This window comes from Agrobacterium sp. lyk4-40-TYG-31 (genome assembly GCF_030209855.1).
GTDB lineage: Bacteria > Pseudomonadota > Alphaproteobacteria > Rhizobiales > Rhizobiaceae > Agrobacterium > Agrobacterium vaccinii.
On sequence record NZ_JARVRE010000005.1, the window covers coordinates 621,113 to 675,401 of the forward strand.

68 protein-coding genes, 3 tRNA genes and 1 pseudogene (2 of these 72 cut by a window edge) are annotated in these 54,289 nt (G+C 56.5%); 9 read left to right on the forward strand and 63 right to left on the reverse strand.

The features are described from left to right. The 8 genes from QRN55_RS13415 to QRN55_RS13450 form a co-directional block, all read right to left on the reverse strand. Positions 1–267: the 5' portion of a hypothetical protein gene (locus QRN55_RS13415; RefSeq protein WP_284777043.1), read on the reverse strand. 198 nt of this gene lie to the left of the window's left edge; the window shows 267 of its 465 coding nt (coding positions 1–267); it begins with the start codon at positions 265–267; the stop codon falls past the left edge of the window. Further along, positions 264–464: a hypothetical protein gene (locus tag QRN55_RS13420; protein WP_284777044.1), complete on the reverse strand. Its 201-nt coding sequence runs from the start codon at positions 462–464 to the stop codon at positions 264–266. Before QRN55_RS13420 ends, QRN55_RS13415 begins: the two co-directional genes overlap by 4 nt. Continuing rightward, on the reverse strand, positions 465–899 hold the full coding sequence (locus tag QRN55_RS13425; RefSeq protein ID WP_284777045.1) for a hypothetical protein: 435 nt from the start codon (positions 897–899) through the stop codon (positions 465–467). Continuing rightward, a complete protein-coding gene (locus QRN55_RS13430) occupies positions 896–1,195 on the reverse strand; it encodes a hypothetical protein (RefSeq protein WP_284777046.1) in 300 nt (99 codons plus the stop codon). Before QRN55_RS13430 ends, QRN55_RS13425 begins: the two co-directional genes overlap by 4 nt. After that, on the reverse strand, positions 1,195–1,908 hold the full coding sequence (locus QRN55_RS13435; protein WP_284777047.1) for an HD domain-containing protein: 714 nt from the start codon (positions 1,906–1,908) through the stop codon (positions 1,195–1,197). Before QRN55_RS13435 ends, QRN55_RS13430 begins: the two co-directional genes overlap by 1 nt. After that, complete coding sequence (locus tag QRN55_RS13440) at positions 1,908–2,081, reverse strand: hypothetical protein (protein ID WP_284777048.1); 174 nt, start codon at positions 2,079–2,081, stop codon at positions 1,908–1,910. Before QRN55_RS13440 ends, QRN55_RS13435 begins: the two co-directional genes overlap by 1 nt. Positions 2,082–2,333: 252 nt before the next feature. After that, positions 2,334–3,590, reverse strand: coding sequence for an oxidoreductase (locus tag QRN55_RS13445; protein ID WP_284777049.1), 1,257 nt, complete (start codon positions 3,588–3,590; stop codon positions 2,334–2,336). A gap of 461 nt (positions 3,591–4,051) precedes the next feature. After that, on the reverse strand, positions 4,052–4,684 hold the full coding sequence (locus QRN55_RS13450; protein ID WP_284777050.1) for a trypsin-like peptidase domain-containing protein: 633 nt from the start codon (positions 4,682–4,684) through the stop codon (positions 4,052–4,054). A gap of 174 nt (positions 4,685–4,858) precedes the next feature. Between QRN55_RS13450 and QRN55_RS13455 the strand changes: the two genes are divergently transcribed. From QRN55_RS13455 to QRN55_RS13480, 6 genes are all read left to right on the forward strand, one after another. Then, positions 4,859–5,167 (forward strand): hypothetical protein, encoded by a 309-nt coding sequence (locus QRN55_RS13455; RefSeq protein WP_284777051.1) that lies wholly within the window; start codon positions 4,859–4,861, stop codon positions 5,165–5,167. After that, the gene (locus QRN55_RS13460) at positions 5,145–5,351 is read left to right on the forward strand and encodes a dehydrogenase (protein ID WP_284777052.1); all 207 of its coding nucleotides are present in this window, start codon (positions 5,145–5,147) and stop codon (positions 5,349–5,351) included. The genes QRN55_RS13455 and QRN55_RS13460 overlap by 23 nt, the downstream gene beginning before the upstream one ends. Next, a complete protein-coding gene (locus QRN55_RS13465; RefSeq protein ID WP_284777053.1) occupies positions 5,332–5,811 on the forward strand; it encodes a hypothetical protein in 480 nt (159 codons plus the stop codon). The genes QRN55_RS13460 and QRN55_RS13465 overlap by 20 nt, the downstream gene beginning before the upstream one ends. Positions 5,812–5,814: 3 nt before the next feature. After that, positions 5,815–6,480 carry an SOS response-associated peptidase gene (locus QRN55_RS13470; RefSeq protein ID WP_284777054.1) on the forward strand — a complete coding sequence of 222 codons (666 nt, stop codon included), beginning with the start codon at positions 5,815–5,817 and terminating at the stop codon, positions 6,478–6,480. 9 nt (positions 6,481–6,489) lie between these two features. Continuing rightward, positions 6,490–6,906: a hypothetical protein gene (locus QRN55_RS13475; RefSeq protein ID WP_284777055.1), complete on the forward strand. Its 417-nt coding sequence runs from the start codon at positions 6,490–6,492 to the stop codon at positions 6,904–6,906. A gap of 691 nt (positions 6,907–7,597) precedes the next feature. Beyond that, entirely contained in the window at positions 7,598–8,740 is a 1,143-nt protein-coding gene (locus QRN55_RS13480) for a porin (RefSeq protein WP_284777056.1), read from the forward strand. A gap of 258 nt (positions 8,741–8,998) precedes the next feature. Here the strand turns inward: QRN55_RS13480 and QRN55_RS13485 are convergent, their stop codons facing one another. The 10 genes from QRN55_RS13485 to QRN55_RS13530 form a co-directional block, all read right to left on the reverse strand. Continuing rightward, positions 8,999–9,346, reverse strand: a complete 348-nt coding sequence (locus QRN55_RS13485; protein WP_233123093.1) for a hypothetical protein — start codon at positions 9,344–9,346, stop codon at positions 8,999–9,001. Between the two features lie 117 nt (positions 9,347–9,463). Continuing rightward, the gene (locus QRN55_RS13490; protein WP_284777058.1) at positions 9,464–9,700 is read right to left on the reverse strand and encodes a hypothetical protein; all 237 of its coding nucleotides are present in this window, start codon (positions 9,698–9,700) and stop codon (positions 9,464–9,466) included. Beyond that, entirely contained in the window at positions 9,697–10,623 is a 927-nt protein-coding gene (locus QRN55_RS13495) for a glycoside hydrolase family protein (protein WP_284777059.1), read from the reverse strand. Before QRN55_RS13495 ends, QRN55_RS13490 begins: the two co-directional genes overlap by 4 nt. A 346-nt stretch (positions 10,624–10,969) precedes the next feature. Beyond that, positions 10,970–11,365, reverse strand: coding sequence for a hypothetical protein (locus QRN55_RS13500; protein ID WP_284777060.1), 396 nt, complete (start codon positions 11,363–11,365; stop codon positions 10,970–10,972). 2 nt (positions 11,366–11,367) lie between these two features. Beyond that, positions 11,368–13,434 carry a hypothetical protein gene (locus tag QRN55_RS13505; RefSeq protein ID WP_284777061.1) on the reverse strand — a complete coding sequence of 689 codons (2,067 nt, stop codon included), beginning with the start codon at positions 13,432–13,434 and terminating at the stop codon, positions 11,368–11,370. A gap of 18 nt (positions 13,435–13,452) precedes the next feature. Next, positions 13,453–16,287, reverse strand: a complete 2,835-nt coding sequence (locus QRN55_RS13510) for a phage tail protein (protein ID WP_284777062.1) — start codon at positions 16,285–16,287, stop codon at positions 13,453–13,455. Between the two features lie 4 nt (positions 16,288–16,291). Beyond that, the gene (locus QRN55_RS13515) at positions 16,292–16,669 is read right to left on the reverse strand and encodes a DUF6950 family protein (RefSeq protein WP_284777063.1); all 378 of its coding nucleotides are present in this window, start codon (positions 16,667–16,669) and stop codon (positions 16,292–16,294) included. Then, complete coding sequence (locus QRN55_RS13520; protein WP_284777064.1) at positions 16,666–17,139, reverse strand: GNAT family N-acetyltransferase; 474 nt, start codon at positions 17,137–17,139, stop codon at positions 16,666–16,668. The genes QRN55_RS13515 and QRN55_RS13520 overlap by 4 nt, the downstream gene beginning before the upstream one ends. After that, positions 17,105–17,677, reverse strand: a complete 573-nt coding sequence (locus QRN55_RS13525) for a hypothetical protein (protein WP_284777065.1) — start codon at positions 17,675–17,677, stop codon at positions 17,105–17,107. The genes QRN55_RS13520 and QRN55_RS13525 overlap by 35 nt, the downstream gene beginning before the upstream one ends. After that, complete coding sequence (locus QRN55_RS13530) at positions 17,677–18,288, reverse strand: hypothetical protein (protein WP_284777066.1); 612 nt, start codon at positions 18,286–18,288, stop codon at positions 17,677–17,679. The genes QRN55_RS13525 and QRN55_RS13530 overlap by 1 nt, the downstream gene beginning before the upstream one ends. 89 nt (positions 18,289–18,377) lie before the next feature. On the opposite strand from QRN55_RS13530, the gene QRN55_RS13535 reads away from it, so the two are divergent. Further along, on the forward strand, positions 18,378–18,608 hold the full coding sequence (locus QRN55_RS13535) for a hypothetical protein (protein ID WP_233123084.1): 231 nt from the start codon (positions 18,378–18,380) through the stop codon (positions 18,606–18,608). Here the strand turns inward: QRN55_RS13535 and QRN55_RS13540 are convergent. Continuing rightward, positions 18,598–20,898: a phage tail length tape measure family protein gene (locus QRN55_RS13540; RefSeq protein ID WP_284777067.1), complete on the reverse strand. Its 2,301-nt coding sequence runs from the start codon at positions 20,896–20,898 to the stop codon at positions 18,598–18,600. The genes QRN55_RS13535 and QRN55_RS13540 overlap by 11 nt on opposite strands. Positions 20,899–21,073: 175 nt before the next feature. On the opposite strand from QRN55_RS13540, the gene QRN55_RS13545 reads away from it, so the two are divergent. Further along, a complete protein-coding gene (locus QRN55_RS13545; RefSeq protein ID WP_284777068.1) occupies positions 21,074–21,400 on the forward strand; it encodes a YbjQ family protein in 327 nt (108 codons plus the stop codon). Here QRN55_RS13545 and QRN55_RS24425 read toward each other — a convergent pair. The 35 genes and pseudogenes from QRN55_RS24425 to QRN55_RS13715 form a co-directional block, all read right to left on the reverse strand. Next, a pseudogene (locus QRN55_RS24425) lies at positions 21,397–21,576 on the reverse strand (phage tail assembly chaperone); the annotation flags it as partial. The gene QRN55_RS13545 and the pseudogene QRN55_RS24425 sit on opposite strands and share 4 nt — an antisense overlap. A 20-nt stretch (positions 21,577–21,596) precedes the next feature. After that, positions 21,597–21,950 carry a hypothetical protein gene (locus QRN55_RS13550; RefSeq protein WP_233123082.1) on the reverse strand — a complete coding sequence of 118 codons (354 nt, stop codon included), beginning with the start codon at positions 21,948–21,950 and terminating at the stop codon, positions 21,597–21,599. Further along, positions 21,951–22,382: a phage tail tube protein gene (locus QRN55_RS13555; protein WP_284777069.1), complete on the reverse strand. Its 432-nt coding sequence runs from the start codon at positions 22,380–22,382 to the stop codon at positions 21,951–21,953. It lies immediately after the preceding gene. A gap of 36 nt (positions 22,383–22,418) precedes the next feature. After that, positions 22,419–22,829 carry a DUF3168 domain-containing protein gene (locus QRN55_RS13560; protein WP_284777070.1) on the reverse strand — a complete coding sequence of 137 codons (411 nt, stop codon included), beginning with the start codon at positions 22,827–22,829 and terminating at the stop codon, positions 22,419–22,421. Next, positions 22,829–23,323 carry an HK97 gp10 family phage protein gene (locus QRN55_RS13565; protein WP_284777071.1) on the reverse strand — a complete coding sequence of 165 codons (495 nt, stop codon included), beginning with the start codon at positions 23,321–23,323 and terminating at the stop codon, positions 22,829–22,831. The genes QRN55_RS13560 and QRN55_RS13565 overlap by 1 nt, the downstream gene beginning before the upstream one ends. Further along, positions 23,320–23,676 carry a head-tail adaptor protein gene (locus tag QRN55_RS13570; protein WP_284777072.1) on the reverse strand — a complete coding sequence of 119 codons (357 nt, stop codon included), beginning with the start codon at positions 23,674–23,676 and terminating at the stop codon, positions 23,320–23,322. The genes QRN55_RS13565 and QRN55_RS13570 overlap by 4 nt, the downstream gene beginning before the upstream one ends. A 119-nt stretch (positions 23,677–23,795) precedes the next feature. Further along, positions 23,796–24,152, reverse strand: a complete 357-nt coding sequence (locus QRN55_RS13575; protein WP_284777073.1) for a head-tail connector protein — start codon at positions 24,150–24,152, stop codon at positions 23,796–23,798. Between the two features lie 4 nt (positions 24,153–24,156). Beyond that, a complete protein-coding gene (locus QRN55_RS13580) occupies positions 24,157–24,360 on the reverse strand; it encodes a hypothetical protein (protein WP_284777074.1) in 204 nt (67 codons plus the stop codon). A gap of 1 nt (position 24,361) precedes the next feature. Continuing rightward, on the reverse strand, positions 24,362–24,703 hold the full coding sequence (locus QRN55_RS13585) for a hypothetical protein (RefSeq protein ID WP_284777075.1): 342 nt from the start codon (positions 24,701–24,703) through the stop codon (positions 24,362–24,364). Continuing rightward, positions 24,681–24,941, reverse strand: a complete 261-nt coding sequence (locus tag QRN55_RS13590) for a hypothetical protein (protein WP_284777076.1) — start codon at positions 24,939–24,941, stop codon at positions 24,681–24,683. Before QRN55_RS13590 ends, QRN55_RS13585 begins: the two co-directional genes overlap by 23 nt. 50 nt (positions 24,942–24,991) lie before the next feature. Beyond that, positions 24,992–26,194 carry a phage major capsid protein gene (locus tag QRN55_RS13595; RefSeq protein ID WP_284777077.1) on the reverse strand — a complete coding sequence of 401 codons (1,203 nt, stop codon included), beginning with the start codon at positions 26,192–26,194 and terminating at the stop codon, positions 24,992–24,994. A gap of 9 nt (positions 26,195–26,203) precedes the next feature. Then, positions 26,204–27,322, reverse strand: coding sequence for a S49 family peptidase (locus QRN55_RS13600; RefSeq protein ID WP_284777078.1), 1,119 nt, complete (start codon positions 27,320–27,322; stop codon positions 26,204–26,206). 9 nt (positions 27,323–27,331) lie between these two features. Further along, the gene (locus tag QRN55_RS13605; RefSeq protein WP_284777079.1) at positions 27,332–28,558 is read right to left on the reverse strand and encodes a phage portal protein; all 1,227 of its coding nucleotides are present in this window, start codon (positions 28,556–28,558) and stop codon (positions 27,332–27,334) included. Next, positions 28,558–30,198, reverse strand: coding sequence for a terminase large subunit (locus tag QRN55_RS13610; protein WP_284777080.1), 1,641 nt, complete (start codon positions 30,196–30,198; stop codon positions 28,558–28,560). The genes QRN55_RS13605 and QRN55_RS13610 overlap by 1 nt, the downstream gene beginning before the upstream one ends. An 11-nt stretch (positions 30,199–30,209) precedes the next feature. Continuing rightward, positions 30,210–30,665 carry a phage terminase small subunit, hendrixvirinae-type gene (locus QRN55_RS13615; protein ID WP_284777081.1) on the reverse strand — a complete coding sequence of 152 codons (456 nt, stop codon included), beginning with the start codon at positions 30,663–30,665 and terminating at the stop codon, positions 30,210–30,212. A 231-nt stretch (positions 30,666–30,896) separates the two neighbouring features. Next, positions 30,897–31,220 carry a hypothetical protein gene (locus tag QRN55_RS13620; RefSeq protein ID WP_284777082.1) on the reverse strand — a complete coding sequence of 108 codons (324 nt, stop codon included), beginning with the start codon at positions 31,218–31,220 and terminating at the stop codon, positions 30,897–30,899. Further along, positions 31,217–31,537: an HNH endonuclease gene (locus QRN55_RS13625; RefSeq protein WP_284777083.1), complete on the reverse strand. Its 321-nt coding sequence runs from the start codon at positions 31,535–31,537 to the stop codon at positions 31,217–31,219. The genes QRN55_RS13620 and QRN55_RS13625 overlap by 4 nt, the downstream gene beginning before the upstream one ends. A gap of 17 nt (positions 31,538–31,554) precedes the next feature. After that, positions 31,555–31,632, reverse strand: a tRNA-Pro gene (locus tag QRN55_RS13630). 5 nt (positions 31,633–31,637) lie between these two features. Then, positions 31,638–31,713: transfer RNA gene (locus tag QRN55_RS13635), tRNA-Thr, on the reverse strand. 5 nt (positions 31,714–31,718) lie between these two features. After that, positions 31,719–31,792, reverse strand: a tRNA-Ala gene (locus QRN55_RS13640). 298 nt (positions 31,793–32,090) lie between these two features. Continuing rightward, entirely contained in the window at positions 32,091–33,035 is a 945-nt protein-coding gene (locus tag QRN55_RS13645) for a hypothetical protein (protein ID WP_284777084.1), read from the reverse strand. A 39-nt stretch (positions 33,036–33,074) separates the two neighbouring features. Further along, entirely contained in the window at positions 33,075–33,560 is a 486-nt protein-coding gene (locus QRN55_RS13650) for a VRR-NUC domain-containing protein (RefSeq protein ID WP_284777085.1), read from the reverse strand. A 140-nt stretch (positions 33,561–33,700) separates the two neighbouring features. Continuing rightward, the gene (locus QRN55_RS13655) at positions 33,701–33,847 is read right to left on the reverse strand and encodes a hypothetical protein (protein WP_284777086.1); all 147 of its coding nucleotides are present in this window, start codon (positions 33,845–33,847) and stop codon (positions 33,701–33,703) included. 327 nt (positions 33,848–34,174) lie between these two features. Continuing rightward, the gene (locus QRN55_RS13660; protein WP_284777087.1) at positions 34,175–34,942 is read right to left on the reverse strand and encodes a hypothetical protein; all 768 of its coding nucleotides are present in this window, start codon (positions 34,940–34,942) and stop codon (positions 34,175–34,177) included. A gap of 4 nt (positions 34,943–34,946) precedes the next feature. Then, on the reverse strand, positions 34,947–36,020 hold the full coding sequence (locus QRN55_RS13665) for a ComEC/Rec2 family competence protein (RefSeq protein ID WP_284777088.1): 1,074 nt from the start codon (positions 36,018–36,020) through the stop codon (positions 34,947–34,949). Between the two features lie 246 nt (positions 36,021–36,266). Next, complete coding sequence (locus QRN55_RS13670; RefSeq protein WP_284777089.1) at positions 36,267–37,349, reverse strand: ATP synthase subunit B family protein; 1,083 nt, start codon at positions 37,347–37,349, stop codon at positions 36,267–36,269. A 241-nt stretch (positions 37,350–37,590) separates the two neighbouring features. Next, positions 37,591–39,789 carry a bifunctional DNA primase/polymerase gene (locus tag QRN55_RS13675; RefSeq protein ID WP_284777090.1) on the reverse strand — a complete coding sequence of 733 codons (2,199 nt, stop codon included), beginning with the start codon at positions 39,787–39,789 and terminating at the stop codon, positions 37,591–37,593. 62 nt (positions 39,790–39,851) lie between these two features. Beyond that, positions 39,852–40,715 (reverse strand): restriction endonuclease, encoded by an 864-nt coding sequence (locus QRN55_RS13680; protein ID WP_284777091.1) that lies wholly within the window; start codon positions 40,713–40,715, stop codon positions 39,852–39,854. Positions 40,716–40,768: 53 nt separating this feature from the next. Further along, positions 40,769–42,061, reverse strand: coding sequence for a DNA cytosine methyltransferase (locus QRN55_RS13685; protein ID WP_284777092.1), 1,293 nt, complete (start codon positions 42,059–42,061; stop codon positions 40,769–40,771). Between the two features lie 11 nt (positions 42,062–42,072). Continuing rightward, a complete protein-coding gene (locus tag QRN55_RS13690; RefSeq protein ID WP_284777093.1) occupies positions 42,073–42,444 on the reverse strand; it encodes a DUF6511 domain-containing protein in 372 nt (123 codons plus the stop codon). Continuing rightward, positions 42,441–43,499: a DNA-methyltransferase gene (locus QRN55_RS13695; RefSeq protein ID WP_284777094.1), complete on the reverse strand. Its 1,059-nt coding sequence runs from the start codon at positions 43,497–43,499 to the stop codon at positions 42,441–42,443. The genes QRN55_RS13690 and QRN55_RS13695 overlap by 4 nt, the downstream gene beginning before the upstream one ends. Next, the gene (locus QRN55_RS13700; RefSeq protein ID WP_284777095.1) at positions 43,499–44,908 is read right to left on the reverse strand and encodes a DEAD/DEAH box helicase family protein; all 1,410 of its coding nucleotides are present in this window, start codon (positions 44,906–44,908) and stop codon (positions 43,499–43,501) included. Before QRN55_RS13700 ends, QRN55_RS13695 begins: the two co-directional genes overlap by 1 nt. 288 nt (positions 44,909–45,196) lie before the next feature. Next, a complete protein-coding gene (locus QRN55_RS13705; RefSeq protein WP_284777096.1) occupies positions 45,197–45,718 on the reverse strand; it encodes a siphovirus Gp157 family protein in 522 nt (173 codons plus the stop codon). Then, positions 45,715–46,092: a DUF7448 domain-containing protein gene (locus tag QRN55_RS13710; RefSeq protein ID WP_284777097.1), complete on the reverse strand. Its 378-nt coding sequence runs from the start codon at positions 46,090–46,092 to the stop codon at positions 45,715–45,717. Before QRN55_RS13710 ends, QRN55_RS13705 begins: the two co-directional genes overlap by 4 nt. A 78-nt stretch (positions 46,093–46,170) precedes the next feature. Beyond that, positions 46,171–47,919: a DEAD/DEAH box helicase gene (locus QRN55_RS13715; RefSeq protein WP_284777098.1), complete on the reverse strand. Its 1,749-nt coding sequence runs from the start codon at positions 47,917–47,919 to the stop codon at positions 46,171–46,173. Positions 47,920–47,939: 20 nt separating this feature from the next. On the opposite strand from QRN55_RS13715, the gene QRN55_RS13720 reads away from it, so the two are divergent. Then, positions 47,940–48,470: a hypothetical protein gene (locus QRN55_RS13720; protein ID WP_284777099.1), complete on the forward strand. Its 531-nt coding sequence runs from the start codon at positions 47,940–47,942 to the stop codon at positions 48,468–48,470. Here QRN55_RS13720 and QRN55_RS13725 read toward each other — a convergent pair. From QRN55_RS13725 to QRN55_RS13765, 9 genes are all read right to left on the reverse strand, one after another. Next, entirely contained in the window at positions 48,467–48,982 is a 516-nt protein-coding gene (locus tag QRN55_RS13725) for a sigma-70 family RNA polymerase sigma factor (RefSeq protein WP_284777100.1), read from the reverse strand. The two genes, QRN55_RS13720 and QRN55_RS13725, sit on opposite strands and share 4 nt — an antisense overlap. Positions 48,983–49,169: 187 nt before the next feature. Next, on the reverse strand, positions 49,170–49,937 hold the full coding sequence (locus tag QRN55_RS13730; RefSeq protein ID WP_284777101.1) for an oxidoreductase: 768 nt from the start codon (positions 49,935–49,937) through the stop codon (positions 49,170–49,172). Beyond that, a complete protein-coding gene (locus QRN55_RS13735; protein WP_284777102.1) occupies positions 49,938–50,429 on the reverse strand; it encodes an HNH endonuclease in 492 nt (163 codons plus the stop codon). It lies immediately after the preceding gene. Between the two features lie 23 nt (positions 50,430–50,452). Beyond that, positions 50,453–50,740: a hypothetical protein gene (locus QRN55_RS13740; protein WP_284777103.1), complete on the reverse strand. Its 288-nt coding sequence runs from the start codon at positions 50,738–50,740 to the stop codon at positions 50,453–50,455. Continuing rightward, complete coding sequence (dnaN, locus tag QRN55_RS13745; RefSeq protein ID WP_284777104.1) at positions 50,740–51,789, reverse strand: DNA polymerase III subunit beta; 1,050 nt, start codon at positions 51,787–51,789, stop codon at positions 50,740–50,742. The genes QRN55_RS13740 and dnaN overlap by 1 nt, the downstream gene beginning before the upstream one ends. A gap of 78 nt (positions 51,790–51,867) precedes the next feature. Continuing rightward, entirely contained in the window at positions 51,868–52,254 is a 387-nt protein-coding gene (locus tag QRN55_RS13750; RefSeq protein WP_284777105.1) for a hypothetical protein, read from the reverse strand. Between the two features lies 1 nt (position 52,255). Continuing rightward, complete coding sequence (locus QRN55_RS13755; protein WP_284777106.1) at positions 52,256–52,495, reverse strand: acyl carrier protein; 240 nt, start codon at positions 52,493–52,495, stop codon at positions 52,256–52,258. A gap of 58 nt (positions 52,496–52,553) precedes the next feature. Next, entirely contained in the window at positions 52,554–53,132 is a 579-nt protein-coding gene (locus tag QRN55_RS13760) for a DUF669 domain-containing protein (RefSeq protein ID WP_284777107.1), read from the reverse strand. A gap of 337 nt (positions 53,133–53,469) precedes the next feature. Then, a protein-coding gene (locus tag QRN55_RS13765; RefSeq protein ID WP_284777108.1) for an AAA family ATPase crosses the window boundary here: on the reverse strand, positions 53,470–54,289 show its 3' portion. 2 nt of this gene lie beyond the right edge of the window; the window shows 820 of its 822 coding nt (coding positions 3–822); its start codon straddles the right edge of the window (only 1 of its three bases is visible, at position 54,289); its stop codon occupies positions 53,470–53,472.

Genomic DNA, 54,289 nt, shown 5'->3' on the forward strand with positions numbered 1-54,289 from the left:
CTCAATCTTCTTCCTGCTTTCCACTAAAGGCTTCACTACCGGCCTAAATCGACGCAGCGCAAACGGTGGATCCTCCTCGCCGAACTGCGGGCACACTCCCCGGTTCACGCCCGCCAGCCTGATGCCAGCATAGTCGCCGCCGAGATACGTGCGGCACATACCGACCCACGTTGCTGTGTAGGTCTCCCCGGCACGAATGCCGAGGTATTGCTCTGGAAGGGTGGAGTCATCGATGCAGATCACTTCGTCGCCGGGTTTGATGCTCATTCCTCGTACACCTCCCAGACGTAAGTGACGGGCTGGACGTCCCCATCGACCTTCACGAAGGCCTCACCGCTGTCACAGTATCCCTCTCCTCCGTATTCAGACTTGAGGCCGATCATATCGCTGTGCAGGAATAGTCCCGGTCGGCACTCTGCGTAACTGCAAGGCCAGCCTTCCGGGTGGACAACTAAGCGCTTCATCTATGCCGCCTCCTTCATCTCTGCCCGCTCGCGGATCGCACCCATGATCTCCTTCACGGTCGTCCACGGGACGACAACGTTTCGGGTGCATTCCTCGTCATCTTCGTCCCTGTCTTCAATCCCAAAGCTGAACTCGCCGATGTACGCGGACTTGGTTTCTCCGCTAGGCGTCAGCGCTTCCTGCAACCGCTCAACCTTCCCCCGCAGATGCGCGAGAGAAAGATCGTGGAAGCACTCATTGGTGAATTCTGGCGCGACGTCTGCCGGGATCGCATAGTGCTCGCGATAGAGATGATTGTAGACATTTGCTATGGAGTAGCCTGCCGCCCTAATTTCTTCCTCAGCCCACCGGCCCGCCTTGTCGCGAATTCCGGTGTAGCCTTGATGGCCGGGGCATTCGTAGAGGTCTCTTTTCAGAAGAACGTACTGGGTCATGCGGCCCTCCGCAGCGTCACGGTAAAGTCGCCAAGCACCTTCTCGCCGCTTGAAACACCGGTTAAAGTCATTTCTGCTTCGTCGCCGAGGTTGGGCAAATTGTCGTGCATGGCACAAGCCATGGCTACCGCCGCTGTTGAAAGCCCAGACGGACTAGCCTTCTCACGAGAGATTTGTTCAAGCTTTCCATTGATACGGACGGCCCACACCGACGAATAGTAGATTACGTTTGGCGTCAGGTTCACCAGTCGGCTCAACGCTTTGCGCAGCAATCGCGCCATCATGCCCTCAGCCATCAAGCCGCCCTCCCCGCCATCAACGCCTCAAACGTCGCCATGAACTCTTGCTCCGCCTTCTCCGGCGACCAGTACCGCAGCTTCACACCCAGCGGGTTATTGTGTCGCGCATGCCAAGGCATTGGCACAAGGTTGACGAGCTCGTCGGCGATGATGCGGTTGTCCGCATCGTGGACTTCGTCGGGCAGCTCGCGGTCAATCTGAAACCGTGCCGCGATAGCCAGCCAGTTCTTTTGCTCGATACCCTTATAGTTCGTCAGATAAGGCTTGAGCGGGCGAGGAATGTCCACGCAGTATGCTTCTGGTGCATCGTGCAGAAGGCCAGCCAGGGCAACCTCCGGCGCGTGGGTTGCGGCAAGGCTGCGAGCGATGAGAACTGAGTGCTCTGCGACTGAGTAGAAGTTCCGGCAGTGGCCCGCATATCGGCATTGCAGGCTGAGCGAGTGCGCAATGTCCTCGATGTAGACTTCATGCGGCTGGGGGTCGCAAGGCCAGTACTGGCGGCCGGTGTAGGTCTGCATGAAGTCGCCGACGCGTGGCGGCTCGGCTGGCACAAACACGCCGCGCGAGGCAGGGTTGCTGCAGTCGGGAATCCACTGGCCTTCATGGTTATCGTTGGCGGCCACGTATTTGTCGAGCGGGGCGAAGGTGGTGAATACATCATCCTCTTGCGCCATCTGATGAAGCGCGATTTCTCTAGTTATAGATCCCATCACGCGGCCTCCTTCTGATCCCAGAATCTGCAATGCTTGGCACCAAGGCCAGCGTCCTTTTCGGGGTATCCGTCGCGGACAAGCGTGCCCTCCAGCGTCTCACCGGCAAAAGGCTTGTATTGCTTCGGAAAGCCATGACGCCATCCGCCTGGCGGGTCGTACATTTTTGTCATTTAAGTCTCCTCAGTGGTGTGGTGGTTGACCGCCAGTTGTTGGCTGGCGGGGTGAGTTTCTAGGTCCTAATTAAGCGACTTTTCGGAACCTAAAATCGCTGTACAGTCCGTCGAATCCTTCGACCCTTATTTGGTGCCAATTAACCGAGGTTTCCCTGACCTCGGTTACCGCTCCTCTGTCCCCGTTACGCATTCCAAACCAGTCTCCACCAGATATGCGCTCGACGACATCGCCTACGGAAAATTTTGATTTCACACCACCGCCCTCACCGGATCATTGTCGTTCGCAGCCGCGTACCGACCCGCAACCATCTCCGGCCGCAGAGTGGCGCGAGCCACTTCGCCATATCGGCGCGAGTATGTGATGACTTTGGCAGATCGTCCGGAGAGCCATCCCCCACCAGCGGCGTATGCGTCAGGCGCAGCAAGCGTCTCGTGGCGTTCGACATACATAAGCGCCGACTTGCGGCCCTCATCACTGTGCAGGTGGCCGACGTGGGCGAAGGCGTATTTAGATTGGCCGAACATCTCGCGGAACATGCCCGCAAGTGTCGCATCAACCTGCGCCACGCCACGCTTGTGTCCGTGGTGATAAAATAGCGCCGTATCGCCCCACTTGTAGGCGTAGTAGAGCATCGGGCTGGTATCGACGGTCACGCGCGGCTCGTTCTCGTAGATAGTAGCCAACAGCTCGCGCACCCATACCGAGGAGGCGGGATCATGGTTGCCCGATGCCATGACGACATGAACGTGCTTGTGCTTTTGGAGCAACATGTCGACGACGCGGCGCAACGTGCGGATGACAACGCGAACCACCTTATGGAGGCGAGAATCAGCATCCAGAACATGCTTATGCGCAGGCGTGACGCTCTCAAGTGCATCATGGTGCAGTAGATCCCCAAGCTGCGCTAGAACGGCTGTATGCGCCTGCGGAGCGCCTGCCACAGCGGCGGCAAACCAATCCAGCAGCAACTGCTCGGCCAGACGGAGATCGTAGTCAGCACCTGTCTCCTCGCGGTGAGCGAGCATTCCGAAATGGCTGTCGGTAACAACGAACTGGTTCAGCAGTTCTTCTTCGACATGCTGCGGCGCGGGCATGCTTGCAATGCGCGGCAGGTCTTCCTTGAGGCCTTCGACCATCGCGCGGAAGGCAACGATCTGGCCTTCTGTCTCCACCGCCGTCTTCTGCCACTGCTGGATAATGTGCCCTTCAGAATCGACGAGAGCCGACACGCCTCTGACAACGTGGCCGGTCGGTACAGCAAATTTCTCACCGCGCTCCGGCGCCTGCTGGATGAACGTGCCGCTCGGCGTATTGCTGATGCGGCTGATGCGAAATCCCGGCAGGACCGGCTCAGTGCCAAGAAGGCCAGCCTCGGCGGCGCGTTTTATGCTATCGTGCAGCGCAGACTTGCCGACACCAAGGGCAGCGGCTGCTTTGATCAGCGTGCCGTGCTCACGGTAGGCGTCGGCTCTTCGACGTAGTTCTTCGTTGGGTAGGGGCGTCATAGTCTTGCCTTTCGAGCTACGAGCATTGCGTCGGCCATGGTATAGGAAAGAGTGGCGATCTCGCTCGCCGATAGGTCGCCCCAATTAGCGTATCGTGCAGACAAAGCTTGACCCGCAAGCCAGTCTCGGAGGCTCATACCGTTGGTAACGTGCACAGTTTCTCGACCGTAAAAATCTCTTGTTTCGTAGCTTCCTGGGAAAGCCATTCCGCCGTCATCAGTTTTCATGTAGTCCCCTCGTGGTGGTGGTGGCCGCTTGGTGGGCGGTGTTTGTGTGAAGTTAAAGGAGCGTTGGAGCTTCATCGCTGTAGGGCTTCTTTCCCTCGACGTACGGCTTTATTGCGCGCCACATCATGTTGTATTGTCTTATGAGGTGAGCCTCTTCTCGCTTCGTCTCAGCCTCGTAAGACAGGTGTCTGCAATGCTCCATCATGCGCAGCTGCTGCTCTACTTCGCTCCGCTTCATGCTGACCGCGCCAACAGCCCGCAGACCTCAGCCGTGGGCACAACAAAGCCATAGCCAACCAGCGAGCCAGAAAAGCCGACGTGCGCAGCAGTGACGCCGACGGTTATGCCGATGAGGTCTCCATCTGCGCCAAAGACAGGCCCACCTGATTGACCCATGACCGTCGTCACGTCGGTTACATAGACGGACTTCCACGGACCGGACGCACGTGGTTCGCCAGCGATCTTGCCGTAAGCAGCTACGAATTCGATACCGAGAGGATTGCCGTAAGCAACGATGGAATCGCCTGCCTTCGCTGCGCCGCATGACAAGTGCGCCGTACCTAATCCAGCCGACGACGTGCGCAGCAGTGCAATGTCGTATGTGGTGTTGACCCAAAGCACATCGGCTTTGCGCATCACGCCATCCTTGGATTTGATCTGCACGTCCTTTGACTGGCCGACGACCTGCGCAGCCATGACGATGAAGCCATCGCCGATATGAACGCCAGAGCCGTGGCCAACGGCCAGCAAGACTTTGACGGTGGATGATTCTGTGTCGTGGCCAGTCGAGGGCTGGCGAAGACCATATGCGGCAGCCGACGTTGCGGCGACGATAAACAGGAAAGCAATGAGGAAGCGTCTGAGCATGAAAGTCTCCTCTTCTGGCGCGCCGTGTCCGGTCGCCGCTTGTGTGGTGGTGCCTTGGTAAGGCAGGCTGGTGAGGCCAAATATGACGCTATAACGCTTTTACAAATTTGTCAAGGATTTTGGATTTTGCAGAATCCAGATTGACTCTTTCTGTGACCAGAACATAATAGGAACATGCTGAAAAGAGAGATCAACAAAAAGTTTGATGAATGGTGGGAATCGCAAAGTGAATTCACTGCGCGAGACCGTCATAAAGCGCGCCGTATGTTCGCCGTTGCATGCACTCACGTCGTGAAGCCGCAGAGCTACAGATTTCAGTCCGGACGCTGGATCGTTACCGTTCAAGCACGAACCGAAGACGACGCCAAAGTCATGGCGCTCGCGAAGCTTAATGAGCGCGCGCGAAAGTTTATGACCAAGACGCCACCGGGCGGTTGGGGACTTCGAAGGATAGATGGAGATGAAATTGCGCCCACAGTTTGAAGACCCAGAAGCCGACCCGGTCGAGCACATCATAGAGTGGCACGACGGCAATGAGCGCGATGCCATAAGAACACTTCTGGACGACGTCCAGTTCCTGCGCGGCCAGCTTGCTATGGCGACGCTCGCCATGGGCAAGGGTTATACGAGGGGGTGGGTCCCGAGCGATGAGCGCGATGCCGTCTGAGAGCTTTCCTACGCTCACGTCGCTCAAAGACGATCTTATTTATGTCATGTGCCTTGATTGCGAATTGCTTCGTAAACTGGATTACGACGCATTATTCGAAGCCTATGATGACGCAGACCTTCTGGCGCTCAAAAAGAAAATAGCGAAGGAAGTCGTCAATTGCGAACGCAATATCGAAGGGTACCACGACAGGTGCAGACTCAGGTTTTACGACGGCCACGAAACGAAAAAGATAAAATTCGAGAAGCCACTATCTCCGCAACTCGAATATCTTTGTAGCTGGGAGATAGTAGTCGGAAAATGTCGCTACTGCGGACACGTCTCTAATTTGGAACGTTGGCGCGTCAGCAAGGTTACAAAGCCGGGAATGACCTTGGATGACCTGAAGAAGCTTCTTCGGTGCAAGAGGTGCAATCACAAGGGCGATGTCGAATTGACCCTCGCCAAACTGCCGAGGTGACGCATGTGTAATCTCTATCAGGTCCGCACTAACCAAGAAGCGATGCGAGACATCGCAGGCGCGATGCAGGAACGACTTAACCTCCAGCCAGACGTCGAAGTCTATCCGGATCGCCCTGCCCCTGTCATCCGCAACAAAAATGGTGCGCGCGAGCTGACTGAACTGACCTGGGGCATGCCTACGCCGCCCAACATTCTTGGCGATAAGCCAGACACCGGCGTCACCAATATCCGCAACGTCGCGTCGCCTCATTGGCGCAAGTGGCTGAAAGTCGAAAACCGATGTGTCGCCCCGTGGACCCGGTTCTGCGAGTGGGAAGATACAAAGCCACGCAAGACGAAGCGATGGTTTGCCATCGATGACGGCGAGCCCCTCGCTTTCTTTGCAGGCGTATGGACAGAATGGCACGGCGTACGCGGATCCATGAAAAATCCACGCGACGGACAGCACGAGCTGTTCGCCTTCCTGACGACAGATCCGAACGACGTGGTAAAGCCGATCCACCCCAAGGCTATGCCGGTCGTGCTCACCACCGCAGAAGAGGTCGATGTCTGGATGACCGCGCCATGGGAAGAGGCCAAAGAGCTTCAGCGACCATTACCGGCGGAGAAACTGATCCTATTGCCGGTGGAGGAGCCTCAACAGGAAACCACTGATCTGTTTGGTTAGGAGGAAGCCATGAAAATCTGGACGCATATTTTAGAGAATCACGGCGTGTATGCGAGGCAAGAACTTTGCGACGGTTTCTTTTTGGATCCGGTGAAGAAACTCCACGAGGATATGGACGCCAGCCTTTTCTCCGAAGTCGACCATGATTCCGACCTGACCGCATACACCGCGTATATTGCAGATGAAATTTCCGATGACGAGGATGACGCACCCACCGGCGCGGTGATGGAAATACTCTTCAGTAAACGCAAAAAACTAGCTGCACTTCGCTACGATAACCAGAGCCTTTCCGGCGCGTTTATCGAGTGGGTGTCATGCGATTCTCCCGAGATAGCATTGGTTGAGTGGCGCAAAAAGGTCGTAGCCAAATACACGGTGATCAGAGGCGACATAAGCCAAATCGTTATTCAAAGAAGCGCGCTGTGACGCAAGGAACGCCGCAAATGGCAAACGAAGAAAAGCTGCCACGCCTCAGGGATTACAAGGGCGAAAAGATCGACATGGCGTGTCACAGGTGCGAGCGATACGGCATCTATGAGCGCAAGTCACTTCTGAAAAAGTTTGGGGCATCCGTGCAATTTGTCAGTCTAAGACGTGTGCTAGCGATCGGGTGCGATAGCGCGGGCACAGCAAAGTGCGAGGCTCACTTCCCTTGCTTGCTATCTGCAAGTCTGACGCCCGAGCAACAATAAGGACTGACCATTGAGCGACCTGACCACCAAGACCGGCGACGGCGTCATCGACACCCACTATTGTTGCGTGTCGGGCTGCCCGAAGTGGGGCGGATTCGGATTCTCTCGCAGCAAGGCCGCCGCGCCGCAGTGGTGGTGCTGGGAGCATTACCCTCACAAGGAGGTGCCTCGCAGGTAGTGGCGCCCCGGTTTATCCACAATCCAATCATTTACAAAACCTTAACAAAATCAAGCAAACGCTAAGTGTACAGAACTAAATTGTGCTCAAATTGCAACAGGACTTAGCCCGCGTTCACGCCAGCAACCTTAAATATGGCTAATGCTGATTGCGAATCCTCCCGTCTTTCTGTCTATTCCAAATCCGAAGCGGGGGGCATCTCCGAGATTGTCTCGCTTTTTGTATCGAAACATGACTGGAGGTCATTATGAACATCAAGAGCCTTTTGATCGGCTCCGCTGCCGCTCTCGCAGCAGTATCTGGCGCCCAGGCTGCCGACGCAATCGTCGCTGCTGAGCCAGAGCCAATGGAATACGTTCGCGTTTGCGACGCTTTCGGCACAGGCTTCTTCTACATCCCTGGCACCGAAACCTGCCTGAAGTTCGGCGGTTACGTTCGTTTCCAGACAAACTTCGGTCGTGACCTTTCTGGCACGTCTGACTGGGATTCGTTCACACGCGCTCAGTTCGAAGTTGACACCAAGACAGACACCGAACTCGGCGCTCTGCGTGGCTTCATCGGTTTCCGCGGCAACGCTGACAACGGTTCGGCTGCTTCTTCTTCCGTATTCGTTGACCAGGCGTTCATCGAACTCGGTGGCTTGAAGGTTGGTAAGTTCTACAGCTGGTGGGACGATGGTCTCTCTGGTGAAGCTGACGTTCTCTCCACGAACGCACTCTTCAACTCCATTCGTTACACCTACGATGCAGGCTCTTTCTGGGCTGGCGTTTCGGTTGACGAACTCGAAGGCACAAACGGTCAGTTCCGCAACATCACTGGTCTCGGCCCAGTCATCGGTGGCGTTCAGACGGTTGCTGTTTCTCAGGAAGCTGACAACAACGTTGGTGTAGCTCTCGGCCTCGGCGCTAAGATCGGCGCAGCTTCTCTGCAGTTGATCGGTGGTTACGACATCGACCAGGAAGAAGGCGCTGTTCGTCTGATCGGTACAGCTGAAATTGGTCCTGGCACGCTCGGCCTTGCTGGTGTTTGGGCTTCCGGCGCAAACGCTTACTACGCTCAGTCTGAGTGGGCCGTTGCTGCTGAATACGCAATCAAGGCAACCGACAAGCTGACAATCACCCCAGGTGGTCAGTACTTCGGTAACGTTGCTGATCGCGTTGCCCTCGTAGGAACAGGCATCGTTGGCGCAGGCGTTGGCCCAGTATTCACTGGCGGCACAGCAATCGTTACTAACGATTTCTCTAACCGTGACGCTTGGCAGGCTGGCCTGACTGTTGATTACAAAATCACAGACGGTCTTTCCACGAAGGTCGCAGTTAACTACTACGACGAAGACGGTTCTGATGTTGACCAGTGGAACGGTTTCGTTCGTCTGCAGCGTTCGTTCTAATATCTCTAACCTAGGTTAGCGATGAGAAACCCGGCCATTGTGCCGGGTTTTTTGTTATCTGTGCTTGAAAAATACTTGTAGACAACCGGCCTTACTTTTGTCACAGTAGCGACGGTTGCAAGCGAAGATCCACAGCCGCAAGGCTTTCGCTGTTGATCCCAAGTCAAGCTCCTCGGCCTTAACGGGTCGAGGAGAGGGATCCCTAGATCACTCCCATAACAAAAAACCCCCGCCCACCTTTCGGCAAGCGGGGCTATGTCAGGACGATCTAGTCGGCCTCGGCTTAGATGCCTGATTTTCAACGATACGATCGACGCGGACGGTCATGTGATCGACAGCAGCCTTCACGCCGCTGATGGCATCCATGATCTGCTCTGTCGTCTCGCGCATGCCAGCCTTTGTGATATAGGTCTCGGCGACGTGTAGCCGGTGTGAGGCAAGCTCGTCGCGAGCGAGGGCTGCCAGAGCATGCGCTGCCGACGCTGTGCCGGTTGCATCTGTTCTGGCTGAACTGATCTTTGCGTCTACATACTTCCACAGACCAAAGAAGAAGCCGAACAACGCGATGAAGAACAGCGCGACGGCCATGATTTCAGGACCAGTCAAGGCTTCACCCCGCAAAGCTTCTGCAGCTTTTCATTCTCGGCCAGGATCTGGCGTTTGGTTTCGATGGAAAGGCTGTCCTCAACAGATGGCCGCACCGCTTTTGCGATGTCGCAATAGCTACCGCTTGTCGCGCATCCACTTGCCAAGAGCATCATCAACGCCAGTGTCATCCAGATTTTTGACTTCATTTTCGACTTCCCCAGCCCGCTTGATGGCCTTTGCATTCGCTGCGGCCTGTGCATCCTTCGCCGCGGTGCGCCCCGCCCGCTGGCCGTAAAAAAAGACGCCCGCGAGAATCGCGAGCGCTGTACCGATGGTGGCTAGGTAGCCTTTGAGTTTGGCAAGAAGGATCAAACCTTCACCTCCTTGCCGCGCCAGCTGTTCCAGCGGCGAATGACGACGTCACGGTTGCGGTAGGCCACGTAGCCGACGACCGCGACTAGCACACCTGCGGCAATCCAGCCCCATGGAAGGCCCGCCGTGAAGGCAAGCAGTCCAGAGCCAGCCGCAGAGCTTGCGCCCTTCGTGACCACGTCCTTGGCCGCACCTGCGTCACGGCGAAGCTGTGCAATCGTGGCAGGACCGATGATGCCGTCAGCAATAAGGTGCGGGTGAGCCTTCTGATAAGCAATCACAGCCGACTTGGTCTTGGCACCCATCCAACCGTCTACCGCGCCCGGGTTGAGGCCAGCGGTCGTCAGCAGTTCCTGCGCTTCCTTGACGACTGGGTCCGGCAGTACCGGCGGTTCGACAGTTGCTTCCTTGGTCACGCCGACGACGCCAGTGTAGAAGCCCTTTTCGAACAGAAGCGCCTCTTCCTTGCGGCGACGCACCAGCCCCGGAAGCTTCTTGCCTTTGGCGGTATTGTAGTTGCTGGCGAGATGCGCGGCTGCCGCTTTGGTCTTGCCTTTGCGCCAGAGGTCGGCCCAAGTCCACTTCATCGCACCAACGCCGAGGTTGAACGTCACGGACGAGGCAGCGTCGAGCTCGTGCTGCTTTCGGTCGGTCGGCGAGCCAGCAACAACGGCAGGCACGTATTCGGCGCCAAGGACAGCATCGAGGATCAAATCGCTCTGCGCGGCCGTGATTTTGGTCTTACCTGGCACAAGTTTCTTGATGCCGATCTTGGCCAGTTCGCGGCGAACGGAATCGCTGCCCATTGTGAAGCCCGTCCCAATCGTAGGAACGCCGACGGGGTCTAGATAGCAGGTTAGTGGGTTGCCCTCGTGCAGGCGCACGAAAGCCCTCCCCCGTGTGGAGATTTTGGTGATTGGCATTGGTTTTCCTTTGGTCCAGAGACCTAAGCAGATGGAACTTGGTCCACCATCGAGAGTTAAGATCGATCAGATGGAGATTGACCCATGAAGTTTTCCCTCACCGCAGCAGTTTGCTTCGTATCGATCGGCCTGCTGAGCGGGTGCGTAGACGGCCCCGGCTACGGTGGTGGCCCTATGACATCGCAGAGCCAATCATGCGGCAATGGTCAGGATGACGTGTCTCACCCCTATGCTGGTCGATGCGACTGGCGAAGGATGAACGGTAGATACTGGGCGAACAGCGGATCAAGAGATAGCGACTCTGTCTACGTAAGAGGCAGATAGTGGTGGCCTCAATGCTACTAGCTTAAGGCCAAACGATCTGCGCCGCGATCTGCGCCGCCTCGACGGTTTCCGCCACACCAACACCAGCCTTGCCACTCAACCGTAGCGCTTCAATCGCCGCGCCGATCTGCCGCCAGCCTTGGTGGGCCTCAAATACGACTTGCGCGACACCGAGGAGGGTTTCTGCCGTGATGCCGATTTCGGCAGAAAGCAACGGATAGTCTTCTGGCTGGGGATCGACTTCCGCCAGGCACGCCATCGCTTCAGTGGCTTTCTGCTGGTAGGTCATCGCCTGCCCAGCGCCACCGGTGATGTAGCGAAGCCGTGTTGCCTCGGCCTCGCCATCGATCCGGCTTTTCAAGGTCTCCTTCACGCCCTCAAGATCGACCGGCGCTAGTCCATATGTTCTGGGTGCCATGATCAGGCTCCTTGCGAAACGATGCCAGAGATCGCGATGTTCTTGTTGGTGAGGGTTCGCGCTCGCCATTTCATTGCACTGCCGCTCGGCTGTCCAGCAACAGAGAACGGTTGCGCTTCGTACATTTTGTAATTGCCCACTGCGAGATAGGGCGAGAGAACCAAGTTGCCTGCCGTCCAGGTCGTGCCGTTGTCACGGCTGAATTCAGCGACGAAATCCGTGTTGGCGACAGCGGTATCAAGCTCGACAGTTTGCAACACAAGCCGCCCATTGGCAGGAACGGAGGGCAGCGGATAAGCGACTGACTGCAACGTCATGTTTTGGGCCGTTTGACCGTATGTATAGCGAGTTGGATAGGGTCCCGTAGTACCTGTGTCTGCCGTGAACCCACCTACATTCATCCCGGTAATGTCGTTTATTGTGTAAGAGCTTGGAGCGGCAGCAGTTGTTGCCCCACTGCCGCTGCCCGGAAAGAAAACACCTACCCTATATGTACCTGCACTAGGAACAGTGAAAGGCGTTGGTAGGGTAACGTCAAACCAGCCTGTGCCGGGATGATTGACAACAACATCAAGCACAATGGAGAAATTAGTTGTTGAATTTTCAAGTGCTATCTTAAGTTTTCCGATTGCTGCGAAGTTGGAAAATACCCCTAATTTTTGCACGACAGTACCAGCAGGAAGACTGTAAGCCCGATCTATAGATGTATAGTTTCTGCTCAGGTTGTTTGGCCCTGACGTGGTAGAAGACCCGCCAGTTGAACCTCCGCCGACAGTTGGCACATACCAATCATTCACATCATCATAAACAGCGTTAGTCTTCGAGCCTACGCCGGTCTCGTCATCGAAAGCATCCGCGACGCCGCCCTTCATACCGAGGCGAGAGCCTTTTAGATCGGCAATCTCCAATGCGAAAATAGCCTCATTCTGGCTGCTGCCACCCTGAGAGAAGCGGATGTCATCACCAGCAGCGACAGTGCCAGAGGTCGTGCCGACGTTGCGGGATGCGGCATTGCCGATTGTGACGCCGCCGTCCTTCAGCAGTTTGCCGCTAGTGCCACTGAACAGTGCAAAGCGGTTATCTACAGACGAGGCAGGCCCAACGACATCACCCGTGCCGGTTCCGTCAGAACCCTTTGCCGCAACCAAACGCCAGTAAGCGTTGGATGTCGTCGGCAACGTAGGTGGAGCGTTACCTGTTGTAGTTTGCAGAGCTAGCCAACTGGAGCCGTTATCCAACACCATGTCATTGGCTGAATATGCGATACCAGCGCTATATGCCCCGCGAGGAACGATACCAGTCTCACCAGATCGAGCGAACAAAAGCCATTGTGTGTTTTCAACCACTGGCAAAGCTGGCGGGGTGTTGCCTGTGGTATCGATCTTTGCAATCCAAGTGGAGCCACCGAACTGCACAAGGTCACGTGCCGCATAAACTGTGGCTGGCTCGTAAATGCCGCGTGGGGTTACGCCAGAGCCTGCGGGCCCGGTCGCCCCCGTGATGATTGCCGCAGCAGACCAATCGCCAGCAGCATTCGTATTCTTGCTGTAGATGGCAGACCGACCGTCGCCAATGTCTGAGACCAACACGCGGAAATTTGCCGCAGAGTTGTCATAGACCGCCCTACCCGCAAGATTATTAACCTGCACATCGTAGTCGGCGCCGTTTATGAGGCCAGCCAGCGGGATTGTCGTGGCAGTATCGGGGCCAGTGAACAATAGCAGCGTGTCGGCAATAGCGTTGACACCCGCTACGGCGGAAAGTGTGGTGCTGTTCAGCCGCTGGATATACTCGGCCAGCGCCTGCGCATTGGCCACGGTCTGCTGACCGTATGCTGTATCGCGAACCAGCGCATAATCGTAAGTTCCAGTCGGTCCGGTCCAGACGATTGCCGCCGTGATCTCGGTATCGCTGGCGATCTCCGCAATCGGCAAAGCATTCCCGCCATCGGCCTCGACGTAGATCGTGCCGCCGATGATCAGCGATGTTGCCCAGCCAGTGCCGATGCCCGCCACCAAAGCTTCGCCGTTGACGAGGCTGATCTGCCCCGTCGTGTAAGGAGTGGTCATGTTTGGGTTGTCCCGTACTTAGCCGTTGTTTCTGAAAGCCATGGCGGAGAACTCTACGTATTTCCAGTTCACTATGCCCTCTGACGGCAAACGCAGTCGAAGGGCTGTGGATGGCCTGTTCGTAGGAATTGGATAGAGGCGATGATACGAATAATCTTGGTCTGCATTACCAACAAATGTACCGTTTCTTGATAGGTAAATTTGCGTCGAACCACCTCCCGTCACGTCGTATATTTCATGCTGGCGAATGAAGGTGGAACTGGCTGTGTTGAGATAGCCGGTAGCGAAGTATTCCAACCGGAGCATGATCGGGATCAACGCGTCAGTCCGAAGCCCGTGATCGACATTGAGATTGACCTCAAGGTAACCCGGCGCATTGTTGGCCGAGGTCACCGTGTACCGAACGCGATTGACTGCGCCCGGCTCGATCTGCTCACCTTTCACGAACAAGTTCTCGATCTGGGCTTGCTCGATCATCGCGTTAACGATCTTAACGATACCGTCTTCGATGGCCAGAAGAGCAAAGGCGTTCACATCATCGGTCACAACGAACTGATCGACGTTGATAGCCATTTCCGACCGTTGAACACCGTCAACCGTCCTGATCTGAATATAGAAGCCGCTCGACTTGAACTCGTCGTTGACACCAGTTCTCAGCATGACCGCAAAGCGAACATCCACGCCGGCTGGCGCAGATACTGCCTTGAAGGACACCAAACCATCAGCGAAGTTGCCATTCACATCAGCAGACACGCCCAGCAGAGCTTCAGCAAGTGCCTCCGTCTCCGTTGTGCGAACACGCATTTCCTTGACGATCTCGGCACGAGCGGCGCCGATCTCAGCCTTGATGCGCTGGCGGTCTATCTGACCCACAGCACCATCAAGAGAGAACGCTGTTGTAGCCTCTTCTAGACGTTGCCAAAGATCGCTCAGTTCCTGCCCAAGTTGGGCAAATACAGCCTTGGCATCATTCCCCAAATGCTCCAGATCAGCGATGAAATCACCACCAGCGGCAAGGGTGCGGAAATTCGTCACGCCAGACGGCGCAACTGACCTGCCGTTGTCCACGACGAGCGTGGTGCGAACCTGCCAATCCGTTTCAGAGGTCAGGCCCTCCACGATCTGCACGACGCTGATATCCGAGGACACGAGTTTCGTGAAAATCTGTGTCGGGTTGGCGACTGGCCAGTATTCGACCAAAACGCCCGACACGCTGATATCTTCGATAGCGTCCCACGAAAGCCGAACACCGGGGAGCAGCCCGCCGCCTTCGGCCTCGACAACATTCGGAGTGGCCGTGAAATTCTGAACCGCTGCCAGATACTCAGGAGGCGGCACCACGATAATCACAGGCGGGTTGGTTGTGTAGGCTGTCGGATCGAACACGCCATTGCTGATTTCCTGCAAGGCAACCGTGATGTCACGGACGCCGTCGCTGTTGTGCGGCCCAAGCGTGCGCGTCAGAACCTGATAGGTACGCGTACCATGCTTGGCGCTTGCCCATGTGATCCACCGACCTTCCTTCACCACATCCAGAAAGCGCGGATGAATGGTGATTTCTGCCGACGCTTGAAAGCGGGCGCCACGAATGGCGATGTCGGCCAGACGATCCACCTGCTTGACGTATGTTACCGCGCCATAGGGAATGGTGCTGGCAAGCGTTTCGCGGTCTTCGGCAAGGGCGGACTGGTCGATCCGCGTTGCGGCGTCCTTAGTCTCGTAGAAGTCGTCTGGTGAGACATAGGAAGCCGCAACAGTGTTGATCAGTTCGGTGCGCTTGCGCTTGGCAGTAAACCGCTTTGGAGCGCCAATCTTGATATCGTCGTCGGTAATCGTGGCAACAATGGCTTGCGGAGCGCCCGCAATCGGGAACTCGCCGTCCACGCGCTCTACCCATGATGCGCAAGCTGCTTCCAAGAGAGGCTGGAGATTTGCGTCGTGGTTTCCACCGGGGCCATCCTTCGCTATCATGTGCGAGCGATAGCGGTAGTAACCGTCTACGATCTCATCAGCGATGTTCGCGGCCTGCGTCCATTCCGACAAAGGAAGACGTGAGGCGCGAACGCCCTTGCCGACCATCTTCTGGGTGCCATTGAAGAAACCGCGCTCAAGATTGTAGGCCTGCACAAACGTGTTATCGCTGTATTCCCATGTGGACTGATCATTCCACCGATGCGGGCCAGAACCGCCGACCGTGCTATCCTTGCGCCAGTCGTAGAGCGGAGCGCCCTGCACCTCGAATAGCAACTGCGGAGGAGCGGCCAAGCCCCGGCCCTTCTTGTGCAACTCACACCAGACAACGGCATATGCAACACCAGCGCCACGGTGATCGGCTGTCCAGCGTCCGGTAGGGCGCGAATAGGCGATCAGTTCAGGCTCTGCCTGCTGATCCATCGTGCCCTTGTAGAACTTGACGCGGATCGCATCGTAGTTGTCACCAGACGATCCTTCGTTCGGCACCCAATACCAGCCATTTGCGTCAGGGTTAGAAAGGTTGCGCCACTGGCCATTGTATTTGACGCGGGGAACGGCAGTGATGCGGAAGCTGGCTAGCTCGTATACATCTTGAAAATTGCGCCCGCCCGACCCGTAGTTATTACGATACACGTGACGTCCAGCCAAACCGCAAGTGCCGAGAATGACGGTGCGTGGATTGTTGGCGCCGTATTCCGTTTCGACCTGCGAAGAAGTGCTGGGCGTCTTTGGCTTGAACAGCGCGTTGACGGCGTATGATGCGGCAATGGCAAAAGCGGTCTGCGCGATACCTGCAAGCACCGCATTTGCAGTAGCCCAAGCGGATATGGCCGTGACCGCAGAACCGATCGCGCTAATTATGCCAGAAATGAAAGCCATGAAGCTATGCGCCTATCTTGTAAGCTTGCTCGATATCAGTGATCAAGAAAATGGAAGCGCCGCTCGGGGTGCGCACGACAAAGCCTGCGCTCGAGACAATACCGGCTAGGTAACGACCTTCATGGAAAACCACCCCTACGTCACCCCGGCGTGCGGCGAACCTATTGATGGGATTGAGACCGAGCGCGTCGAAGAATGACTTGCCATCCGCAGCCTTGGGTTTGATGGTGACGCCAGCCATAGCGGCGATAACATCGCAGACGGCGGACACGTCGCAGCGCTCTTCGTCAGTCGGACCACTGCTGGCGATGACGGATACTGCATCTTCAAGTTTGCGGTCCCAACCATCGGCGCGGACAGCCTTTGCAAGCTTCTTGCTCATTTGCTCACCAACGCTTTCATGAAGTGGGTTTCTACCGGGGCGTAACCACGGCGGGTGTAAATGCCGGAAACATCATTCGTGGCGAGGGACGCCATACAGATGACCGAGCATCCTTGTTCTTTTGCCCACGCCTCATAGGCATCAAGCATCTTCAAAGCGCCCCGTCCGCGCGCGGCTTCCGTGACGAACCACACCGTTTCATTGGCACATAAACCGGCCCCGAAGGGATGATCGAAGGCATTGGCCATCAGTAGCCCCGCCACCTCGCCTTCACGCTCCATGACCAGCACGCAAGCTCTCGCTGCGTGCATGTGGCTGGTGAAAAGAGAGTGAGCGCGCACAGCATCAAACGGGAACGCCCATTGTGCTGCGGCGTGGCTCTGCTTCAGGATATCGACCACGTCGGCTGCATCGCTATTTCGTGCGTGCCGAACATCACTTCTGACTGAATTCGAAATTGAAGAACTCATTTTTCAGCCTCGCAGCGTGTTCGAAGAACATATCGCCTGCCGAGACCAATTGCTGGTCTTCGTGGCTGGCGTATCGGTAGCCTTCGCGGAAATTGTCAATCGCCTCGGTTTCGATGTTGGCTTCGAGCCATGCATCGCCGTTTTCTTCGCGGTGATCGATGGTATCGACGTAGCCATAGAACGTCGGTTCTGCGTGTAGGAAAGCGTTGTTGTCGGGATCGAAGTAGAAGTCGTACAACGTGACAGGGCGGCCCTTGTATTCTTCTTCCTCAATCAGAAGCAGTTTGTCTGGCGTCAGGCCGAAGTCGGAGCGCGCAGGAAGCCGCATCGTCACCGGATTGGCCGTGGTTCCGAGCGCAAACGCAGGCTCATCAATCTCGATGATCGAATTGCCCTTGTAGGTAAGGCCGTTGTAATCGAGCGTGCCTTTGCCAGAGAAGAATCCATATGTACCGGTGCCAAACTCAAACTTGACGCCAGACCCGATCTTCGCCCTGCCCTCGTTGAGCAGCTGCTGCAGTCGTGTTGGGAAAGCCATTACTTCGGCACCTCGATCAGGGTGAATGTCGCCGTCGGGCGAAAGTCGTCAGGGCAGTCGTAGCTGTCCGGCACCAAGCGCATGTTCATGACTGGGTTCTTGAAGACGACAGTGGCGCCAGCGGTGATGTAGGACGGTAGGAACGGCTCGGCCTTGATGGTTATCGCTCCGCCCGCTGCGGTGGCGTCCTGCACCACACGAACGATGGTGTTGTAATCGCCCTGGCTGAATCCGATGAGGTCGCCCTCCATCAGCTTCAGACCGTTGGTGACGCTGGATACCGTCAGCTGATTGCCACTGATCGACGCGAGCACGCCGGTATCGAGAATAGCTGGCGCGGTTGGGTTTCCCCAATAAGCTTGCGGTAGGCAAACGTGCTTCGGCGTGTAGAGAACCGTCACCATGCCGTCACGACAACGCGAGATGAAGGCCTCAAGCTTCTGCCGTTCGGCATTACTCAAGGCCACCACTCGCATCGACACCTGCCAGAACGGGTCGCTGGTTTCCATGAAGGAGATGGCGCGCTTTCCGTATCTCGACACGCTGGTGGAGCGCATGAGTTTAGGATAGGTCGGCCCATATCTCAGGCCGACCGGTAATGTTTCTGCCATGTGGATTGGGCCTCACAGAGGTGGAGCGGACTCGACTCTTGATTGAAGTTCTGGTTGTCTAATCGCTTCATCAAAAGATGGGGGCAGCTATGAGCGAGTGGTCGGACCTGATCGATTCTCAGATGGAGACAATCAGCTTAAACTTCCAGCTTCTTCTTGCGATGATCAGCAGGAACCGAACTTCGATCGGAGACCTCATAGAGCTTCTAGCTACGACCGAAGGGGTAGACCAAACAGCACTAGGAAAGATCGCCGACGAAATGGAAAAGGCTGATGAAAAGATCATCAGTATGGCGGAAGTGATGTCCGCTAAACCCTGACGCCGCGCGGGCCTACCTGGCCCACGACCTTCAGGACGTTTGCTGCGAACTCACGGTTCTGCTTTGCTACGACCGTCTCAAGCCTAGCTACGGCGGCCTGATCCGCGCCACGCGCGTCGATCACGGGTGCGAAGGTAATGGTTGGCGCAGAATTGCTGTTCGCTGGCTTCATGCTTGGCAATGACGGCACTGAGACACCAACTGCACCGCCATTGGCGTAGCCTTTGCGCATCGCCTCTACAGCACCAACGCCACCAGCCATAGCGACATCGCGCTGCGACCAGACGACCTCGCCTTTGTGAACGATACCAGCTGGTTGGTTCTTGCCACCTGAACCCGTGTAGCCGCCGTCAGCAAAGCCAAGAAGCTTGAAGAATCCGGTCATCCAGCCGTTACTGCCTGTCGCTGACTTGCCCCCGAATATATTATCAAAGGCGCTATTCAACATCAGGTCAGCAAACTTGTTTGCCAGTCCCTTCAATGCCTCGCCCAGGCTTTCGGCGCCAGTTACGACATTGGCAAATCCAGATTTTGCTGTGTCGTAGAAATCGCGAGCGCTGCTTTCGGCTTGCTGCTGATTTTCAGCGACTTTCCTTAGTTCTTCTGACTGTTTAGCGTAGGCGGCAGCTTCTTTCTCGATTGCAGCCACCTTTTCGGGAGACAACTGGATGCTATCAAGGTCTTTTTCGCCTTTCTTGCGAGCCTCTTCACGCAAGTCGGCGAGTGCCTTTTGCTCAAGGTCGAGGGCAGCGCGACGCTTGGTCTGCTCCTCATTGGAAAGTCCGATGAGGTCCATTTCCTGACGCAAAGCTTCCGTTCTATCCCGGATGGCTTGCAGGTCTTCAGTGAAACGGTCGGAGGCAGTTTTCGCCGGGGTCTTCGCCTTCTTTGGGGTGCCAAAGCCGCGGTTTTTAGCGCTGTCAAGATCAGATGGGCGACGCTCTGGCGAAGGCCCATCAAAGGGTAGCGGAAAGCGGTCACCCTGTATCGTTGCATCAGCACCGAACTGAGTATCTTGCTGACCTGCCCCCCGCCATGTCTTTGGATCATTGATCCGAGATGTGGCAACGGGGATTACATCGTTTACCTTCTGAACGCTCCCGGCAGCATCAAGTGCTGCGGCCGACAAGGTTGAGAAGTATTTGGCAAATTCGGACAGGGCAGGAATGCCGCTACTGTTGATAGCGGCGCTGAGCGCGCTTTGAACGCGATCAACGTCTTCGGCTTCGGTCTTACCTTCTGATGCCGCTTTCGCGAACTCGTTGAAGGCGGACTGCAGATTTTTAATAACGTCGGCTTCTTCGCCTGCCGACTGAAGTTGTGACACCAAATCCGCGATTGTCGCGCGAGTCGTATCGATTTCCTTGCGGACATCAGCCAGCCTGTCGGCGCTGAATATCTCAGCACCTTTTTTGAAGTCCGTTCCGTCTTGGGTTCTTTTCAGCTCATCTGCGTATGCGCGCAAGGCAGGTACAGCATCTCCCCATCGCTCAGCAACAGACGCAATAAGCGCAGCCTGCTCCTTGAGTACCTCAGCAGACTTGTCACCCTCACTCATCACGGTCGAAAAGTATTGGAAGGCAGCCGTGCCAGCGGCAATCACACCAATGGTCACGAGAGACAACGGCGAGATAACAGATGCGAATGCAGCGGCAAGGCCCTGCCCTACGCCCTGTCCAGAGTCTTTGATCTGCTGCAACACAGCAGACAACTGCGTGCCTTGCTGGAGAGCGATTTGAATTGGCGACATGCCCATCGCCGCCGTGACGCCGATATCCTGAAACTGTGCAGCAATATTTGCGGTGTTGAAGCTGTTACCACTGCTCGTGGTGACAGTCGCCTTGAGCGCGGAATTTCTACCCTTTATCGCCGCCGTAGAAGCCAACGCGGCCTGTCGCTCACGTTGAATCGCTGCCGCCATTTCGTTGGCGGAGATAGCACCTACAGCGTGTGCCTGCCTGATCTCAGATACTGCGTTTTTGTAGCTCGTAATCGTCGAAAAAAGAGGGCTATATTTGGACCGAAGGCGATCAAGCTCTTTCTGCTGATCAGCGAGGGCTCCGTTCCATTCCTTTGCAGCAGATGTGCCTATGCCCACCATGCTGTTGATGCGCTCTTGCATCGACGATGTGAGAGATGAATTGATTGACTTGCCAGCGGATGCAAATCGCTTTTCAATTCCGCTGGAAGCCTGCCCGACATCGGACACCAACCTGTTCAGCGCACGCTTTACGGTTGCGAGGTCGGTACTGATTGAGATAATCAGGTCATCGCTATTGTTACCGGCCAAGTCGGTTTCCTAACGTGAAAAAGCCCGCCGAGGCGAGTTGAAAAGGGGAATATTGATGCCGAGGTGCAAGCGCTGCGAAGACGAGTTCTACATCGGTGGTCGAAATGGTCTCTGTGCCGAGTGCGCTGAAAAAGATGACGCGGTGCGAGGGCAAACAGCCCGACAAAGCATCATAATGACCACATCAATCGACGTGCCTAACCGCGAAGTCGAAAGCGTCATCTCGATCATCGCTTCAGAGGCTGCGCTTGGGATGAACGTCTTCAAGGATATCGCAAACAACTGGCGCGACTTCGTGGGTGGTCGATCGGCTACGTCACAGGCCTCACTGAAGGAAGCTCGACTGGCCTGCTTGGATGGCCTTCGATTGGAAGCTCAAGCTGTTGGTGCAGATGCGGTAATCGCAGTTGATCTGGACTACAACCAATTGGCTACGGGTGGCACCGGTGGCATACTGTTTGTTGCCGCCACCGGAACCGCTGTAAAGCTGAAACCAGCCTAGCCACCATACTTCTTGATCAAATCGTCAAGCTCATCTTCTGACGGAGGCTCGATCTCTTTCTTGGCTCCGTTCGCCTCAGACCAGCCGTGGGCCGCGAGGATGAACTCGGTCAGGGTTGCAGACCAGAACGTCCTGGGCATCCACCCAAGACCGCCGAATGCTACCTTCTGCCAATCTCGCCATGGAAATGGCTCTTCTACTCCGCCTTTTCCACGGCTGCGTCGTTTCCCACTTCATCCTCATCAAAATGATGGGATAATGAGTCGGAAATGGCTTTAGCAACGGCACCGAAATGCTTGAGCTTCAGAACGCCAATTGCCTTGCCCTTGTCGCCCCTCACGGTGAGAAGATCGAGCGCTGCGACCGTGGCTGCTGGCTCAACGCCAGAGAGGCGGAGAAACAGGTCCGACATGCTCTTGCATGAAAGCCGCGTCGAGACAGCGGCTAGGCCGCCCATCTCAGCTGCGATGACAAGGGGAACATTGCCGACCCAAAGCGAAACTTCGCCTCGAGCGCCATTGACCTCAAGTGGGAATGGTTTCTCGGTCAATTAGGCCTCCGCAACGAAGGACAATGGACCAGCGGCGACGAACGTGGCGGAAAAGTCCATGTTGCCTTCCATCTCGCCGCTGAATTCAAATTCAGAAACGAACCAAGGGCCGGTATAGGTGCCAAGACCTGGGACGATGACCTTTGCATTGAACTTGGTCGCGTCGTTGACGTGCACCATGAATGCAGCGGTTTGCGCGCTCTTCACGAACTTGCCGGAGCCTGCAAAGGTTCGGTTTTTGATACCAGGATCGGCCGTCTTTTGCGGAGTAGCAGCTGGATTGATACAGTCTGGGATCGTCGTGTCGACTTCGTTTGCCGACATGTTGAAGCTGCGGGTTGTCAGGCCGCAAAGGTTGGAAAATACTTCTGGATCGTCGCCATCACCGGTCTGGATGAGTAGCGTGCGACCAATCTGCTGACCGTCGGCCATGATTGAACCTCAATGATTTTGGGGATTGGGTGGCCGTCAGGCCGGTGTTTCGATGCGGGCGATGAATTCAACGACGCCATGCGTCGTGACATCATCGGGGTCTTTCATCGTGCGAGAGTCCCAGCGCGAGATCGATATCAGACGATGAGATGGCAAGACCAAAGGTGCCCTATCAAGCGCCTTGACGATCTCGTACATGATGTCCTTTAGCTCCTTGAAGCCTCCGGAATATTGCGACCAAACGTGGATCGTGACGTATATTGCGTCGGACGTGACGCAATTGACATCAGCCGGTTTCACGTCGCTTTCGCCATACTCCACGTAGGGGAACGGCGCGTTGGTAGGTGGTCGGTCGTAAATGCGCTGTCCAACTAGCGCACTGAGCGCAGGACGACCCTTCAACCTGGCGACGATAACGCCTTGCAATTCTAGATCAGGACTAGCCATTACTTTTTCATGGCCTCCCTAACGCCGCGCCACACAGCATCATTGATCCGCTTCTTTGCGCGCTCGCGAAAAGAACGCCAGATTGGAAAAATATGCGGTTGGGCTTTTGTGCCGGGGTGCATCCGCGCACCTTCTGTCTGCTTCTTACCGAGAGCCGTGCCGCCACCCTTTGCGGTGTTGTGCGGACGAGTGCCGAACTCCAGGAAGTGCCAAATCCAAGATGCGAAGATTCCGGTGGCATCTGGGTCTTTGCTGGCCGATGTGCCGACCATCGCCTTAGCGTTCGGTCTATCCGAAATGCGGGCGCCTTGAATGGATGCCGCATAATCGCCGGCTGAGGTGCCGGTGCCTATGGGTGCCCGATCGGATATAGCTTCCGCAGCTTCATTGGCGATCTGAAGTTTTGCCTCAGCCGCGTATTGGTTAGCCTTTGGCGCAATGTCATTCAGCTTTTTGGTGAGCGTTTCGCGGCCGAGAACTTTGGCTTTGATCACGACGCCTCCCCCTGCACCACAAGCATTTCAATCCACTCGTTACGCTCATCGATGTTGACCGCAGTCTTGATCGCGTAGAGCACGCCGGTGCGCTTGTTCCGCGCCCGCCATGCTGGCGTTATGGTGCGCGTGCGCTCGTTTCTGCGAACAGTCATGGTGAATGGCTGCAAACCTTGCAGGCGGCTGGCTATGACCGATTCCGAGCCCACGCGTGGCTCAAGTCGAGCAGCTTCATAGAACTGTTCCGCAAACCCGACCACAACGCCGCCATAGCCATCATCGCCCTCGACCTCAGCCTCAAAGCCGATGCGCTCACTGAGCGATCCCGCTCCGGCTCTTTTGCGTTTTGGCATTCGGGCGATCCTTGGTGGGTTCGGCAGTCTTGGCCGCTATCGCAGCCGCGGCGCAAGTGCGCGTGACGTTGTAGAGGCCGGGTTCGTAGGCGATGGTCGCGCCGGGGTGCGGCTTCCAGTCAAATGGTGCAAGGAAACGTAGCCACATCATCTTCCACCGGTGCGCGCCAGACGCGCCAAGGAGCCAGAAGCATGCGGACAGCGCGCGGCAGAACCGCGTCGCCTTTTGCGTCTGGATCAGGTTCACGAACCTCGTAGAGGTCGCCAGTCACTAGCAGGATTGCCGAAACAATGGATGCTGAAGCTGCAATACCGTCATCTGCCGTTGGTGTTGCGCCGATGGCAACGACTTCGCGATCCAGGTACTCGGTGATGATGCTTTCAGCGGCATCGCGGTAAATGGCAATCTCCGCATCTTCATCATCGTGAAAAACGCGGAGGTGTTTCTTGACTGTTTCCAGATCAACGATTGGCATGTTGTTATTCCCCGACAACCCCGAGTGACATGCCTGGTTCGAGGATCAGGACTTTGACGCCTTCACCGAAGAACCCGCGAGACACCTCTGCGATTTCATTTTTCGCAGAAATGGACAATTTCTGATCGCACTTGATGACAAATCGGTCCCCAGGCTTGATCACCAAACGCTGCATGTCGCCGATGAATTTGATACCTTGCTCTGTCATATCAGGCCGCCACAACTGCGGCCGACGGCGCGCTGGTGCTGGACACGCTGCCCTTATCATTGGTTGCCGTGACGCGGACCGTGATGGGCTTGCCAACGTCGCCAGCGACTGGAACATACGTCGCCGCAGTTGCGCCAGAAATAGCAACGCCAGCAGCAAACCACTGCCGCGCGTAAGTCGGCGAGCCAGACCATGTGCCTGTCGTCGATGTCAGCGTCTGGCTAACCTGCGCCGTGCCCGTGATGGCAGGTGCAGCAGAATTCACAGGTGAGCCAACACCGTTGACGATACCGGCGCCGATATAGGACGCGACCCTGCGCTTACGAACCTTCGTTGCCAGCATCGGGTTTGTCCTTCTTCTTCGTTGAGCGAGCAGAGGAGATCACTGGTTTGTCATCGGCTTCATCCGCGGCACCCTCGTCTGTGACATCCATGGCTTCGCCGACGATGTCGACCAAACCCTGCGCAGCAAGCTGCTTGGCCTCCCCAGCTTCGACCTTGAATGGATCGCTCTTTTTGGTCTTCAGTTCTTTGCCAACAGCAAAAGTGCGCTTGGCCTTCACTTCTAGAAAATCGGTCATGTTCACTTCCCTTCGAAAGAAAGGGGAGCCGAAGCTCCCCTCAGATCAATTTAGGCGCCTTCTACGTCGCCAGTCACGAACGACTCTGGGCGATAGACTGCGAACGCCAGGCGCTCTTCAGCGCGGATGGTGAACATGTTCTTCTCGAAGTCATCGACGTTCTCGCTGGAAAGCAGTACCTCGATTTCCATACGGTCGTAGATTTGAGCTGCGAAGCTAAACGCACCGGTCAGGAACTCGCCTGCGGCCATGGCCTGCGTCGAAACTACCGGCAGGTTCCAAAGCGTTGGCGTCAGCGAACCCTGCGGATTGCCGATGATGTAGTTGCCGCCGGCGTCCTTGGTCAGTTCGATCTTGGTCCAATCAATCGGATTCAGAACGAACGCCGTAGCAGGGTACTCAGCGAGAACGACTTGCAGAATGGCGAGCCGCAGACGATCAATGCCCGTTTCGTCGGCCACAGAGAAAGCAGGGTTGAACGCAGTAGCCTGCGGAACAAGTCCATGAAGATTTTGGCCAGTGCCGGAACCGTTCAGGAGCTGATTTTCTTCTGCGAAACGCAGACCATAACGAGCGCGACCGTCGATGTAGGAGCGAAGTGCGGGCGCGTCATCCAAGATCTGGCGGGAAGCCTTGAAAAGGTGTGGAATGGTGCGAACCGGCGCAGAAGTCATGTCGAATGTCAGATCCGAGTACGGCTTCTGGGTTCCTTCAGCTGTTGGGGCAGCATTATTAGTGAAGCCGGTTTCCTTGACGTATTCCACGGAGCTGGAAGTGGTCGTTCCGGGAAGAACAAGGTCGCGAATAGTAAGGGTGCGCTCCGGGAGACCGAAAATACCGGGAACGCGAGCGCCGGGAACCAAAGAAGTGCCCTGCGAACGACCAGCGCCGACTGTAGTATTGGCCGAGGTGATAGCGGCGCGGTCGGCCTTTACGCGAATGGATCCGCGCGATGCACCGGTCAGCATACCAGCTTTGTAATCGGAAGAATCGATGACCATGTCGCCAAGCGATTTCTGCTCTTCCTCGCCGTTTTCCTTCTCACGAGCGGCGCGCTTCTCGATGTCGGAAATGCGGGTCGTGACGTCGCCGAGTTCGGAGAGTGCCTTGTCTGTCTTTTCCTTCAACTCTGCGGAAACTTCGCCGTTCGCGGCAAGCTTCGAGGTGAAGTCGGTGGCGAGATTGCCAACCTGCTCTTTGATGGATGCGAGGGAGGCGCCAAGTTCGCCAATTTTTTCTGCAAGTTCGGCCATGAAAGGCTCCTATAGAATGAGGGGTGTTTTTGCTTCGGCGATAAGCCGGTTAATGGCTGCCAAAGCAGCAGCATCCGTCTCGACGTCAGGAGCCCCCTGACCATCTTTGAGGTAGAGCCGAGCGGCCCGCTCTGCCTCAGAGCCCGACAACCCCATCAGTCCCCTGATGCCGTTTTCGAACTCGCGTTTTGTGATTTGCTCGCCGGCCGTCATCTTCGCGACCAGCGTTTGTGCGGCCTCGGCCTTAGCAGCGTTCGCAGCCTTGATGCGCTTTACCGGCGCAGGCTCTGCGTCCGCGCCGTAGCGGGCCAGGGTCTCGTCAAGTGTGGCAACACGATCGACCATGCCTCGGTCCATGAGGGCTTCCGCGTAGAACACGCGCCCTTGTCCGTAGCCGTCCTCAACTTTGCTGACCGTCACGCCGCGCCCTTCAGCGACTGACGCGACAAAGCGATTGTAGGAGCGGTTTACGCCGTCCTGCACATGCGCCAACGTGTCTTTGCCGAGCGGCTCCGTCTCGTTGCCTTCGACCTTGTGCTTGCCAGCTGAAATGTAAGTGCGTTTGATGCCTCGCTGCTCAAGGGCAGCCGAAAGATCATCGTGCGCAGTGTAGACGCCGATCGAACCGGCACGACCGGATGGCGTGACGACGATTTCGTCAGTCGAAGCCGCGATCCAGTAAGCAGCGCTCGCGGCCAGCGAATTAACCTGGGCAATGATTGGCTTTTCGCCGCCGCGTAGCTTGCGAATTTCAGTGGCGAGTTCGTCAGTACCGGGAACCGTGCCGCCGGGGCTGTCGATATCGAGCACGACGGCCTTGATATCCGCGTTCGAAAGCGCCTTGTGCAGCGATCTCTTGATGCCAGCATAGGACGTGCCGCCGCTCATGGCGGAAAATAGGTCCATTTTGTCGGCCAAAACCCCGTAAACCGGGATAATGGCCACGCTGCCGCTGGATTCAGCGATCTCCTTGGCTCGCGCCTCATCGATAGAGGCGGCATACTCGGACGAAAACAGCTTTTCGCCTTCTGCTCTAGCGACCAAAACATCAGCCAAAACGCCCAGTTTTTCGCGCTGAATAGCCCAAGGTTCGGCCAGAAAGACCGAAATCAGGTGTTCAAATTTCATGATTTTCCCTTATGCAGCGCGTGCTGCTGGCGTTTGTGGCGCGTTATCGTTGGCCTGACCGACCTTATCGAGCGGGGTCATGGTGCCGTTGACGATTGCCTTCTCGCCGCCGTCGACTGGAGCCTTGTTCTCATAGGAACGGGCTTCGTTTGGCGTGTAGATGCCGTTTGTGACCATCTTCGACAGGAATTCTGCCCTCGCCGTGCTATCGCCGCGAAGCAGGCCTTCCATGTTGAATTTCACGATGGTGGTCTTGCGTGTTTTCTCGTCGAGCAGATCGCGGTAGACGGCCGATTCAATGCTTTTGACCAGAGGCCCAAGGCAAGTCTTGATAAACTGCAGGATCAGCTGCTCAATGCCGCTGCCCCAGGTCGTCGTGCCGTTCGAAGCATGGCCGATCATCACCGGTGGAACACCGAAAATGCGGCAAATCTGCTCAACGTTGAACTGGCGCACCTCAAGCATCTGCGCGTCTTTTGGATTGATCGTCAGCTGCTGGTATTTGAGGCCAGCTTCCAGAACTGCAATCTTGCCTGCCTTATCCGAGCCAGCAAACTGGCCGAGAATTTCGCCGAGCTGAGCTCGTTGTTCTTTCTTGAGGATCTGGTCAGACGAAAGAACACCTGCGACCTGCATCCCGTTGGCAAACATCTTTCCCGCGGTCTTTTCGCCCGCCAGAGCATTGCCGACCGTGTTGCGAACCACGCCGATTGGAGACATGCCGCGATCACAGCCAGGCAACACAGCCCCGCGAACGTGGAACATCTTGTCTTCTGCGATCCTGCGCTTTTTACCGTTCTCCGTAACCTCGTAGTATCGCGCGTTGCGACTATCGCGGCAGACGTTGACAGCGAGTGGCGGCAGCGGATTGAGCGCCACCAACTTGCCGCCGTTCAGCTTCTTCTCGGCGAAGAAATTGCCATCTAGGCACAAGCACAAGACAACCATGGCCCAGAAGTCTGAGGCGGTGTCATCCATGTTCGGCATGTCGTGCAGCAGATCGTATAGCGGCGAGGCCTTGTCGACCGTAACGCCGTCGTCCTTGTAGACATTACACGGCAGCATGATTACTGCATTCCGGATCAGATTGACGCACGCCCACACAGCATCAAGCTGTAGCGCCGTTTCAATCGTCACGTTTTCGCCAGAAGTAGTGCCCCAGCCGAAGAACCCGCGCCAGAACTCACCGTCAGTGAGCTTGATGGGTACTCCGCGCCATCTATCGAAGAGACCCATTAGATCACCATAACCATGTTGTTGATGAAGTCGTCCATGTCGCCGGCGTCACTGGTTTCGTATGTTCCAGCCATCGCCGTCGCCATAGTCAGTGCCACTGCGCCGTCGATGCGGCGCTCGCGATTGTGCTTCACCAGTTTTCTGTTGCCAGAGGGGTCCGCCTTAACGGTCGCATTCATCATGCACATCGTCAGAACCGGATGATCGCCGTGAGCGAGATTGCCGTTGAGGATGGTGCTTTCTAACTCGCGGAGAGCGGGAGACATCGACTGGAACCCCTGCCCGAAAGGCTGGAATACCGCGTCATCGCCTTCAAGCTGATCGTCTGTGAAGCCAGCCTTTTGCAGCCACGGCTTCAAATGTCGGAAGTTCCACCGGTCGAACGCGATCTTGCGGATGTCCATCTCTTCGAACCGGTCGCGCAGGTAATGCGCAACAAACTCGTAGTCGACTGTTTTACCCGGCGCTGCCTCAAGGTGTCCGTCCTTGTGCCAAATGTCGTACGGCACCCGGTCGGCTTTTGCCTTTGCGCGTATACCGTCGCCTGGCAGCCAGAACGTCGGCTTTACATGCCAGATGGTCTTGCCTTCCTGCTGCTTCGGCGCCATCAGCACCAAAGCAGTCAAGTCGCTCACCTCAGAAAGGTCGAGCCCACCAAAGACAGGGAGACCATCAAAGTCCACAACTCGAGCGTTACACGCTCGCCAAATAGCCGGAGACACAAACGGTGCATTGGCGTCTATCCTTTGGTTGAGATGGAGCCAACGAAAACTGGCCTCCTCGGTCGGCATACGTGAAGCGCGCTCGGCGTCGTCGCGAACCGATGAAACTGATTTGAATATTCCTAGCGCCGGGTTGGCAGCTTTCCACGCTTCCTCGTCCAGCACATCGCAATCAGGATCCGCCGTATAGAGGTGCGAGACCGTGCGCGGTGCTTTCGAGGTCTCTGCATCGTCCAGCCATCGCGAGAACAAGTCGCCGTCGGTAGCTGCCTGCGTCGATATGGCGAAGATCATCGCCTTGTCGCCGTACGCGCCCTGCGATGTTACGATCGCCTCGACGAAATCGTCGTGCGGGCCTTTGATCTGGCCGACCTCGTCAAGAATCGCAACCAGTGGCGAACCACCGTGTGCGCTCTTGGCCTCAGCCGAACTGGCGCGATAAACCACGTTCTTGCGCAGGCCGACAATCATTTTGCCCGACGGCACGATGCGGTACAGCCCTTTGAGCTGCGGCGACATCATCAGCATTTTGCTGGCATAGTTGAAGACTTCCGCAGCCTGGTCGCGGGATCGCGCACCCGACATGATGCGGCTGTTTGGGAACGCCTCTGGACCAATGACGTGGCCGAGCAAAAGACAGGCGATTGTCGCCGTCTTGGAATTCTTACGCGCAATCGAAAGATATGCGCGGGACGTACCGTTCGGGTTGTCGTAGACCGACAAGATGAAGGACACCTGAAAGTCCAGCAGCTTGATTGGCTGACCGACCAGCGCACCTTCCGGCACTACGAGATACGTTTCGATAAAGCGGCACATCTTTTCGCCGCGGGTCAACTCCGACGTCGGCAGCGTGCGCCAATCGCGCAGAACCGGAATCGGGCCGCACTTGATGGCACCGACCACGGCCTCTGAAAGCATTACAACCTCGATTAGGCTAGCAGGTCATCGTCCGTGCTTGCGCCCGCCTCGATCTCTTTTGCGGTGTCGCGTCGCTTGGCTGAGTCCCTCGCCTCGCCTTGGATTGCTCTGGCGTGAAGCGCCAGCGACCGGCGGAAGGACAAGATGGACGATGCGTGCATCTGCACGATGGATTTGCGCGGGTTTGCTAGCGGCGTGCCTTTCTCGCTGTATGCGACGGCACCCTCACTGCGCAGCAGGTCTTGCTCCCGCACCAAGTCTGCCATTGTGCGAGCCAGCATCGCTGCTATCTCAAGCTGGTGGGCGGACCATTCGGCGCGGGCGTATTCCGCAATGACGTTCTTGAAAAATGGAACGTCGCCCTCTTCGAGAGGGACGTTTTCAGGAAAGGTAATTTCCTCATTGACCGCAGAGGCAATCCTCACGGCCTCGGCCACGCTATCTACGCGGCTTTTCTTATCAGACATGCGGAATCCCCTCGCGCACGCGCGCTTGCGCGCACGCTAGGCAAAAAACTGTGTTTGGATTAACGTTGCATTCCCCCGACGGTCCCTGGCCGGGTCGATCGTCGACTTTGCGACCACCCCCTGTTTTGGGTAAACCTTTGATTTTACATCATATTCGGCATCATGTCAACAACTATTTTCGATATTATCGAATAAAATCAGATGTTTTTCGATGTTTCTTCGAGTGTTGGATTAAGCAGCCGCCTTCATGTCGGGAAACTGATAGTTGATCGCATCAACGAGATAATCGACGCGGCGCGCTAGATGGCGATCATGCGTCAACTCCCAGAAGGCATGATCAACGAACGTCCGCATGCGCAATCCTTGAAGGCGGTCAGCATCGCCTTGGCTCTCCACGCGCCACACCTTGCAACGCCTCAACATGTCCTTGCCACGCAAGTCATAGATCATGCGCTCGAGGTATCGAACCATTGGTGCAGTATGGACCACAACGCACGCTCCCTCTTCGGGTAGCGCCATCACCATGGCTTTGGTGTTGTCAGTACCTCGCGTCATCTGCCAACCTCCACCGGATAACCATCAACTCCAATCACCACAGCCTGCTGGCCTCGCTCTATGCGAGCCTTCAACGTGTCGTGGCATGGGGCGCACAACGATTGCAGATTGTTTAGATCGTAGAACAATTCTTCGTCACCCCTATGTGGCTTGACGTGGTCACACGTCGTAGCCTCGGTCACATCCTCGATAGCCAAGCAGAAGCGACACAGCGGCTCAGCAGTAAGCTGGGCCTCACGCAGTCGCTGCCATCTGGCAGTCTTGTACATGCGACGGTAGAGAGCGGCTTCGGCTGAGCGGCCATAGGGTTTGGGCATTGGTGTGCCTTGGCAAATGGTCTGCGTGGCTGGATTCGAACCAGCGGCTCCCGCAGTCCAAGTGCGGTACTCTAACCAGACTGAGCTACACACAGATGATTGGTGCCGACAGCAGGAATTGAACCCACGACATCCTCGTTACAAAGGAGGCGCTCTACCTACTGAGCTATGTCGGCGTGATTGGTGGAGCGTGTCGGAATCGAACCGACCGGCAGCAATCTTGCAAGGATTACCCGCTTACCCAGAGCACGTCCCATTGAAACTCAAAGCGGCCCGCTCAACCCAATCCGGTAACAGATCAAGGGGAACGGGCCGCACGATCACCATGCAAGCGGAGGAGAACGCGCATGGGATTGGGAAAGCAAGACGACAACCTCATAATGGTTTTCGCTGACGAGCCGGTCGTCTTGCTATTCTTGGATAGTTACCCGCATCGTTCAGCGGCTGCACCGAATGCAGCATGACGGCGGGGCGGTCGTAACCGCAAAGGGGCGAAGATATCTTTCGATACCCTCTCACCCCTCGGGGATTTGAATGCGCGTGGCATACGGTCCTATGCTGCGCGGTTTCGAAAACGGTTTAGAGCCAGCTCGGCAAGCCGCGCCTCTCGCCTATCAATCTCCTGCCACTTAACGCTGATGAAGGCGATTGCGGTGCCGACCACAGCCCTACCGGCGACCGACGGCTGTGTCCGCTCACCGGACTTCTTGCCGATCTCGGTATAAGTTTGTCCTCCCAGCACCGCAGCCTCAAAAGGTTCGACCAACGGCCCTAGTGAAGAACGAAGCTCGACCAATATCGGCTTTGCGTCGATGTGCTCGTTCAAGATCTCATCGGTGATCTTCACGTGCAAGCTTTCGGTCTTGATGACGCTGCCAGCTGCGGTGTTGTCGTTGGAAGCAACTACCGTCCTGCGCGAGGGTATGGCGTGCGAGCCTTTGCTCTTCTTGACCTTGGTGGAAACCTTGATCTCGCCGTCGGGGACGTCTTTCCAGTCCGATGCCGCCGCCCTATCGATATCGGCCTCCGGTGTCATCTTCTTGGTTTCGCGGACAACCTCACCGCCATCCGCCTTGCTGTAGTCCAGCCCCTTCAATGGCTCAGCCTCACACAAAGCAACAAGTCGACGATAGCGAAGAACAACAGCGATTAGCTCCTCACGTCCTTCGCGGCGCAATGCCTCGATGAGCGGAAAGTCTTCGCTGCGGCTCTGGACGCATGAGGGATCGCCGATTGACTGACGCTTCACTATTGCTCTTCTGAACTTCGCCATTTTCTTTGCCTCCTCAGCCGACCTCAGTTCTGCCCGCTTTCTGCCCTCCGCCCTGTCTTCTGCCGTCGGCAAGGTTTTTGGCTTGTCTCTGGTCTTGGCTTCCTCAATCGGCTCCCACTTGCCGTCCACCTTTCGAAAGCGGGTGCGAGTGCGGTATGGGTGTGGCTGGTCGCCTGTGAATGCCACCCTTCCAGTCGCGTCGATGATTTGGTCTTCCTCGTTCATATACGTCTCCCCTGTGGTGTCGGCGCTTGGTGGGCGCCGTTACTGCTGCTTGGTGTTGTCGTTATCTGCCAGCCATTTCCGCACCAGCGTTACCGCCTTGGTTGCCGCCTCACCGGTGGACGTAAAACGCACCACCTCAACCGGATGCCCTAGCCGCGCCAGCGATGCGTGGCGCTCAACCTGGGCCGGAGACAGCCGACCTTTGCCAACCTTGTTCTCGATCATCCGCAGCGCGCCGCCCTTGATGTAGATTCGCAGATCGGCCTCACCTGGCGTCATACCGGTCGCGATAGCATCGGCTTGGGCACGAGGTCCGCGCTTGGCGCTGTTCATGTCGCCAGCCAACAGGAACTGCCTGCCGAACTCTGGCAGGGCTCGCAGCGCACGAACCTGGGCAGCCTGACCATCGCTTTCCTTGATGGGGGCGTCGTTGACCTTCACGGTACCTTTGGCCGAAGTGCGGATAACGACGCGCTTGCCGTTGATGCGGGTCGTCTGGCTGGTGGCTTTCTTGCTGGGGTTCATGCTGGCCTCCGTTGTGGTGCGGCACGTTGGTGGCGTGCGTTACAAGGTATATAGTTTTTGCGTCGGAAAATGCCGTGGGGTGGCGTGAAATAAATTCTGGGCAACAAAAAAGGCCGGCTGTTGCCGACCTTGAATGGGTTTCAACGCACGAGGCGTTTCATCATTTTGTCGATCAATGCCGCGTCACCTCCGAAGCGATCAAGAAGCTGGACGGCTTTGGGCAAACTCAGGGAATACACCTCCTGAAGCTTCTCGACGGTATATTGCTTGCTCTTGGCTCGGCTCATTTCGAATTCTCCTTTGAGCCGGTAATGCGATCGCCACCTTATGGGTTCCAATATTCAGGTTGTATCGAAGCCGCCCGTCTGCACGATGCACGGTGCCCGAATAAATCTCTTCATCAACCGTGCGGCCAGCACACCGCCCTGCACGGTTGCACGAGTGGGGGTATATATAAATATATACTCCCCTAAACGTGCAAGAACCGGGCAGAGCTGTGCAGGTGTGAACGCCCAGCAAGTGCACAGATAATGCACGGATAAGATTTCGCTATCCGGGCGGTATCAGGGGTTGTGTTTCGCCATGTGTGTGGTTGCAGACAAAGACCTTAGATATCACGTTTTTGAAACGTTCCTGGGTCGCCTAACAGTCGCGGATTTTGGCTTCATCAATTCATCACAAGAAAGAACGAGTTGCTTACCGTAAGCGCGTGACGCGGTTAGCACTGACGATTTCTTGACGGCGAAAATCATATAAATGGAATGCAGAAACACTGCGAGGATTACGATCGCCAACTTCTCTTGAAGGTTAGATAGTGATGGATGGCTCCATTCAAAATATAGGGCACTGGCGCACACCGAAATGACTACCAAGTTCATGCCAAGCGCTATTTTTTTCAAACCAAGAAGATTGCGGCGAGCGCCGTAGGTCATCAGTTCTTCAAACAAAATCTTAAAGACTTTTGTGTCTCTTGTGGCACCTCTTAGCCAAGCAGAAGCTGCGGCATAAAAATCGTCTGCTTTGGCAGGGTCATCAGTCTCTTGCTCAGCGGTGGGGGCTGGCACACCAAGCTTCCCAGCCATAAACTCTCGAAACCGCTTTTTAGAGATGCTATCGAGCTCGTGGTTATTGTGATACCAAAGATAGAGCGTAGACCGACTTCCAAGTTTTTGCTCGACCTTTATGCCAGACTGACGCGCGAAGTCTGAGAACGCCCATATCAAGGTCAGGGACATAACAGTCGCGATTAAATGGGATAATTCTAGACGATCCCATGGTACGACCGCCAGAATTAAGGCGAGAGTGGGTAGCCCGGCTACCATCGCAGGGAACACTCTTGCTCTCAGATTATAAGCATCAAAGAACTTGAAGATCCCTAACATTGATTCACTCCTCGACCTGGGTGCGGAATGGAGCTGGCTGCGCGTAACTATAGCCGCGCGAAACTCCCTCCGCGTAGTACTTTAGTTGTCCCTTGGTAGAATAAACCGGGTATCCACGTCGCAAAAAAGCGTTCTCGACTTTGGCGCGAGGGTGATCGAGATCGTTTTCCGCGGCGGAGCAGACAGCGTAGCCATGCGAATATCCCTCAGTCACAACGCCACCCAGCCAACAGTTTAAGACGCTAGGCGTGACATTTCTTCGACTTCCGTGATGAGGCACCTGCATTAGGTCTGGCTGCGAGAAGCCACGAATAGAGGCATAATCGTACGCTTCTTGCAGTCCAGTCGGCCCGACATCTCCGGTCAAAAGTATTTTCTTTCCATCGAGTACGGTTGCTTGAACCACAGAAGATTCATTCGATGGGCTGGTCGCACCGGGATATTCTTCAAGGGTTTCGTTATACCAGTCTTCACTTACGTGTTTCAGGATCGCGATCTTCGCCCTCTCAATCAACATGTCAAAGGCGTGTAAGGCAGATGCTTTCTTTGACTTTACCTCTGCCGGCGTGTTTGGGAGTGCGACAATTATATCCAAATACCTTGATCGCTCAGGAGCCAGAACAGTGAATGCCCCAATTTCTGCACCTTGCAACGGGCTAGCGACCGAGACGCCGCGTGAGATAGCCAGTTTTTCCAATTCCACAAGTGTTGCGAACTGGTCTTTCAGATGCCTTGTTAGTCCGTCAACCGTCCAGTTGCCGTGAAATCTATGGATGATTTCGGAAGCATACAACCAAGGTCGGTGCATCCACAGAGTACCCACGGAGAAGTTTTCTATTACATGGAACAACCCAGAGACATGATCTGTATCGGGGTGAGTCAAGACAACATGATCGATGAAGTCCGGATTGCCATAGGTGGTTCTAATATGCTCGACTATTTCCGGGCCGGTCTCCGTATACCCGCCATCAATTACATGAATGGTAGCTTGGTTGTATCCGTTGCCGTACCTCACGCAAATTGCGTCGCCGCTTTTTGTGCCACTTCCAACAGGAAGAAAGTCGATTTCGAAAGCCATATTAGTCTCCTTCGAAACAACCTTGAATATTATTAGATGAGTCGCAAGTTACCCAATCTTGATATCTACAACCATCTTTGGCATATGCCTTGATAACTTTAGATTGAAAACAAAAAAGGCCGGGGCGAAACCGCACCGACCTTCCTGTCGCTTGTCATCTTCTGCCAGTACATCCGTGGTCAGTGCGCAAGCTACTTGGCTGTAGGAATGCGCGGAGGCAGCGTTGGTTCCGCCTCCGCATTGATATCACTTACGGTATGACAAGCCGCCCCAAACACGACCTTCATCGCGGTGACGTCCGCCGTGCACGGCGCCAATGTAGGCCGCCGCTGCGGCCACGAGCGAAGATGCCGCAAGAAGGAACGCCGTGAGGATGCCGGTAATACGGGCTTTCTCAGCCGCGTCTGCAGCAGCAGTCTTGGCGTCCTGCATTGTCTTTTCGGCCTGTGCTGTCAGTTCGTCGATCTTCTTCTGAGCTTCATCGACGCGCTGTTGCGCTGCTGTACGAACAGCCTGAACACGTTCCACAGCCTGGTTCACGCGATTCTGCGCATCTGCCTGGGGAATGCCTGTGCGAGCAGCGATCTGGTTAGCCATCCACGCCTTATCGGCGTCGGAAATTTCACCTGTCGAAAGCAGGTTGCTCAGGATGCCGCTTGCTTGGCGCTGAAAGTCACCACTATTTGGATCGGCATTAAGCGCTGGCGTGTCTGTTCGAAGCAGTGTGTCTGTAAAGTAGTCGATCGGATTTGCTTTGAGACCCTGCGGCAGCGACTGCTCGATGCTCGGAGCGGCAGCCTGACCGGCACCCTGCGCGATGCCACCAACAGCATTACCTGCTCCTGACACAACGCCGCCAGCCAACTGACCCACTCCCTGCGCTGCACCGCCTACCGCGGAGCCAGTCGCTTCAACAGCTGTTTGAGCAACACTTCCGACAGCCTTGACGCCGCCAGAAACAAGGCCAAGAGCCAGAAAAGCGGATACGACCGTGCCGATGCCCCACACGACAAGACCGTTAACACCGTCTCGAGTCGTCCGCTCATCACTCGTTGTGGTTTCCGAAGCTGGACGTCGCATGCGGCCAGAGATGTATCCCCCGAGCATATAGGACGCGACCATCGAAACGACCACGAAAAGTCCCGTCACGACGAGCCAAGTGACGCTGATTTCGCCACCGTTGTCAGCCGAAATGGCGTTTAGTCCTAGCCCACCTGCGAACGCTGTGAATACAGCCATGGTACCAGACGCGATAGCCGTTCCAGCAAAAATTGCTGGCCAGTCGACGTAGCTGCGGTTCGGGTTATCGACCAATGAAGATTCTACCATCAACGTAACCCCAGCAGAGAGAGAACAAACAGGACAACTACGACTAGTCCCACGAGATAAATGATCGAGTTCATGAGGGTCTCCTCTAAAGAAATCAGTCCTAATGGCGCAGCTGATCCGAAGCTTATTTGATGCTTCCTGCACGCAAAGGGCTACGCAGCCTAGCCGACTGCGTTTGAGCAGAACCTAAACTCTCATAGGGGAACATCGTTCCGCCTAAAAAATGACCAGCCATTTCCTCTCACGCCGCCCTTACAAACTTGCCCAACTCACGCCGCACCGGGTCACGCTCCTCCTTCTCGATCAACGCGCCTTCCTTCATCAACGCCGTGACGAGGCTAGCCACCTTCTTGCGGTCGGACGCTTCGTCCAAATCCAGCCCCACAGCATAGGCCACAGCGTTGCCGACCCAGTTCTTGGCCTTCGGTGACTTCTTGTAGTCAGACGCGCTCACGGCCGCCTGTATGGCCATGCGCTGGTCATTGGTCAGCTCTCCGGCAACCTCCTCGGCGCTAGGCCACTGCCATTCCGTCACGACCGGCGCGAAGTCCTGCGGCTTTGCTAGCCCTACGCCGTTGCCCAGCGGCACGCCTTCGAGCTTTCGCCAGTCCAACTTGGAAGACAGCGGCGTCAGGTTTGACTTGCCGTAGGTCACGCTGAAGAATCCATGCCTGTCGTTTTGATGAAGGCCAGCCTGATCAGCTTGCTCGATGGACATACGGTTGAGCACACGCACCGAGCGCGCGGCGCCAATCAACGATACCGCACCGCGGGCATCTTCGACCGTTGATTCCCGATCCGCAACCTTGCGGAGGTGATGGACGATATCGATAGCGCTGTTGGTATAGTCGGCGATCTGAGCCCACAGCTTGGCCACCTTGTCGATAGCACCATTGTCGTTCTCGTTGACGCTGTGCGTGGACACGAACGGGTCGACGATCATCACGTCGATCTTGTTACGCTCGATCTGCTCAACTACGGCCTCGACGATCGGCTGCTGGATTCGCGTGCCGGTCTTCTTGTCGTCGACCGCAACGACCAGCTCTTGCTCGCGGCCGCTGTCGAGAAACAGGTGGCCTTCGATGTCCTCCGGCTTCAGCTTGTAGTGAATGCAGGCAGCCATGATGCGCCGCTCCATTTCATCGCGCGGATCCTCGGCGTTGAATACCCACACCCGCAGACGTTTAGGCGGCTTTGTGCCCAAGAGCGCCCTACCCGACGACATGGCGAGGCTCTCCGCAAGCGAAAGGCTGGTCTTGCCCAGCCCGCCCGGAGACACGGTCACTGAGACATACTTGCGGATCAGATGTGTGCCGTAGGCGAACTCACGGCGCGGTAAGGTTTTGGGGTCTATCCACTTGAACGCGGTAGCGACGATCGGGCTTTGCTCTGCGGACTGGGGCTCGTTGTCGTTGGCTGGCTGCGCTGTTTGTTTGTCAGGTGGTGCTGGTTCGCTGACGACATCGGCATCTACTGCGGCTGCTTGATCTCGCGCCCGCCCTTTCTCCAGCCCACGCTGTATCATGCGCGTGATATCCACCAGCCGCGTGTTGTCATGCGCTGGGAAGTCTGGCTCTGGAATGTGTCGCGGGTTCTGTATGCCAGCTTTCAGGCCGTTCTCGATCGTCTTGCAGCAGCGTGACCAGTCCCTGCCCCATCCGCGCGCAACATCCTGCAGTAAGGCGCGCGCCTCAGCTTCGCCCAATGCACCTGCGCCAACAATTGTCCCGATCGAGAAAGCGGCGTCGTTCAGAGCGTTGTTGCGACTGCCCATTGGAGCACCAGCAAGGTCCGCCAGCTCGCGGTCCACGGCTGCATCGACATAGGCGTTGTTGGTAGCAGCAGACAAACTGTACTGGGTGTGTGTAGGCGCTGACTTCGGCAACAGCAGGTCGAGCAACCACGCCGGCGCGTCCGCGATCTCGCGCGTGTCGCCGACCCACCGATAGGACCGCCCGTCGGCCATCACGCTGTCGGCCGCGATAACGTAGCCGCCTTCAGAACGGATATCGACACCAGCGCCCAGAGCGCCGCGGTTACGCGTCCCGACGACGTACTTGAAATACACGTGCATGCCGCCGTTTGGGCTTGTTACGCGCGCTGTGTCGGGCAACGGGCCGTGCTCGGCTTCCATCTCGGTTAGCCAGTCAAAGCCATTTGCGCCGCCCGGCTTGTTGTCGATGTCGAGCGCGAAGAATCCTGTTTTCTCGCCGGTCGGCAAGCCCACGGCCGCGCCTGCCCAATCCGACCACCATCTTTCGATGATGCGATGAAAGCGCGTTGCTGCCTTAAAGCCATTTGGTGTCAAAGGCGTTTTTTCGCCTAGCGTGACGATCTCGCCGGTTGCCTGGTCGACGTGCTCCTCGGCTTGCGATCGGCATGGAAATACCGGCCAGCCTTGGGCGACGTAGTGTTGCGCTAGTTCAAGCGGCGTTTGCAATGGTGGTCTCCTCTTGTGGTGGTGAGGCAGCGCAGATTGGTGGTCGACGCCGTATTTTCTGATTAAATGTCGGCGAAGAACTCCTTCACCACGCTAACTTTCTCGACCATCTCTGTTTTGACGCCGAGCTTCAATTCCTTAAGGATAGCGGTGAGATCCTCGCCGTTGATGAGATCGATTTCAGGCACTCCATCGCGGGTCGCCTCGTCCAGCGCACCCTTGGTGAAAGTACCCGTTGTGATAAAAAGCGCCTTGTCAGTTCTTCCCTGCATAGCTCCCCTAAAATTGCGAAGGTCTCCCGCTCCGACGGTATCTTTGTATCGTTTGCATTGAACCACGACTTTGAAGGTCAGAACGCTGTTCACGGTTACTGTTCCGACTGCATCAATCCCTCCATCACCAGACCTGCCGGTAACGGTCACCTTCGAGAATCCCAATTCGAGCAATAGTCTCTTCGCCAGACGCTCAAATGCAGCTGGGCTCATGCTTTTGATCGTGTCCAACACGTCAGTTTGCCATTCGATCTCGTCGACGGGGAGCGCGACCGGCTGACCAGGTTCGACATCGACTTGTGACGCGTCGCTCCCTTTTGTTGATACACGTTTCTTGTTTGGCGCGACGCTTTCAGCTTCCTCCTTAGAGACGCTTCTTCCAATCAGCGTCAGAACCCAAACACCGCGTTTAGGGTTTTCAAGAATGCCTGCATGCTTCAGCCACGTCTGAACCCACGCTACGCGATACGACACTTCCGACGCTGGTCCGTTTTTGTGGAGCTCCGTCATCACATCTTCTGACAGCCCCATGATTTCCGCTATCTTGTCCAGCAATTGCTGCTTGTCAGCGGAACCGCCAAGCTCCCTGAATGAGACCACGGTAGGCCAGATGAGCTCTCCGTATCCAGGCACTTTTGGCTTAACTTTTAGCATGCGATCACCCCCGATTGGTCCGCCGACGATCGCACGCATTGGTTTCTTAAAAGTTATGCAGCTCGTTTGTGGTTGAGTTCAATTTTATCGTTGTTCGCTGGCATCAGCTTTTGAATTCGCTCACCGAGCCACACGAACTTGGGAACTGCCCAACTGTTGCCGAGCGCCTTGTAGCGCGGACCGTCTGGGCTTGTTGGTTTGCCGCGCCATGGGATGTCGGTGTAGTTGTCTGGGAAGCCCTGAAGACGCTCGCATTCGACGGGCGTGAGGCGCCTAACTAGCCTGATCACATAGGTTTCAACTACTAAGCCGTTTTCGTTCCGGAAACCGGCATGTCTGTCACCGTTGCTGACCATAGCAGGCGTAATTGGGGCACAAGTGATGATGGGCGTGCCCCGGCCCGTTCCATCCTCGCTGGCATCCGCACCTTCGGCTTTAAGCGTGTGAGCAACGTCGCCAGTGACGCTGACTGCCGACGGTACGAACAGAGGAGCGCCAGAATTTATGTGCTGATTTTCAAGACCGAGCTTTTGGCCAAACGCAGCGTTAAGCGTTGACGCAACCTCGGCTGGCCATTCAACAGCAACAACCGGATCCTGCCCGCGAGTGTCCCCAGTCCGCTCTATTCCTCGGCCGCTGCTAACAAGGCTTGGTGCAACTGGGTGGGTAATACTTTTCCCCGCTTCTCGGCTCGGCGGAGTATCCCGGAACAGGCTTTCGGGCTCAAAAAGAACCGCTGCGGGATCTGCCCCGTTTCCAAAATCTGCGACAACGAGCACACGGCGGCGGCGTTGGGCCACTCCGAAAAATTGCCCATCTTTGACAGCCCACGCGGCCCGTCCTTTAGGTCCAGAGACCATACCGTGACGCGCCCACTTGCCTCTTCGCGGTGGTTCGATGGGGGAATCTGCGCCCACAAGTCCGGCGAGGAAGCAACCGAAGGCGTTGTCTTTGGTGCTGAGGACGCCGACGACGTTTTCCCAGACGACGTTCCGAAGTCCATTGTTAGCTGCAAGATCATGCGCAAGCCTCACGAATTCGAGTGACAGGTTCCCTCGCGCGTCGGCGAGAGATTGGCGTAGGCCGGCTACGCTGAATGCCTGGCAAGGCGTGCCACCAGCGAGAATATCGACGCGGCCAAGCGTATTGGTGTTGATCTTGGTGAAGTCGCCGAGGTTCGGCACGTCCGGATAATGGTGCTTGAGCACGGCCGACGGGAACTTCTCGATCTCAGAAAAAGCCACAGCCCTCCACCCGAGCGGATGCCAAGCGACCGAGGCCGCCTCGATCCCGGAGCAAACCGACAGGAAGCGCAGGACGGCGTGGTTGTCATTTGCGTGTTTCACTTTCCCCTCCATCAAAACGGCGCCTCCGACAAAGCCGCCCGCAGCCCCCTGGCACAGCCCTCCCATGCCGCCTTGACCATCATCCGCTGCATGAGCTCGTCAAAGTGCGCAAGCTCCGTCACGCCATGCGACGCGATGTACTCACCGACGGCATCAACGCCCGCATCCAAGGCACGCAGCTCGTAATCATCGAGCCGCTCGATCTTTTTATAATTGTCGATGCCCACGGCGCACCTCCGGCAAATGTAGTGAGGGTCATGTTTTGGATTAGGATTCACGCCGATACCGAAGGCGTGCATTCCGCAGACAAAGCAGGTGGTCGGGTTATGGTCGGCATCGACCGTCGGCGTGTGCTGGCGCCGGCTGGTTGGGAGCTTGGTCATGCTGCCTCCGCGGCAACAGCATGATTGTCGTTGGCGGCAGAGAACAGATCGGCCACCGGCTGATCTTTCGTGCCCAACGACGCGATGTTTTTCACGGCCTGCCGGAAGTAGGAAGGCTTGAGCTCGAAGCCGACACCCTTGCGGCCCATCTCTACAGCAGAGTAAACCTCACTGCCGATCCCAAGGAACGGGGTCAGAACAGTCTCACCAGGTAGGCTCCACAGATCGATACAACGTTCGATCACGTCCAACTGCAAAGGCGAGATATGCTGTTCGTCTTGCTCATCGCGTGCGGATCGGTATTGCAGCGTGCGTGTCTGGCGAATGTCGCTCCAAACGGGGGACGCATAGCGTTGCCAGACGAATACGGAACGCCACTGCTCGAAGCTCCACGGCGTGCGACCATCAGCAATTGTCTCTGCGGCGTGGCGCTCATAAGCCTCGCGGCTGATGTCGAGACTTTCATCCCCCACCCACATATCAAACATGCCGTCGACCGGTTCCTGGTTGTCACCCGGCTTTCGGAACGAGACGATATAGTCGGCAAGCCCCTGCCCGCTGATGCAGCTGTCCTTCGTGATCTGCTTGTGCAGAAGGCGAATGGATTTGGTGCGTTGCTGGGCGACGACAGGGTCTTTCCAGATGCATATTTCGGAATGGAAGATCCAACCGGCGTCCTCATACGCGCGAATGATATCTCCGCGGAAGTCACGCATACCGATGAAGCCGTTGCGTCTCTTGCTTGTTGGCAACTGCATGCAATGAACCGAATGGATTCGCCCCGGCTTCGTTACCCGCAGAAGCTCCTGGATGAGGAAAGCATAATGCTCCCAGAACGTGCCGCCCTCGTTGTTGCTGATGTCGCGGTCAAAGCTCGAAAACTTGTAAAGGCCCTCGAACGGCGGAGAGTGAATGCCGAAATGGACGCTGTCTCCGGGGATCGCGCGGATTAACTCGCAGGAGTCACCTTCGTAGATCGCATATTTGTCGGTGATGACTTGGTTCACGGCGTTGATGACTGCGGTGAGTGCCGCGGTGTTCTGTGCGTTCGTCATTATGCGGCACCTCCTAGCCATGATGGAATTTGCATCGGTATCTTGGGATCGTAGCTGGCCTTTTCACGCGCTTGTGCGTTGATCGCCTGCTTGGTGATGTTGGCAGTGTGGAGCACCATCGCCGCGGCCATGCGGTCGGCGTCAGCCTCTTTTCGCTTCAGGTTGGCAACCACTGCGCCTTCGGTCTCTGCGGCGATAAAATGGGCCGTTACCTCGTTCTGCTGGCCGAAGCGGTAAAAGCGGCGAACTGCCTGATAGATTTGCTCGAAGCTATCGTTGAGGCCGACAAAGCCAGTATCTGCGCAATGCTGCCAGTTCATGCCGAAGCCAGCGATCGACGGTTTGGTCACGAGCACGCGGATCCGGCCTTCGCTGAAGTCGATGAGCTTGCGCTCCTTCACATCTTCCTTGTCTGATCCACGGACCTCGAATGCGCCGGGAATTGCTTTGGTCAGCCCTTCGCTCTCGGCGTTGAGGTTGCACCACCACACGAAAGGCCGGTCTGACGGTGTCATTGCTGCGGCGAAGGCCACGCGATCCTCTACGCTGTCCCTGCGCGCTTTGATGCGCTCTTGGAGCGTTGATGCGCGGCCTCCAACGAGATCGTAGTTCGATACAGGAGCTGCAACAGTGTGATGGATCTGGTGGAGCGCCGGCAGAAGATAGGCGCCATCGTCGTAGCCAAGATCGGAAGGCTTGCGCAGCATGACTGCCCACGATGCCATCCAGCGCCAGAAGTCGTTCTCGGCGTGACCCTTCAACCGCCACTTCTGCGTCTCCCCGCCGTCGTGGGTAAAGAACGTCGCAAGCATATCTGAGTAGGACATGATGCCGAGAAATTCAGCATGGTTGCCAAGCTCCATGAAATCGTTTGGTGCGGGTGTAGCGGTGGCAGCCAGCCGGAACGGTATGTCGTGACACGCATCAACGAGCTCATTGCGATAATGACCTGTCTCGGATTTCAGAATGCTACTCTCGTCGAGGATGACGCCCGAGAACTGCGATAGGTCGAAAGCACCAATCTTCTGATAGTTGGTGACGTTGATGCCTGGGCCAATGTCTGACTGCGATCGCACGTGTCTGGCCGGGATGTCAAACTTCTCGGCTTCACGCACCATCTGCGCCGCAACCGCGAGCGGCGCGAAGTGAAGGATATCCCCTTGTGTCGCCGAATTGACAGCCTGCCCCCACGCAAGCTCCATCAAGCTCTTACCAAGGCCTGTACCAGCGAAGAGCGCCGAGCGGCCACGCTTAAGCGCCCACGTTACGATATCTCGCTGGAATGGGAACAACACAGACGGCAGATCTGGAATCTCGGTCAGACCCGTTGGCGGGTCTAGAATGGCCTTTCTCGCCAAGAACGCAGCATAGGCGTTCGCTTGCGCACTGGGCGCAACGTTCATATTCATTTTGTCTCCTCAGACTGTGGTGTTACCGCCGAAGCGGAAGCCGCGTTGGTGGCGCGGCGGGTGGTGTTACTTCTCCAGTGGCAACGCCGCTGTGACGGATTTCTGATTAACCAGAACTTGCGATAGCGAAGTCGTTACCGCTGGGTAGCTGGTCACGCGCTTGCGGCATTTTAGAAAGTGTGTTTGTTGTAATCTACCCTGACTGGAAGGGGTATTGGGTGAGGCCTGCCGAGCTGGGTGGGACTGCAGGCGGGCCTCCCTTATTAACGTTGCTTTTGACCTACTTGGTCACGCCACCCTCACCGACAGCTGCTCACCCGCCTCACCCATCTTCGCGCCTCGGACCTTCTTGCCAGCCTGCAACGCTTCCTTGATGGCAGTCTTGTCCGGCGACGTCGAAACCCGCACGTAGGCCTTCGGCAAGGCTGCCTCGTCGATGATCTCGACCGATGCAGCCTTCTTGCCGATTGAGATCGTCGCCTCGGCCAGCGGTACGCGCGGCACGCCAGCGGCTTTCAGCAGTTTGAACATCAGGCTGCGCATGGCTTCCTTGCGGCGCTCGGCCCGAGACTTACGAGCTTGCAAGTCAGAGATGCGGCCGGCCACGGCCTTCGCCAGGCTTTCAGCGTCTCGCTCCGAATTGACGATCCGTGTGAGGACGGCGTGGAAGTTCGTCTCCCCTTCAAGCATATCCGCGCGCAGTTCTTCGTCCGCTTCCAGTTCAGGATAAGCGGCGAGCATGTCGGCGAAAAGCGCTTCGAGGTTGGCGACGTCGGCGGCTAGGTAATTATCGTTGGCTGGTTTGGTCATGCGGACACCTTCACGAAATCAACCGATTCCGAATAGTATCCGTTTGAAGTACCGTACCAGCGAATGTCGACGTGACCTTTAATCGTCGCTAGTTTGTAGAAGGTCCAAGTGAACGATTCATCGTATTCACTTGCCTTAGGAAGGTCAGCATTACTTACTTCCTCGGCAATCAAGATTGGATTGCCTACAAGGCCTTCCAAGTCACCCTCGACGTCTTCGATGTACACTGACTCGCAGCAATCCTGCTCGTGGTACATTTTGAATGTCTCGCCTGTATCGGTGACGAAAACTATCTCATCTGTTGATCTTCTGACTTCAGCAAGCGTCTTGCCGACAAGCGTGGAAAGGTCCACGCGGCTATCCCAGTAGCTCATTCTCATCTCCTCAATGTGGTGACGCCATTGGTGTGGCGTGGATTTCAACGCTAAACCGCTTTTACAAATTTGTCAAGGTCAGAACGGGATATCGTCCTCAATTAAGGCCCGCCAATCCTCCGTTTGATTGTCATTCGCCGACGCCTGCCTATTGTCATTCGCAGCCCCGACCACATGCCCCACGACATCCCAGTACTTCTGCCGCGGCTTCACCGTGATCTCTACCGTGTCGCGCAGCTCGGACTGACGCTCGATCCACTCCAGAACTGTCTTGGGGAACGGTCGTGCTCCGCCGTGAGCAAGCCAGTAGCGATCAGCTTTTGACTTAGGAAAGCCCTGATGTTGCGGGCAGATCCATTCGTTGATGGCGGTCATCCCGACCATGTAACTGACCTTCACCGATGGCGGCTTATCAGCCTTGCCTTCGTGATAATAAAAGCTGCGCGACGTGACTGTTCGGGGTTCTGGTTCTGCTGTGGACATGATTGGCGTGTCTGCAGCCGTGGCTGTGATTTTCGGGCTGTCGTCGATGTCGAACTCGTAACCGCAGCACGAGCAGACGCGCGCTGAAGCATGCACTTTCTCACCGCAGCCAAAGCGGCCCTGTTTGTCCTCCACGTCGAATGGGCAGACCTTCACTGGCGCTTCACCGTCGCCTTTGCCGGGAATCTTCGGCTGCACCATGTCGACCGGTCCGTGCTTGTTCACCAACCCCGCAAAGTCGAGCACCAGGCAGGACGGCTTCGGACCGGCCTTGATCGCAGCGATGCGCTCCTCAGGCGTCTCAAGAGGCATGCCGGGGGCGTAGATCACGCGCGTGCCGCGGCCCATCATCTGAACGTACAGCGACACGGACAATGTTGGGCGCAGTGCCGCAATGAGATCGACTCCCTTGTGGTTAAAACCAGTGGTCAGCACTGAGTTGTTGGTCAGCGCGCGGATTTTGTAGGACTTGAAGTCCTCGATGATGCGCCGTCGCTCATCCTTCGGTGTTTCTCCGCTGATCGTCTCGCAGGAGATGCCGCGCGACCGAATCTCATCTCGAACGTGCTCGGCGTGCTCGACGCCAGAGCAGAAGCAAAGCCACGACCTACGGTCCGCGCCTTTCGCCACGATCTCGTCGACGGCAGACCGCGTGACGTCCATCTTGTCAACGGCAGCTTGCATGGCCGACTGCTTGTAATCGCCGCCCTGCTTGCCGACTCCCCTCATGTCGAATGTTGTGGCCGTCGCCTTGGACGACAGCGGCGACAAATAGCCATCGGTCACGCCATCGGCGATTCCGTAGGTGTAGACCACCTGATCGAAGAGCCGATCTTCGCCCTCATCCAGACGGCCGCTGTCCAATCGATACGGCGTGGCGGTTAGGCCAAGGATTTTCATATCCGGATTAATCGCGCGCAAAGCCGCGATGAAGCGACCGTACATCGTGTTGCTGTTAGCGGGGATCAGATGGCACTCGTCGACCATCAGCACGTCGATATGCCCGATAAGGTCAGCTTTGCTGTGCACCGTCTGGATGCCCGCGAAGATGATCTGACTGCGCGCATCGCGCCGGCCGAGGCCAGCGGAGAAAATGCCCGCAGGTGCAAACGTCCAGATACCCAATAGCTCAAGGTAATTTTGCTCGATCAGCTCGGCTACGTGAGTAGCTATAAGGATCCGCATATCGGGCCAGCCTTCGACCAGCCTTTTGATCAGCGACGCCATCAGCAACGACTTGCCGCAGCCAGTCGCTAGATCGACCAGCGGATTGCCTGCGGTAGTTGACCAGTAGTCAAAAACCGCGTTTTCTGCGTCTTCTTGGTAGTGGCGAAGCTGGAGCATAAGAGATTCCGGACCTAATGATGAGCGATTGGATTGCGGGTTTTTCTGCCATGGCAGCAATCATGGCTGCCATATTCGCGTTCTCATCTGCTCGCCAATCGAAGCGGCAGGCAGATGCTGTGCTTGGTGAGGTCGAGCCAGTATTCAGCGCTTATCAGCTACCTGACGACGGCAAGAATTATCGACATCGCGTCGCAGTTGAGATTGTTAACCACCACAGGCTTCCCTTGTATGTGACGAGCATCAAGCTCGAGTACCCTGAGTGGGCTGTAGTTCACCGCGGCGCTGAGGATGCTCGAGATATTGTCGCTGCGCTCTACGATGTGGTCGTCGATAACAAGAGAGAATATGTTTTTGACGTGCCGTTTCGCTTAGCTGGCAGGTTTTCGACTGACACACCCTCAACATCCATCAGCATCTTCAATGTCAATTTCCCTGACCAGTCGAAGCAAGGCGGATTTGTGGTTGGTTTTAAGATTGGATACCGGATGCATGGCTGTAAGAAAATCGAGACTGCTTTCGCGTCGACGGGTTTTGATTTTCTAGGCTAACCCACCTCCACCAACGTCGACACCCTCGCCCGCTCACGCTCGACCAGCTGCCGAACGCGCTCCCGACCCAGACCGTAGTCTCGGCCGATCTCCTCAAGAGTTTCACCCAAGGCGACGCGCAGCGTCATGTCGCCTTCCCTGCCTTTCAGCAGTCCCAAGACAGAGGACAGCTCGGCACTTTCCTGCTGGCTGGATTTTGCGCTTCCTGGCAATTCGCTGAAGGCGGATGTACTCACGACGTTGGCGCTGCGTTTTTGGGTCGTGCGAGCCTTCGCCATCGTCGAGTAGACGCCATAAACCGCCCAGTTCGACCAGGTCTTGAACGTCTCCATGCGGCAGGTGTGAGCGCGGCGCAGGATGTCTGCAACAGCCTCATGTAGCAGCTCCTCGGCGGCATCACTGGTCTTGGCAAGTCGTCTGGCGTAGCGACGCAGGACCGGCAGCTGCTTTTCCAACGCAGCGTCGAATCCGTCTGGTCGCGGGTGATTATCGTTCGCCGCAATGGGTGGCATACTGGTCTCCTTGTGGTGTGGTCAGGCGTTGGTAGCGCCGTCGACGTAAATTGTGCCGTCTGGTCTTCGGTAGGTAATGGTCTCGTTTTCCTCGTCGCAATCGACCTGCTCGTAGCCGACAAGGATGGCCGGGATGTTGAGGTGGGCCGGACATGATTCCTTCTGCTCATCGAAAGAGATGGGCTTGCTAAACCGCGCGCAGGACCAGTGCCCCTGACCTCCCATTTCGGGAGTGCTGTGAAGGCAGGTTCGGCATGTCACGCGTGGCAATTCTTCTCCCCCAGCAAACGGCCGCCTGACGACAGAACAGGCCTCGAAAGTCGTCACGCTTGGTGCAAAGACGCGTTGGCGGCTCATCCGCTGCGATAATGCGATCCAAACGTGCCAGCAGCCTGAAACTGTATTCCAAATCGTACTCGATGCGCTCGGCGTACCGCTCGTTGGTGTTCTTGTTCACCACGAGATACAAACCGCGCGTCAGGCCGAAGGCATGCATCCCTAGTTGAATTTGGGCGAAATGGAGCGGCTTGCTGACCTTGCAGCCCTTAGCGACGATGTCCTTGAACGCCTTGTCGTTCGAACTCTTGAACTCGCAAAGATGCTCAGTCTTTGGCGCTTCAGGGACGCCCATGGCGCGTCCGTCGATTTTGCCGCGCACATGTCCAGACACCAACCGAATTCGATCCTGCTGGCCTGTGACTTCGCAGCCGATCGCCTCTAGGTCGGAGACAAGACGATCCTCCCACATGTCGCCGGTACGGAAGATGCTGATCTTCTTGCCGTCCACTGCCTCCGGCGCTGAGCACCAGCGAAAGATGAACCACAAAGCGCGGTCACACTCCGTCGCCGCCACGCCGACGCTGATGCCCAAGCTATCGTAGTGTTCATTTGTTTGTTCATAAGCACGGTATATGGCGGCCACGGTGGACGACTGGGCGCGCGGGATAGGAGCCATCTACGCTGCCTCCCCATGGTTCTTATGAAAGCCGTAATCGTTTTGGGCATTTCTCCTGGCGGATGCGGCCGCGTCAATGCTATCAAACAAGCCAAGACTTATGACTTTGCCGTCCATTTTTAGCTTGGCGCGCCATTTGCCAGTCTGGCGATGTAGGTGAACGCCGGTAACACCGCTGGTGTTCACTAATGACAAAGACTGATTTCGCATGTTGTCTGCATGCTCTCCATTTCGGAGATTCCATAATCTGTTGTCATCCTTGACGTGGTTCTGATGATCCACCTCGACTGGCACGACGCCGTACATGTAGATGTATGCAAGCCTGTGCGCGAAAAACAGATGCCCATCCACGCCGATCAGCACGTATCCGTCTTTGTCGCGGCAACCTGCAATTTTCCCGGCATACCTTGTATTCCAATTCTTTCTAGCATCAGGCCTCACTCTCCATCTGAATTCACCCGTCATCGGGTTGTAGTGAATAATTTCGCGCAATCTTTCCCTCGTTGGATGAAGCCTCATAATTCCATCTCCTTCGTAAACAGGCAGCGCGCTGGCTTGTCGGGATCCTGCGTGAAGGCCAGGCACCAAGGCATGCCATTACGGCGCACCCACTCATCTGGCTGGCCGCCCCATAAGGCTTGCGCTCGAATTACACAGACGCCAGGGACGTCATTGCCGAACTCGTCTTCCCAGTTTTCACCCGCATCACTGCGGCAGTGGCGGCACCAGCTGCGCTCGAAATCTGCGCCCTCGGTGGAGTTGGCGGGCCTCCATAGCCCGCCGTTCTGGTTCTCGGCGCTCATCAGACACGCATAGGCATGCAAACAAGCGTCAGCCCCTCGAAGCCATCAGACGTGAACAGCCCCGGCATTCCGCTGTCCTGCAGGGCCATCTTGACCGGCCCAGATGGCAGAACACTCAGCACGTCGCGGACGTAGGCGGCGTTGAAACCGATATCCATCGGCTCACCACTGTACTCGGCCTCGACTTCGTCATTCGCCGACGCCTCGCCAGCGGCCACAGCAAGCGCGATACTGCCAGGCGCAATGCTGAACTTCACGGCGCGCCCACGTTCAGACGACACCGTTGAAACGCGATCGGACGCCTTCATCAGCGCATCCCGGTCGACCGTCACAACGCGTTCATTGCTCTTCGGGATAACGCGCTCGTAGTCAGGAAACGTGCCATCGATAAGTTTCGAAGTGATGCGCACGTCATCCGACACGATACGGATCTTTTGCTGGCTGACCGACACCTGCACCTTGCCCTTTGGCAGCAGGCTGACCGTCTTGCGCGGTACGATGATGCCTGCGAAGGTTGGCAGTTCTGGACCAAAGTTGCGGGCGAGACGGTGGCCGTCGGTTGCGACAGCTTCTGACCTGCACCCCTTGAAGAACACGCCGTTCAAATAATAGCGCGTTTCCTCCGTCGAAATCGCAAACGATACCGGCGCGAACAGCGCGGCAAGATCGATCTCGAATTCAGCGTCAAACTTGTCGTCGCCGAGCGTTGGAAAGTCTTCTGCAGACAGAGTTGCAAGCGAAAACCGCGAGCGCCCGGATTTCACCAGCAGCTTGTCGCCATTGAGTTCCATGGTGATGTCGCCGGTTGCCTTCCGCGCGATGTCGTTCAGCAGCTTGGCGTCAACACAGATATTGCCTGGCTTACTGACCTCAGCCGGCACTCCTGCGGTGGCGATGATGTCGAGATCGGTCGCCGTGATGGCGAGGCCGTCACCAGTTGCGGCAAGCTGCACACTGGACAGGATGGGAATGGTGGATCTGCTTTCGACGACCTTCGTCGTGGCGGCAAGCGCACGTGTCAGGTCTTCCTTGTGGATGACAAGGTGCATGGGTGTCTCCTCTGGTCGCGGGTTGGCCCGCGGTAATGAGTGGTGGTGCCTGCCGTGGTGAGCGGCAGGCAGGTGGTTTTAGGCGGTTGCGCCGTTGAAAAACTCGGTGGTGCGGAAGTGATCAACGCAAAATGTTTTTGGCGGAACGTCGGTCAACCAATCCGCGACAGCCTTTTCTATCGCGCGCTCCAGCGACGAGGTGTCGCCCCACGCGCCTTCATCACCATCGTCGCCCCAGCATTCAGGGTTGTTTTCGGCCAGCTCTTCTATGATTTCAGAAGCGATATTGTCCGCGTTGAAATTTGGCTTCACGACTGACTTATCAGCTTCAATCAGAACGAACGGATCGTCGCCGTATTCTGATTTTGCCTGCGCCAGCGCATCTTCGCGCGTGTCGCTTTGGCTTGTGAAGATTTCAGCGTCGACGCTACCTGCGACATACCATTTGTAATTCTTGTCACCCATGTCAGTTCGCCCCCAACTGAGTATCGATAACCTTGACGATGTCGCCGACGGTGAAGCTGGCCTCAATCTGTTCGTCGCTGACTTCGATCTCGAAATCATTCTCGATTTCAATCGCGAGCTCGACCTCATCGAGGCTGTCGAGATTGAGATCAGCGTAGATGCTGGCCTCCGGTGTGATTCGATCCGCATCGACGCCGAAGTTTTCGACGATGATGCCTTTCAGTTTTTCGAAAGTGGTCATGCAAATCTCCTCTTGTGATGAAGTAGCGGGCCGCTGGTAACGGCCCGTAGTGGTGTGCTTACTTGCCGCCCCAAGGCCGGCGTGTCGTACCGGCAGCCGCAGCGGCAGGCTTGTTGTCGTTGCTGGCGGCAGTGCGGCGGTTGTCGTTGGCTGCGGCTGGCGCAGCTTCGACCTTTGGTTCAGGCAGGTTGCCCTCGTCAGGGTAGTAATATTTCTTCAGCTCGTTGCGAGCCGCGTACTTCGGAGTTCCGTCGGCATTCTTGTCCTTGCTGTCCTTGCCCATGCCGATGCGGGCGAAAAACGAGATAAAGTGCAACTCGTCGGAATCTTCTGGCGCTTCGGTAAGGCCGAGCGAGCGCAGAAGGCAGGCAAACTGGCGCTGGCCGATTTCCTGAACCTGCGGATTCGGGTGCTGCAGATTGTAGTTGTTGAAGATCTTGCGGCCCTTCAACTCTTCCGGCGCGAGCACGTCGATCGACACACTTAGGTTGATCGCGTGATCGCGGGTGCCTTCATTCTTCTCCTTGATTTCGGACCCGCTGATTTCCAGCTGATAGTCGCCGTTCGGAAGGTTCGTGAAATCGCGCTGCTGGGTGTTCTCTTCGGTTGCTTCAACTCTGATGCCAATCTTGGCCATGCGTTGTCTCCTTGTGGTGTGGTGTGGTGGTTAGCGAAGGTAATAGCGGAAAGGCCCGCTACCGAACTGCGTCGACGCTTGGTCGCGCCAGACATGAGTGAGCCAGACCCAAATCAGCTGGCCCGAGCGCGTGCGTGCTTTGACTGGGTGCCACGCAAACCACGATTCGCCGCGAAACATGGTCAAAAGAAACCTCCCGCATACAATAGGACAGCGCCGATGCCCGTGCCGATCAAGGTTTGCCAAACACTGTATGACCCACGGCTCTCACCGTGCTTTACTGCGCTAATTGCTACGCCTGCAGCGGCTAGAGCGATCCAAGTGATCTGAGGCCAGTTCATGCCGCCACCTCTTCTTCATCGGGATCGTCGGCAACCTGAGCGGTGACGACATCCGGCTGCGGAGGGAAGTACGCGTTCAGCGCCGCAAAGCCCTGTCCCTGCTTGTATTCGAGAATGGGCTTGGCAATCTGGTACCGGTTGCCAGCGATGAAGCCAGGTCGCTCCTGCACGGCGATATTGACCTCGCCTCCGCCCTGCCCTCGCTTTGCAGTCTTCTTGAAACCAAGGTCTTCCTTGGCGATCGACACGCGCTGATGTAGGAAGCCGATAAGGTCCGAGGCATCGCAGATCGCGCTACCCGCGTCATCGCGCAGGTTGAGCATGTAGCGAGGGTAGCTGTCGGTCGTCACGCCCGGTACCGTTTTTGCCTTCACGTGCGAGATGAGTACGACGTAGTATCCGGCCTTTTTCAGCTTAAGCAAAAGCTTGATAAATTCCAGCCAGACCGAGTGGGCTGCCGCGTACCCCTTGCCGAATCCTGGCTCTTCGATGTCGGCCCAACCGTTTCTGGCGCAGGCCTCGGCATTGACGAAGACCTCCATGCCATCAAGGGCATCGAGAACGAACGTGCGCCGATCGTGTTCGGCCTCCAGGATGTAGGTGATTTGGTCGACGACATCTTCGTAGTTCTCGGAAACGCCGAAAGACTTCATCGGTGTGCCAGCGCTCTGTCTTTCGCCTTCGCCGGTGCGGCAATAGTAAGGAGCCGGCCATTCAGAAGCCAAGGTCGTCTTTCCCAACTTGGCACCGCCGTACAGAGTGGTGATTGGCGGGTCGGTGTCTGAAGTGTCCTTCAGTTCATCCCATTTGATAGCC

Coding starts and splice junctions, on each gene's coding strand:
- QRN55_RS13420 (WP_284777044.1), bottom strand. CDS start 464: ATGAAGCGCTTAGTTGTCCACCCGGAAGGCTGGCCTTGCAGTTACGCA.
- QRN55_RS13425 (WP_284777045.1), bottom strand. CDS start 899: ATGACCCAGTACGTTCTTCTGAAAAGAGACCTCTACGAATGCCCCGGC.
- QRN55_RS13430 (WP_284777046.1), bottom strand. CDS start 1,195: ATGGCTGAGGGCATGATGGCGCGATTGCTGCGCAAAGCGTTGAGCCGA.
- QRN55_RS13435 (WP_284777047.1), bottom strand. CDS start 1,908: ATGGGATCTATAACTAGAGAAATCGCGCTTCATCAGATGGCGCAAGAG.
- QRN55_RS13440 (WP_284777048.1), bottom strand. CDS start 2,081: ATGACAAAAATGTACGACCCGCCAGGCGGATGGCGTCATGGCTTTCCG.
- QRN55_RS13445 (WP_284777049.1), bottom strand. CDS start 3,590: ATGACGCCCCTACCCAACGAAGAACTACGTCGAAGAGCCGACGCCTAC.
- QRN55_RS13450 (WP_284777050.1), bottom strand. CDS start 4,684: ATGCTCAGACGCTTCCTCATTGCTTTCCTGTTTATCGTCGCCGCAACG.
- QRN55_RS13455 (WP_284777051.1), top strand. CDS start 4,859: ATGCTGAAAAGAGAGATCAACAAAAAGTTTGATGAATGGTGGGAATCG.
- QRN55_RS13460 (WP_284777052.1), top strand. CDS start 5,145: ATGAAATTGCGCCCACAGTTTGAAGACCCAGAAGCCGACCCGGTCGAG.
- QRN55_RS13465 (WP_284777053.1), top strand. CDS start 5,332: ATGAGCGCGATGCCGTCTGAGAGCTTTCCTACGCTCACGTCGCTCAAA.
- QRN55_RS13470 (WP_284777054.1), top strand. CDS start 5,815: ATGTGTAATCTCTATCAGGTCCGCACTAACCAAGAAGCGATGCGAGAC.
- QRN55_RS13475 (WP_284777055.1), top strand. CDS start 6,490: ATGAAAATCTGGACGCATATTTTAGAGAATCACGGCGTGTATGCGAGG.
- QRN55_RS13480 (WP_284777056.1), top strand. CDS start 7,598: ATGAACATCAAGAGCCTTTTGATCGGCTCCGCTGCCGCTCTCGCAGCA.
- QRN55_RS13495 (WP_284777059.1), bottom strand. CDS start 10,623: ATGCCAATCACCAAAATCTCCACACGGGGGAGGGCTTTCGTGCGCCTG.
- QRN55_RS13500 (WP_284777060.1), bottom strand. CDS start 11,365: ATGGCACCCAGAACATATGGACTAGCGCCGGTCGATCTTGAGGGCGTG.
- QRN55_RS13505 (WP_284777061.1), bottom strand. CDS start 13,434: ATGACCACTCCTTACACGACGGGGCAGATCAGCCTCGTCAACGGCGAA.
- QRN55_RS13510 (WP_284777062.1), bottom strand. CDS start 16,287: ATGGCTTTCATTTCTGGCATAATTAGCGCGATCGGTTCTGCGGTCACG.
- QRN55_RS13515 (WP_284777063.1), bottom strand. CDS start 16,669: ATGAGCAAGAAGCTTGCAAAGGCTGTCCGCGCCGATGGTTGGGACCGC.
- QRN55_RS13520 (WP_284777064.1), bottom strand. CDS start 17,139: ATGAGTTCTTCAATTTCGAATTCAGTCAGAAGTGATGTTCGGCACGCA.
- QRN55_RS13525 (WP_284777065.1), bottom strand. CDS start 17,677: ATGGCTTTCCCAACACGACTGCAGCAGCTGCTCAACGAGGGCAGGGCG.
- QRN55_RS13530 (WP_284777066.1), bottom strand. CDS start 18,288: ATGGCAGAAACATTACCGGTCGGCCTGAGATATGGGCCGACCTATCCT.
- QRN55_RS13535 (WP_233123084.1), top strand. CDS start 18,378: ATGAGCGAGTGGTCGGACCTGATCGATTCTCAGATGGAGACAATCAGC.
- QRN55_RS13545 (WP_284777068.1), top strand. CDS start 21,074: ATGACCACATCAATCGACGTGCCTAACCGCGAAGTCGAAAGCGTCATC.
- QRN55_RS13555 (WP_284777069.1), bottom strand. CDS start 22,382: ATGGCCGACGGTCAGCAGATTGGTCGCACGCTACTCATCCAGACCGGT.
- QRN55_RS13560 (WP_284777070.1), bottom strand. CDS start 22,829: ATGGCTAGTCCTGATCTAGAATTGCAAGGCGTTATCGTCGCCAGGTTG.
- QRN55_RS13570 (WP_284777072.1), bottom strand. CDS start 23,676: ATGCCAAAACGCAAAAGAGCCGGAGCGGGATCGCTCAGTGAGCGCATC.
- QRN55_RS13575 (WP_284777073.1), bottom strand. CDS start 24,152: ATGCCAATCGTTGATCTGGAAACAGTCAAGAAACACCTCCGCGTTTTT.
- QRN55_RS13580 (WP_284777074.1), bottom strand. CDS start 24,360: ATGACAGAGCAAGGTATCAAATTCATCGGCGACATGCAGCGTTTGGTG.
- QRN55_RS13585 (WP_284777075.1), bottom strand. CDS start 24,703: ATGCTGGCAACGAAGGTTCGTAAGCGCAGGGTCGCGTCCTATATCGGC.
- QRN55_RS13590 (WP_284777076.1), bottom strand. CDS start 24,941: ATGACCGATTTTCTAGAAGTGAAGGCCAAGCGCACTTTTGCTGTTGGC.
- QRN55_RS13595 (WP_284777077.1), bottom strand. CDS start 26,194: ATGGCCGAACTTGCAGAAAAAATTGGCGAACTTGGCGCCTCCCTCGCA.
- QRN55_RS13600 (WP_284777078.1), bottom strand. CDS start 27,322: ATGAAATTTGAACACCTGATTTCGGTCTTTCTGGCCGAACCTTGGGCT.
- QRN55_RS13605 (WP_284777079.1), bottom strand. CDS start 28,558: ATGGGTCTCTTCGATAGATGGCGCGGAGTACCCATCAAGCTCACTGAC.
- QRN55_RS13610 (WP_284777080.1), bottom strand. CDS start 30,198: ATGCTTTCAGAGGCCGTGGTCGGTGCCATCAAGTGCGGCCCGATTCCG.
- QRN55_RS13615 (WP_284777081.1), bottom strand. CDS start 30,665: ATGTCTGATAAGAAAAGCCGCGTAGATAGCGTGGCCGAGGCCGTGAGG.
- QRN55_RS13620 (WP_284777082.1), bottom strand. CDS start 31,220: ATGACGCGAGGTACTGACAACACCAAAGCCATGGTGATGGCGCTACCC.
- QRN55_RS13625 (WP_284777083.1), bottom strand. CDS start 31,537: ATGCCCAAACCCTATGGCCGCTCAGCCGAAGCCGCTCTCTACCGTCGC.
- QRN55_RS13645 (WP_284777084.1), bottom strand. CDS start 33,035: ATGAACGAGGAAGACCAAATCATCGACGCGACTGGAAGGGTGGCATTC.
- QRN55_RS13650 (WP_284777085.1), bottom strand. CDS start 33,560: ATGAACCCCAGCAAGAAAGCCACCAGCCAGACGACCCGCATCAACGGC.
- QRN55_RS13655 (WP_284777086.1), bottom strand. CDS start 33,847: ATGAGCCGAGCCAAGAGCAAGCAATATACCGTCGAGAAGCTTCAGGAG.
- QRN55_RS13660 (WP_284777087.1), bottom strand. CDS start 34,942: ATGTTAGGGATCTTCAAGTTCTTTGATGCTTATAATCTGAGAGCAAGA.
- QRN55_RS13665 (WP_284777088.1), bottom strand. CDS start 36,020: ATGGCTTTCGAAATCGACTTTCTTCCTGTTGGAAGTGGCACAAAAAGC.
- QRN55_RS13670 (WP_284777089.1), bottom strand. CDS start 37,349: ATGGTAGAATCTTCATTGGTCGATAACCCGAACCGCAGCTACGTCGAC.
- QRN55_RS13680 (WP_284777091.1), bottom strand. CDS start 40,715: ATGCTAAAAGTTAAGCCAAAAGTGCCTGGATACGGAGAGCTCATCTGG.
- QRN55_RS13690 (WP_284777093.1), bottom strand. CDS start 42,444: ATGACCAAGCTCCCAACCAGCCGGCGCCAGCACACGCCGACGGTCGAT.
- QRN55_RS13695 (WP_284777094.1), bottom strand. CDS start 43,499: ATGACGAACGCACAGAACACCGCGGCACTCACCGCAGTCATCAACGCC.
- QRN55_RS13700 (WP_284777095.1), bottom strand. CDS start 44,908: ATGAATATGAACGTTGCGCCCAGTGCGCAAGCGAACGCCTATGCTGCG.
- QRN55_RS13705 (WP_284777096.1), bottom strand. CDS start 45,718: ATGACCAAACCAGCCAACGATAATTACCTAGCCGCCGACGTCGCCAAC.
- QRN55_RS13710 (WP_284777097.1), bottom strand. CDS start 46,092: ATGAGCTACTGGGATAGCCGCGTGGACCTTTCCACGCTTGTCGGCAAG.
- QRN55_RS13715 (WP_284777098.1), bottom strand. CDS start 47,919: ATGCTCCAGCTTCGCCACTACCAAGAAGACGCAGAAAACGCGGTTTTT.
- QRN55_RS13720 (WP_284777099.1), top strand. CDS start 47,940: ATGAGCGATTGGATTGCGGGTTTTTCTGCCATGGCAGCAATCATGGCT.
- QRN55_RS13725 (WP_284777100.1), bottom strand. CDS start 48,982: ATGCCACCCATTGCGGCGAACGATAATCACCCGCGACCAGACGGATTC.
- QRN55_RS13730 (WP_284777101.1), bottom strand. CDS start 49,937: ATGGCTCCTATCCCGCGCGCCCAGTCGTCCACCGTGGCCGCCATATAC.
- QRN55_RS13740 (WP_284777103.1), bottom strand. CDS start 50,740: ATGAGCGCCGAGAACCAGAACGGCGGGCTATGGAGGCCCGCCAACTCC.
- dnaN (WP_284777104.1), bottom strand. CDS start 51,789: ATGCACCTTGTCATCCACAAGGAAGACCTGACACGTGCGCTTGCCGCC.
- QRN55_RS13750 (WP_284777105.1), bottom strand. CDS start 52,254: ATGGGTGACAAGAATTACAAATGGTATGTCGCAGGTAGCGTCGACGCT.
- QRN55_RS13755 (WP_284777106.1), bottom strand. CDS start 52,495: ATGACCACTTTCGAAAAACTGAAAGGCATCATCGTCGAAAACTTCGGC.
- QRN55_RS13760 (WP_284777107.1), bottom strand. CDS start 53,132: ATGGCCAAGATTGGCATCAGAGTTGAAGCAACCGAAGAGAACACCCAG.